Annotated in this window: 49 protein-coding genes and 1 pseudogene (2 of these 50 running past the window's edge); 27 read left to right on the top strand and 23 right to left on the bottom strand. The window is 61.3% G+C overall.

From position 1 onward, the window contains the following. A protein-coding gene (locus tag AS026_RS15880; protein WP_062370551.1) for a tetratricopeptide repeat protein crosses the window boundary here: on the bottom strand, positions 1–1,795 show its 5' portion. 35 nt of this gene lie to the left of the window's left edge; 1,795 of the gene's 1,830 nt are visible here — the first part of the coding sequence; the start codon lies at positions 1,793–1,795; the stop codon falls past the left edge of the window. A 127-nt stretch (positions 1,796–1,922) separates the two neighbouring features. Beyond that, a complete protein-coding gene (locus AS026_RS15875; protein ID WP_025661920.1) occupies positions 1,923–2,939 on the bottom strand; it encodes a polyprenyl synthetase family protein in 1,017 nt (338 codons plus the stop codon). A gap of 108 nt (positions 2,940–3,047) precedes the next feature. On the opposite strand from AS026_RS15875, the gene AS026_RS15870 reads away from it, so the two are divergent. Both AS026_RS15870 and AS026_RS15865 read left to right on the top strand, forming a co-directional pair. Beyond that, entirely contained in the window at positions 3,048–3,275 is a 228-nt protein-coding gene (locus tag AS026_RS15870) for a putative signal transducing protein (RefSeq protein ID WP_018859327.1), read from the top strand. Positions 3,276–3,282: 7 nt separating this feature from the next. After that, positions 3,283–4,059 carry a tRNA1(Val) (adenine(37)-N6)-methyltransferase gene (locus tag AS026_RS15865; RefSeq protein ID WP_025661919.1) on the top strand — a complete coding sequence of 259 codons (777 nt, stop codon included), beginning with the start codon at positions 3,283–3,285 and terminating at the stop codon, positions 4,057–4,059. Here the strand turns inward: AS026_RS15865 and AS026_RS15860 are convergent. After that, positions 4,056–5,396, bottom strand: a complete 1,341-nt coding sequence (locus AS026_RS15860; protein ID WP_018859329.1) for an Nramp family divalent metal transporter — start codon at positions 5,394–5,396, stop codon at positions 4,056–4,058. The genes AS026_RS15865 and AS026_RS15860 overlap by 4 nt on opposite strands. 170 nt (positions 5,397–5,566) lie before the next feature. On the opposite strand from AS026_RS15860, the gene AS026_RS15855 reads away from it, so the two are divergent. The 8 genes from AS026_RS15855 to AS026_RS15820 all read left to right on the top strand — a co-directional run bounded on the left by AS026_RS15855 (position 5,567) and on the right by AS026_RS15820 (position 13,889). Further along, entirely contained in the window at positions 5,567–6,427 is an 861-nt protein-coding gene (locus AS026_RS15855) for a S49 family peptidase (RefSeq protein WP_025661917.1), read from the top strand. Positions 6,428–6,446: 19 nt separating this feature from the next. Beyond that, positions 6,447–6,641 carry a membrane protein gene (locus tag AS026_RS15850; protein WP_018116661.1) on the top strand — a complete coding sequence of 65 codons (195 nt, stop codon included), beginning with the start codon at positions 6,447–6,449 and terminating at the stop codon, positions 6,639–6,641. Positions 6,642–6,719: 78 nt separating this feature from the next. Beyond that, the gene (locus tag AS026_RS15845) at positions 6,720–7,679 is read left to right on the top strand and encodes a glycine--tRNA ligase subunit alpha (protein WP_062370549.1); all 960 of its coding nucleotides are present in this window, start codon (positions 6,720–6,722) and stop codon (positions 7,677–7,679) included. A 335-nt stretch (positions 7,680–8,014) separates the two neighbouring features. Further along, positions 8,015–8,566, top strand: coding sequence for a LemA family protein (locus tag AS026_RS15840; RefSeq protein WP_062370548.1), 552 nt, complete (start codon positions 8,015–8,017; stop codon positions 8,564–8,566). 92 nt (positions 8,567–8,658) lie between these two features. After that, complete coding sequence (gene aroA / locus AS026_RS15835; protein ID WP_025661914.1) at positions 8,659–9,918, top strand: 3-phosphoshikimate 1-carboxyvinyltransferase; 1,260 nt, start codon at positions 8,659–8,661, stop codon at positions 9,916–9,918. A gap of 41 nt (positions 9,919–9,959) precedes the next feature. Continuing rightward, positions 9,960–11,900 carry a DUF2207 domain-containing protein gene (locus AS026_RS15830; protein ID WP_062370564.1) on the top strand — a complete coding sequence of 647 codons (1,941 nt, stop codon included), beginning with the start codon at positions 9,960–9,962 and terminating at the stop codon, positions 11,898–11,900. 149 nt (positions 11,901–12,049) lie between these two features. After that, on the top strand, positions 12,050–13,321 hold the full coding sequence (gene purD, locus AS026_RS15825; protein ID WP_062370545.1) for a phosphoribosylamine--glycine ligase: 1,272 nt from the start codon (positions 12,050–12,052) through the stop codon (positions 13,319–13,321). 103 nt (positions 13,322–13,424) lie between these two features. After that, positions 13,425–13,889: a plant virulence effector HPE1-like domain-containing protein gene (locus tag AS026_RS15820; RefSeq protein ID WP_025661911.1), complete on the top strand. Its 465-nt coding sequence runs from the start codon at positions 13,425–13,427 to the stop codon at positions 13,887–13,889. Positions 13,890–13,990: 101 nt separating this feature from the next. Here AS026_RS15820 and AS026_RS15815 read toward each other — a convergent pair whose 3' ends face one another. Both AS026_RS15815 and AS026_RS15810 read right to left on the bottom strand, forming a co-directional pair. After that, on the bottom strand, positions 13,991–14,215 hold the full coding sequence (locus AS026_RS15815) for a hypothetical protein (protein ID WP_062370543.1): 225 nt from the start codon (positions 14,213–14,215) through the stop codon (positions 13,991–13,993). 101 nt (positions 14,216–14,316) lie between these two features. Next, a complete protein-coding gene (locus AS026_RS15810) occupies positions 14,317–15,852 on the bottom strand; it encodes a winged helix-turn-helix domain-containing tetratricopeptide repeat protein (protein WP_062370541.1) in 1,536 nt (511 codons plus the stop codon). Positions 15,853–16,144: 292 nt separating this feature from the next. Here AS026_RS15810 and AS026_RS15805 point away from each other — a divergent pair, with 292 nt between their 5' ends. After that, positions 16,145–17,962, top strand: coding sequence for a methyl-accepting chemotaxis protein (locus AS026_RS15805; protein WP_062370539.1), 1,818 nt, complete (start codon positions 16,145–16,147; stop codon positions 17,960–17,962). 55 nt (positions 17,963–18,017) lie between these two features. On the opposite strand, the gene AS026_RS15800 is transcribed toward AS026_RS15805, so the two are convergent. Then, on the bottom strand, positions 18,018–18,530 hold the full coding sequence (locus AS026_RS15800) for a 2-thiouracil desulfurase family protein (RefSeq protein WP_062370538.1): 513 nt from the start codon (positions 18,528–18,530) through the stop codon (positions 18,018–18,020). A gap of 96 nt (positions 18,531–18,626) precedes the next feature. Between AS026_RS15800 and AS026_RS15795 the strand changes: the two genes are divergently transcribed. Then, complete coding sequence (locus tag AS026_RS15795; protein ID WP_018116650.1) at positions 18,627–19,067, top strand: YqaA family protein; 441 nt, start codon at positions 18,627–18,629, stop codon at positions 19,065–19,067. A gap of 105 nt (positions 19,068–19,172) precedes the next feature. On the opposite strand, the gene glyS is transcribed toward AS026_RS15795, so the two are convergent. Beyond that, positions 19,173–21,350: a glycine--tRNA ligase subunit beta gene (gene glyS / locus AS026_RS15790; protein ID WP_025661906.1), complete on the bottom strand. Its 2,178-nt coding sequence runs from the start codon at positions 21,348–21,350 to the stop codon at positions 19,173–19,175. Positions 21,351–21,554: 204 nt separating this feature from the next. Between glyS and AS026_RS15785 the strand changes: the two genes are divergently transcribed. From AS026_RS15785 to ubiA, 4 genes are all read left to right on the top strand, one after another. Beyond that, positions 21,555–23,864 (top strand): Tex family protein, encoded by a 2,310-nt coding sequence (locus AS026_RS15785; protein WP_062370536.1) that lies wholly within the window; start codon positions 21,555–21,557, stop codon positions 23,862–23,864. Positions 23,865–23,999: 135 nt separating this feature from the next. Continuing rightward, entirely contained in the window at positions 24,000–25,259 is a 1,260-nt protein-coding gene (locus AS026_RS15780; RefSeq protein WP_062370534.1) for a cyclopropane fatty acid synthase, read from the top strand. Positions 25,260–25,317: 58 nt separating this feature from the next. Beyond that, entirely contained in the window at positions 25,318–25,899 is a 582-nt protein-coding gene (locus tag AS026_RS15775; RefSeq protein WP_025661903.1) for a histidine phosphatase family protein, read from the top strand. Positions 25,900–25,963: 64 nt separating this feature from the next. Next, positions 25,964–26,923, top strand: a complete 960-nt coding sequence (gene ubiA, locus AS026_RS15770) for a 4-hydroxybenzoate octaprenyltransferase (RefSeq protein ID WP_062370532.1) — start codon at positions 25,964–25,966, stop codon at positions 26,921–26,923. A 61-nt stretch (positions 26,924–26,984) separates the two neighbouring features. Here the strand turns inward: ubiA and AS026_RS15765 are convergent, their stop codons facing one another. After that, positions 26,985–27,551 (bottom strand): DUF6101 family protein, encoded by a 567-nt coding sequence (locus tag AS026_RS15765; RefSeq protein WP_025661901.1) that lies wholly within the window; start codon positions 27,549–27,551, stop codon positions 26,985–26,987. 298 nt (positions 27,552–27,849) lie between these two features. Here AS026_RS15765 and AS026_RS15760 point away from each other — a divergent pair, with 298 nt between their 5' ends. Beyond that, a complete protein-coding gene (locus AS026_RS15760) occupies positions 27,850–30,585 on the top strand; it encodes a DUF1217 domain-containing protein (protein WP_025661900.1) in 2,736 nt (911 codons plus the stop codon). Between the two features lie 11 nt (positions 30,586–30,596). Here the strand turns inward: AS026_RS15760 and AS026_RS15755 are convergent, their stop codons facing one another. The 3 genes from AS026_RS15755 to AS026_RS15745 form a co-directional block, all read right to left on the bottom strand. Then, positions 30,597–32,024 (bottom strand): FAD-binding oxidoreductase, encoded by a 1,428-nt coding sequence (locus AS026_RS15755; RefSeq protein ID WP_025661899.1) that lies wholly within the window; start codon positions 32,022–32,024, stop codon positions 30,597–30,599. Positions 32,025–32,044: 20 nt separating this feature from the next. Beyond that, complete coding sequence (locus AS026_RS15750; protein ID WP_025661898.1) at positions 32,045–33,019, bottom strand: L-threonylcarbamoyladenylate synthase; 975 nt, start codon at positions 33,017–33,019, stop codon at positions 32,045–32,047. 80 nt (positions 33,020–33,099) lie between these two features. Then, positions 33,100–33,705, bottom strand: a complete 606-nt coding sequence (locus AS026_RS15745) for a DUF6656 family protein (protein WP_025661897.1) — start codon at positions 33,703–33,705, stop codon at positions 33,100–33,102. Between the two features lie 413 nt (positions 33,706–34,118). Between AS026_RS15745 and AS026_RS15740 the strand changes: the two genes are divergently transcribed. Next, complete coding sequence (locus AS026_RS15740; RefSeq protein ID WP_025661896.1) at positions 34,119–35,363, top strand: aromatic ring-hydroxylating oxygenase subunit alpha; 1,245 nt, start codon at positions 34,119–34,121, stop codon at positions 35,361–35,363. Positions 35,364–35,428: 65 nt separating this feature from the next. Here AS026_RS15740 and AS026_RS15735 read toward each other — a convergent pair whose 3' ends face one another. Beyond that, positions 35,429–36,391, bottom strand: coding sequence for a glycoside hydrolase family 25 protein (locus tag AS026_RS15735; RefSeq protein WP_025661895.1), 963 nt, complete (start codon positions 36,389–36,391; stop codon positions 35,429–35,431). Positions 36,392–36,581: 190 nt separating this feature from the next. On the opposite strand from AS026_RS15735, the gene AS026_RS15730 reads away from it, so the two are divergent. Continuing rightward, positions 36,582–37,118: a BA14K family protein gene (locus AS026_RS15730; RefSeq protein ID WP_062370530.1), complete on the top strand. Its 537-nt coding sequence runs from the start codon at positions 36,582–36,584 to the stop codon at positions 37,116–37,118. 52 nt (positions 37,119–37,170) lie between these two features. On the opposite strand, the gene AS026_RS15725 is transcribed toward AS026_RS15730, so the two are convergent. Then, on the bottom strand, positions 37,171–38,166 hold the full coding sequence (locus AS026_RS15725) for a transporter (RefSeq protein WP_025661893.1): 996 nt from the start codon (positions 38,164–38,166) through the stop codon (positions 37,171–37,173). 217 nt (positions 38,167–38,383) lie between these two features. On the opposite strand from AS026_RS15725, the gene AS026_RS15720 reads away from it, so the two are divergent. The 4 genes from AS026_RS15720 (at position 38,384) to AS026_RS15705 (ending at position 45,277) form a co-directional block, all read left to right on the top strand. After that, the gene (locus tag AS026_RS15720) at positions 38,384–40,162 is read left to right on the top strand and encodes an acyl-CoA dehydrogenase family protein (protein ID WP_025661892.1); all 1,779 of its coding nucleotides are present in this window, start codon (positions 38,384–38,386) and stop codon (positions 40,160–40,162) included. 9 nt (positions 40,163–40,171) lie between these two features. Next, positions 40,172–40,924 (top strand): crotonase/enoyl-CoA hydratase family protein, encoded by a 753-nt coding sequence (locus AS026_RS15715; RefSeq protein WP_062370528.1) that lies wholly within the window; start codon positions 40,172–40,174, stop codon positions 40,922–40,924. A gap of 194 nt (positions 40,925–41,118) precedes the next feature. Further along, complete coding sequence (gene mcpU, locus AS026_RS15710; RefSeq protein ID WP_062370526.1) at positions 41,119–43,203, top strand: methyl-accepting chemotaxis protein McpU; 2,085 nt, start codon at positions 41,119–41,121, stop codon at positions 43,201–43,203. Positions 43,204–43,453: 250 nt separating this feature from the next. Beyond that, positions 43,454–45,277, top strand: coding sequence for a HAMP domain-containing methyl-accepting chemotaxis protein (locus tag AS026_RS15705; RefSeq protein WP_062370524.1), 1,824 nt, complete (start codon positions 43,454–43,456; stop codon positions 45,275–45,277). 62 nt (positions 45,278–45,339) lie between these two features. Here the strand turns inward: AS026_RS15705 and AS026_RS15700 are convergent, their stop codons facing one another. The 6 genes from AS026_RS15700 to AS026_RS15675 all read right to left on the bottom strand — a co-directional run bounded on the left by AS026_RS15700 (position 45,340) and on the right by AS026_RS15675 (position 51,764). Then, entirely contained in the window at positions 45,340–46,590 is a 1,251-nt protein-coding gene (locus tag AS026_RS15700; protein WP_062370522.1) for a class I SAM-dependent RNA methyltransferase, read from the bottom strand. Beyond that, entirely contained in the window at positions 46,587–47,333 is a 747-nt protein-coding gene (locus tag AS026_RS15695; protein WP_062370520.1) for a TlyA family RNA methyltransferase, read from the bottom strand. Before AS026_RS15695 ends, AS026_RS15700 begins: the two co-directional genes overlap by 4 nt. 165 nt (positions 47,334–47,498) lie before the next feature. Then, positions 47,499–49,421 carry a 1-deoxy-D-xylulose-5-phosphate synthase gene (gene dxs / locus AS026_RS15690; protein WP_018858967.1) on the bottom strand — a complete coding sequence of 641 codons (1,923 nt, stop codon included), beginning with the start codon at positions 49,419–49,421 and terminating at the stop codon, positions 47,499–47,501. Between the two features lie 106 nt (positions 49,422–49,527). After that, complete coding sequence (locus AS026_RS15685; protein WP_018858968.1) at positions 49,528–50,451, bottom strand: pirin family protein; 924 nt, start codon at positions 50,449–50,451, stop codon at positions 49,528–49,530. Between the two features lie 123 nt (positions 50,452–50,574). Then, entirely contained in the window at positions 50,575–50,826 is a 252-nt protein-coding gene (locus tag AS026_RS15680) for an exodeoxyribonuclease VII small subunit (protein ID WP_018858969.1), read from the bottom strand. 2 nt (positions 50,827–50,828) lie between these two features. Continuing rightward, entirely contained in the window at positions 50,829–51,764 is a 936-nt protein-coding gene (locus AS026_RS15675) for a histone deacetylase family protein (protein ID WP_062370518.1), read from the bottom strand. A 160-nt stretch (positions 51,765–51,924) separates the two neighbouring features. Here AS026_RS15675 and AS026_RS15670 point away from each other — a divergent pair, with 160 nt between their 5' ends. Further along, positions 51,925–52,320 (top strand): acyl-CoA thioesterase, encoded by a 396-nt coding sequence (locus AS026_RS15670; protein ID WP_018858971.1) that lies wholly within the window; start codon positions 51,925–51,927, stop codon positions 52,318–52,320. On the opposite strand, the gene AS026_RS15665 is transcribed toward AS026_RS15670, so the two are convergent. The 3 genes from AS026_RS15665 to AS026_RS15655 are packed head-to-tail and all read right to left on the bottom strand — an operon-like array spanning position 52,317 to position 54,186. Next, entirely contained in the window at positions 52,317–52,880 is a 564-nt protein-coding gene (locus tag AS026_RS15665) for a biotin transporter BioY (protein ID WP_018858972.1), read from the bottom strand. The genes AS026_RS15670 and AS026_RS15665 overlap by 4 nt on opposite strands. Before the next feature lie 23 nt (positions 52,881–52,903). Further along, a complete protein-coding gene (locus AS026_RS15660) occupies positions 52,904–53,512 on the bottom strand; it encodes a CbiQ family ECF transporter T component (protein WP_025661083.1) in 609 nt (202 codons plus the stop codon). Further along, on the bottom strand, positions 53,509–54,186 hold the full coding sequence (locus tag AS026_RS15655) for an energy-coupling factor ABC transporter ATP-binding protein (protein WP_062370516.1): 678 nt from the start codon (positions 54,184–54,186) through the stop codon (positions 53,509–53,511). The genes AS026_RS15660 and AS026_RS15655 overlap by 4 nt, the downstream gene beginning before the upstream one ends. A gap of 148 nt (positions 54,187–54,334) precedes the next feature. Here AS026_RS15655 and AS026_RS15650 point away from each other — a divergent pair, with 148 nt between their 5' ends. From AS026_RS15650 to AS026_RS43390, 3 genes and pseudogenes are all read left to right on the top strand, one after another. Next, positions 54,335–55,525, top strand: coding sequence for a winged helix-turn-helix domain-containing protein (locus AS026_RS15650; protein ID WP_025661085.1), 1,191 nt, complete (start codon positions 54,335–54,337; stop codon positions 55,523–55,525). Positions 55,526–55,648: 123 nt separating this feature from the next. Then, positions 55,649–55,993, top strand: coding sequence for a KTSC domain-containing protein (locus AS026_RS44555; RefSeq protein WP_082728543.1), 345 nt, complete (start codon positions 55,649–55,651; stop codon positions 55,991–55,993). A gap of 13 nt (positions 55,994–56,006) precedes the next feature. Then, a pseudogene (locus AS026_RS43390) lies at positions 56,007–56,276 on the top strand (DNA glycosylase AlkZ-like family protein); the annotation flags it as partial. Here the strand turns inward: AS026_RS43390 and ribB are convergent. Next, on the bottom strand, positions 56,273–56,903 hold the 3' portion of the coding sequence (ribB, locus tag AS026_RS15640; protein WP_018858978.1) for a 3,4-dihydroxy-2-butanone-4-phosphate synthase. The gene runs 473 nt beyond the window's last position; 631 of the gene's 1,104 nt are visible here — the last part of the coding sequence; its start codon lies off the right edge, out of view — the gene reads right to left on this strand; it ends in the stop codon at positions 56,273–56,275. The pseudogene AS026_RS43390 and the gene ribB overlap by 4 nt on opposite strands.

Raw genomic sequence — 56,903 nt, 5'->3', positions numbered from 1 at the left:
GCGCCGGGTCAGGCTGTTTCTTGTCCGCAGCCTTGGAGTTGTCTGTATCCTGCGGCAGGCCGTTGGCGATCTTGTCCTTGATCTTCGGGATCTCGGATGCCTCAGGGTCGGAGCCGAGCGCGCGGTTCCACTGGTAGACGGCTTCGAGCTTGCGTCCGACGCGCCAATAGGCATCGCCCAGATGGTCGTTGATCGTCGCGTCGCCGGCCTTGATCTGCGCAGCCTTCTCCAACTCCTCCACCGCTTCGGCGAAGCGGTTCAGCCGGAAATAGGCCCAGCCGAGAGAGTCGATGATGTAGCCATCGTCGGGACGCAGGTCGACCGCCTTCTTGATCATCGCCAGCCCCTCGTCGAGGTTCCGGTTCATGTCGATCCACGAGTAGCCAAGGTAGTTTAGAACCTGCGGCTGATCCCGGTTGAGCTCCAGCGCCTTGCGGAAATTCGGCTCGGCCTGGTCCCATTTCTTCAGGCGCTCATAGGCAATGCCACGCTGGAAGAAGACAGTCCACGCGCCCTTGCCCGGCAGTGGGCCGATAACTTCGACAGCCTTGTCGTAGTTTTCGGCCATCGCGGCGTAATCCTTCACGTCCGACAGCACGCTGCCATAGGCGAGGTAGCTGCGAACGTCGTTCGGATCGGAGGCAATCAGGTTCTGAAGGTGCTTGCGTGCCTCTTCCACCTTACCGCCCTGTGCAAGCGCAAGGCCGAGCTGAAGCTCGGAGATGCGGCGCATCGGCGAGTTTTCGGGTACCTGCTGATAGAGCGCGATGGCGCGGTCCATCTGCTCCTGTTTCTCGGCAATGCCACCGAGCATGACGAGCGTATCGGCGCTATCGGGATCCAGCGTCTTGGCGGTCTGCAGGTAGAGCGAAACAATATCCTCGGCGCCGTCGCGGTTCAGCGCGCCACCGATGGAGAAGAGCACGCCGGCAGCACCCTGCTTGGCCGTCTGGATCTGCTGCTCCTGCTTCTCGCCCTTTTCGATGCTCTGGCGCAGCGCTTTGAGCGGCGCGTAGTTGGGCAGCAGGTTGTCGCCGACGGAAATTGCGTCGAGCGCCTTCTGCTTGTTGCCCTGTGAGGCTTCGAGCCGGGCAAGAGCGATGACGGCGCGCATGAAGGTATCAGGAGCGGTCGCGCCGCCGTCCTTGTCGAGCACGGCGTCGTTGAGGTTCTGGCGAGCGGCCCTGATGTCGCCGTTCACGATCGCGATCGCGCCGGCATTGTATGACTTGAAGATGCCGACCCAATCCGGTCCCTTCATCTTCTGGATCGTGGTGAGGGCTTCCTTGCCACGGCCGGCGCCGACGCGGGCCCAAGCGGCGAGCAGATCGTTCATCATCCGGTCGAGATCGTTCGGTCCGGTATATTTCAGAAGGGATTCAGCCGTCTTATATTCGCCACGGCGAATGGCATCCATGCTGCGCACGATGGTCGTGATGCGCTCGACGGTCGGATCACCCTTCAGGTCGTTGGCGTATTTCACGCCGTCCTGGATGTCGCCGTTCAAAAGCAGCGAGATCATCAGGCGCTGGCGGATTTCCGGATTTCCCGGCTCGATCTGCAGCGCCTTCTTGTAGAGTTCGATCGCCGTCTCGTAATCGTGATCGACATCGGCGGTCCGGGCAGCCAAAAACGCACCGGAGAAGCTCGTGACGCTATCCGGATCGAAGATCACTGTCGCGGCATCGTCCTTCTTGGCCGTCTCTTCGGCATTCACGCCGCCGAGCGCTGCCAGCGATATGACCGCTGCCATGGCTGCGCTCGAAAGAAGACGGATGGCAAGTTTTTGCCGCATTAGAAAACCTCTCTTGTGGCAGCCGGCCTCGTCCGACTGCAAATCAGTTGAAATGACTGACTCACAACAGGATGGCTTTTTTGAAGCGGTCCTGCAATAAAATCAGCCCGCGATCAGTGACCGTCGATTAATTGACGCGCTCGATGCAAAAGTCGATGACTTCCATCAGGGCCGATTTCCATGCCGTGTCGGGAAGGGGCGCAAGCGCATCGCGTGCGATCGTGCCGTAGTGAACTGCCCGGGCGATGGTATCGTTCAGCGTGCCGTACTTGGTAATCAGGCCAAGTGCCTTTTCGAGATGCTGGTCGCTGCTTTCGCCGCCTTCAATGGCCTGACGCCAGAAGGCGCGTTCTTCCTCGGTGCCGCGGCGATAGGCCAGGATCACAGGCAGCGTGATCTTGCCCTCGCGGAAGTCGTCGCCGACATTCTTGCCGAGATCGGCTGCCTTTCCGCCGTAATCCAGCGCGTCGTCGACCAGCTGGAAGGCCAGCCCGAGGTTCATGCCGTAGGACTTCAGCGCGTTACGGCCGGATTTGCCGGCATCGGCGACGATCGGGCCGACTTCGGCAGCCGCGGCAAACAACGCCGCCGTCTTCGCGCGGATGACGGCGAGGTAGTCGTCCTCAGTTGTTTCCATGTTCTTGGCGACGGAGAGCTGCAGCACTTCGCCTTCCGCGATCACGCAGGCAGCCGAGGAGAGCACGTCGAGCGCTTCGAGCGAGCCGACCTCGACCATCATGCGGAACGCCTGGCCGAGCAGGAAGTCTCCGACGAGCACGCTGGCCTGGTTGCCCCAGATCATGCGAGCCGTGGACTTGCCGCGGCGAAGGTCGCTCTCGTCGACCACATCGTCATGCAGCAGCGTCGCGGTGTGCATGAACTCGACCGATGTCGCAAGCTTGATGTGGTTTTCGCCCTTGTAGCCGAACAGCGCAGCCGAGGCCAAAGTCAGCATCGGGCGCAGACGCTTGCCGCCGGACGAGATGAGATGGTTGGCCACCTCAGGAATCATCTGGACGTCGGAACCGGCCTTGGAGAGAATAAGCTGGTTGACCCGTTGCATGTCCGCCTTGGTCAAATCGACCAGCGGCTTGACGGATGCCAGTTTGTTTTTGCTTTCTTCAAGCGGTATGACCACGCCCAACGACCCGGACTCCTGTTAAATTATTGGGTTCGACAATAGAAAGGGGCGATTGGCGCGGCAAGGGGTGAATTGTCGCGTCGCGCAAATTTGAAAGGGATTTTCCCGCAAATGCATGAACTTATTCGCGCCAATGATCCCGTACTGCTCTCCTTTGCGGAAAGTCTGCTGAAGGATGCGGGGATTCACTGCTTCATCGCCGATCAGGGCATGAGCATTCTGGAAGGGTCACTCGGCATGCTGCCGCGCCGGCTTCTCGTCGATGATGACGAGGCGGATCGGGCGCGCCGCATTCTCGTGGATGCCGGGCTCGGCGACGAACTGCGGATGCCGAAGTGAGCTTTTGATGACGGAAGATGTTGCCGAGACCATAGATGCCTTTCACCGGGGGCTGTTCCATGTGGTGCAGCCGAAGGGCAGGGGGCATCGCTCCGGCATGGATGCAATGCTGCTCGCAGCGCTCGTTGCCGACGATCGTCCGATCAAGGTTGCCGATCTCGGTGCCGGCGCGGGTGCTGCAGGCTTGGCCGTCGCGTCACGGCTGCCGGCCGCGGAAGTCGTGCTCTTCGAGCGCTCGGGCGAGATGGCTGACTATGCGCGCCGCAGCATCCTCCTGCCTGACAATGCGCATATGGCCGGCCGCGTTTCAGTCGTCGAGGCGGATGTGACGCTAAGGGCGAAGGCGCGAAACGAAGCCGGTCTTGTCGATGAGAGCTTCCATCATGTCATCATGAACCCGCCGTTCAACGATGCAGGCGATCGCCGGACGCCCGATGCCTTGAAGGCGGAGGCGCATGCGATGACGGACGGACTGTTCGCAAGCTGGGTGCGGACGGCCGGGGCGATCATGATCCCCGGCGGACAATTGTCCTTGATTGCGAAGCCGGAATCGATCGCCGAAATCATCGATGCCTGCGGACGCCGTTTCGGCGGCATCGAGGTGACCGCAATCCATCCGCGCGAAGGCGAGAACGCCGTGCGCATCCTCGTCACGGCGATAAAAGGATCGCGCGCGCGGCTTTCGCTGCGCGCGCCACTCATCATGCACGAGGAGGGGACGCATAAATTCTCCCCCTTCGTGGACGATCTCAACAATGGCCGGGCGGCCTATGCCAGGCGCTAGCCGGTCACGAAGTCAAACAGCAGCTTGACGTTCAGGCCGGCAATCAGGACCGCGATCACATAGGCGATGGCGCTCAGCCAGCGCGGGGCGACCAGCGCACCCATCTTCGCCTTGCTGGCGGTAAACATCACCAGCGGGAAGACGGCGAAGGAGAGCTGGAGGCTGAGCACGACCTGCGTCAGGATCAGCAGTTCCGCCGTCCCTTGGTCGCCATACCAGATCGTGACGAAGGCGGCCGGAATGATGGCGATCGCGCGGGTGATGAGGCGGCGAACCCATGGCTGAAGCCGGATCTTCAAGAAGCCTTCCATGACGATCTGGCCGGCAAGGGTTGCCGTTACCGTCGAATTCAGGCCGCAGCAGAGCAAGGCGATGCCGAAGAGCGTTGGCGCGATTGCCAGGCCGAGCAGCGGCGAGAGCAGCGCAGATGCTTCGCCCAGTTCCACGACATCCGTCTTGCCGTTGGCATGGAAGGCGGCTGCTGCAAGGATCAGGATCGATGCGTTGATCAGCAGCGCAAAGCACAACGCTATGGTCGAGTCGATCGTGGCGTAGGTCAGCGCCTCGCGCTTCTCCGGCACCGAATGGCCGTAAGCGCGGGTCTGGACGATGCCGGAATGCAGATAGAGATTGTGCGGCATCACCGTGGCGCCGAGAATGCCGAGCGCGAGGTAGAGCATCTCGGGGTTGGAGACGATCTCGGTCGTCGGGAAGAAGCCCCGGATCACGGCGCCCCATTCCGGATCGGCAAGGAAGATTTGCACCCCGAAGCACACCGCAATGATACCGAGCAGAGCGATCACGAAGGCTTCCACCCAGCGGAAGCCGATCTTCTGCAGATAGAGAATGAGGAATACGTCGAGCGACGTGATAAGCACACCGAGCTCGAGTGGGATTCCGAAAAGCAGATTGAGGCCGATCGCCGTGCCGATCACTTCGGCAATGTCGGTGGCGATGATGGCGACTTCGGCAAAGGCCCAAAGCGGCACGGAAACATATTTCGGGAAGGCGTCGCGGCAGGCCTGGGCGAGGTCGCGACCGGAACCGATGGCAAGGCGCGCACAGAGCGACTGCAAAACGATCGCCATCAGGTTGGACAGCAGAGCAACGGTCAGCAGCGCATAGCCGAACTTCGATCCACCGGCGAGCGAGGTTGCCCAGTTGCCGGGGTCCATATAGCCGACGGCAACCATGTAGCCGGGTCCGAGGAACGCAGCGATCCGTCGCCAACGTGTGCCATGCTTGTGCGTCTGGACGGAACGGTAGACATCGGAAAGCGATGCCTCTTCGCGCTCGTGTCGCCAGCCGGTCTTTGCGTTCGGATTTACGATGTCCATGCAGTGTCCGCCTACTATCAATGCGGCCAGTATGTCTGATTAGAATGATAATGCAAGTCATTCGCAACAAGAATTCTGAAGTGGCAGATGTTTTCTGCGCCGGCCATTGCGTTTGTCGCGCCGTTGCATACATGGAAGACGTTCGCTGATCTTGTCGCAAAGGATGGAAAATGGCCGGATTTTTGAAGAGGTTGCTGCCGAAGCGGTTCCGCAAGGAAGGCGTGGTCATCCCCGTCGTTCGACTTCACGGTCCGATCATGAGCGGCGGAAGCCAGTTCCGGCCGACCCTCAATCTCGCCGCAACTGCACAGGTCCTCGAAAAGGCTTTCAGCTTCAAGGATGCGCCGGCGGTCGCCATCTCGCTTAATTCACCCGGCGGCTCCCCGGTCCAGTCGCGGCTCGTCTTCGCGCGCATTCGCGATCTTGCGCGTGAAAAGCAGAAGAAGGTTCTCGTCTTCGTCGAGGATGTTGCGGCATCCGGCGGTTACATGATCGCTCTTGCTGGCGACGAAATCATTGCCGACCCCACCTCCATCGTCGGCTCGATCGGTGTCGTCTCCGGCGGCTTTGGCTTTCCCGAACTCTTAAAGAAGATCGGCGTAGAGCGCCGCGTCTACACGGCCGGGGAAAACAAGGTAATCCTTGATCCGTTCCAGCCCGAGAAGGAAAAGGACATCGAATACCTGAAGACCCTGCAGCTGGAGATTCATCAGGTCTTCATCTCCATGGTTCGTGAACGCCGCGCCGGAAAGCTGAAGAGCGACGAAGTGGTCTTCTCCGGACTTTTCTGGACCGGCACGCGTGGTCTCGAACTCGGCCTCATCGACGGGCTCGGCGACATGCGGCAGGAGCTGAAGCGTCGCTATGGGGCGAAAACCAAGCTCGAGCTAGTGATGCCCGCGCGCGGCCTTTTCGGAAGGCGCATTCCGGGTATATCGTCAGCCAACTTGGAAGGCGCCGGAGCTGGCCTTGCGACTGGACTTGTCGAGGCCGCCGAGGAGAAGGCATTGTGGAGCCGCTACGGGCTCTGAGGGATAAAAGGCTGGCATTATGCCGCAACTGATAATCATCATCGTGCTGGTGGTCGGAGCCTGGCTTCTCTACCGCCGCTTCGTTGCCGATGCACAGCGGCTCGCCGAGCGATCCCGGCGTGCCGAGAAGGAGCGCCAGACGGGCGCCATCGGCACGCTGGTCAAGGATCCGGTCACCGGCGAATATCATCTGAAGAAGGACGAGGACGAGTAGGGCCGCAAAAGCCTTGACCCGTCTGGCGCGGCGTGGCACCTGTCCGCACACTTTTTGTACGAATTCGGAAGCCGTTCCATGTCTGCAGCAATTCCCGACCACATGAACCCGAAGCGCTCGTTCCAGGCGCTGATCCTCACGCTCCATAATTATTGGGCGGACAAGGGTTGTGCGGTGCTGCAGCCTTACGACATGGAGGTCGGTGCCGGCACGTTCCACCCGGCAACGACGCTGCGCGCGCTCGGCCCCAAGCCGTGGAAGGCCGCCTATGTGCAGCCGTCGCGCCGCCCGTCGGACGGCCGCTACGGCGAGAACCCGAACCGTCTGCAGCACTATTATCAGTACCAGGTCATCCTGAAGCCGAATCCGTCGAACCTGCAGGAGCTCTATCTCGGCTCGCTGGCTGCGATCGGCCTCGATCCGCTGCTGCACGACATCCGTTTTGTCGAGGACGACTGGGAAAGCCCGACGCTCGGTGCCTGGGGTCTCGGCTGGGAATGCTGGTGCGATGGCATGGAAGTGTCGCAGTTTACTTATTTCCAGCAGGTCTGCGGTATCGAATGTTCGCCCGTCGCGGGCGAGTTGACCTATGGTCTCGAGCGTCTGGCGATGTATGTGCAGGGCGTCGACAACGTGTACGACCTGAACTTCAACGGCCGCGAAGGCGACGAGAAGATCAGCTACGGCGATGTCTTCCTACAGGCCGAACAGGAATATTCTCGCCACAATTTCGAATACGCCAATACGGAAATGCTGCATCGCCACTTCATCGATGCCGAAAAGGAATGCCAGGCGCTTCTCGCCGCCGGCGCTCCTGGCGACAGCGATAACCAGAAGCTGCACAAGTGCGTCTTCCCGGCTTACGATCAGTGCATCAAGGCGTCACACGTTTTCAATCTGCTGGATGCGCGCGGCGTCATCTCGGTTACCGAGCGTCAGAGCTACATCCTGCGTGTGCGGACGCTGGCGAAGGCCTGCGGTGAGGCCTTCCTGCAGACGGATGCGGGTGGGGTCAACTTGGCGAAAGCCGCCGCTTGAAGAGCGGCAGTCAGCGGCGCTCGTCGCTTCTGATCTCGACGCGGCGTTCCACCGGACGAGCCTTGCTTTGGAGGAAAAAGTACGTTGCGATGGCCAGTATGTTGAGCAGGAAAATAAACGCGCTCATGGTCTGAATGATCCTTGTCGCAGTTTGCGTATGCACGCTAGTTCAACGTGCAGAGTGAAAATAAGGCTTCGGCCGGTGCGACGGTATCGTGATTTTTCACTACCCCGTCCAGTGATTGCCCCGAAAGAGGGCCGGAAAGCGGGATGACAATCTGCGGTAACCCGCATAGTCTCCGGGCATACTTTCGGTCGTTGCGGGGGATTCGCGAATGTATGCAATTCTTGGCCTTATTGTTCTGGTCGCGCTCTATGCCGTCTTTGTCTACAACGGCCTTGTTCGCGCGCGGCAGATGGCCGAGGAAGCCTGGTCCGGTATCGATGTGCAGCTGAAGCGCCGCGCCGACCTGATCCCGAACCTGATCGAGACGGTCAAGGGCTATGCCGCCCACGAGAAGACGACACTCGAAGAGGTCGTTGCCCTCCGCAATAAGGCGCAATCGGTTCCGACGGGCGACGTCGCCGGTCGCGCTCAGGCAGAAGGCCTGCTCGGCCAGGCGCTTGGACGTCTGCTGGCACTCGCCGAAGCCTATCCCGACCTGAAGGCAAACGAGAATTTCCGCGAGTTGCAGACCTCGCTGGAGACGATGGAAAGCGAAATCCAGATGGCCCGCCGTTATTACAATGGCGCCGCCCGTGATCTGAATGTCAGGGTCGAAAGCTTCCCCTCCAACCTTGTCGCTGGCCAGTTCGGGTTCCAGAAGCGGGACTATTTCGAGATAACCAACGAAGCGGATCGCGCCGTTCCGACCGTAAAGTTCTGATATCCGCCATTTGCCTTTGCGTAAAAACTGCTATGAGCAGGGCATGATCGTGGCCTGATGTGGCCCTCGCGCAAAGACGGAAAAGACAGGCAATGAGTAAAGACAAGCTCACCATCATCCCGCCGGACAAGCCGCTGACAGGTCGCGCCGTCCCGCCCGGCTCGAAATCGATCACCAACCGCGCGCTGCTCCTGGCAGGTCTCGCCAAGGGCACGAGCCGCCTGACCGGCGCTTTGAAGAGCGACGACACGCGCTATATGGCCGACGCTCTCCGCGCCATGGGTGTCATCATCGAAGAGCCGGATGATACGAGCTTTGTCGTCACGGGCAGCGGCAAGCTGCTGCCGCCGCAGGTGCCGCTTTTCCTCGGCAACGCCGGAACGGCGACGCGCTTCCTCACGGCCGCTGCCGCCCTGGTGGATGGCACCGTCGTCGTCGACGGCGACCAGCACATGCGCAAGCGCCCGATCGGTCCGCTGGTCGATGCACTGCGTTCGCTCGGCATCGACGCGTCGACCGAAACCGGCTGCCCGCCGGTCACCGTCAAGGGCACTGGCCGTTTTGAGGCGAGCCGCATCCAGATCGATGGCGGCCTGTCGAGCCAATATGTCTCGGCGCTGCTCATGATGGCTGCTGGCGGCGACAGGGCGGTGACGATCGAACTGCTAGGCGAGGACATCGGCGCGCTCGGCTACATCGATCTGACCACAGCGGCGATGCGCGCCTTCGGCGCCAAGGTCGAGAAGACGAGCGCGGTGACCTGGCGCGTCGAGCCGACCGGCTACGCGGCAGCAGATTTCGTGGTCGAGCCCGACGCCTCTGCCGCGACCTACCTCTGGGCTGCGGAGGTGCTGACATCAGGCAAGATCGACCTCGGCGTTGCAAACGGCGCGTTCACGCAGCCGGACGCGAAGGCCTATGACCTGATCGCCCAGTTCCCGCATCTTCCCGCGGTTATCGACGGCTCGCAGATGCAGGATGCGGTTCCGACCCTTGCTGTGCTCGCCGCCTTCAATGAGACGCCGGTCCGCTTCGTCGGCATCGCCAATCTGCGCGTCAAGGAATGCGATCGCATCCGCGCCGTCTCGACCGGCCTGACGCAGATCCGCCCGGGTCTCGCTCACGAGGAAGGCGACGATCTGATTGTCCAGTCCGATCCCTCGCTCGCCGGACAGCGTCTGCCTGCCAAGATCGATACCTTCGCCGACCACCGCATCGCCATGAGCTTTGCGCTCGCCGGTCTGAAGATCGCGGGCATAACGATCCTTGATCCGGACTGCGTCGGCAAGACCTTCCCGGCCTATTGGCGGACACTGGCCGGGCTTGGCGTGACTTATGCCGATGAGAGCTGACATTATCTGACGCGGCCAGGACGCCGCAGGCGAGGGGTATGATGATCCGACGGCTTTCCGGCCTTTGCTTCGTTCTGTTTCTGATGCTTGCGGCGCGTGGCGCCATCGCTGCGGAGGTGATCAACGCCTTCGCGTCAAACATTGCGCTGGAGAAGAGCGGCGCGATGACGGTGACGGAGACGATATCAGTTACCGCCGAAGGCAGCCGCATTCGGCGTGGCATCTTCCGCGATTTTCCGCTGACTTATCAGGATGAAAAGGGCCGCCTCCGCCGAGTCGATTTCGACGTCATCGCGGTCAAGCGCGATGGCCGCGACGAGCCCTGGCACACCGAATCCATCAGCGGCGGCATCCGCATCTATGCCGGCTCGGAAGACGTTACCGTGAGCTATGGCCGGCACGAGTATGTCTTCACCTACCGCACCAATCGCCAGATCCGCTACTTCGACGATCACGACGAACTCTACTGGAACGTAACCGGCAATGGTTGGATCTTCCCGATCCTGATGGCGACGGCGACGGTGAACCTTCCAGATGGCGTCAGCTCGATCGATACTGCTTTCTTCACCGGCCCGCAGGGCGCGACGGACAGGAATGCAAAGATTTCAGGCGGCGGAAGTCGACTGTTGTTTTCGACGACCCGGGCGCTGAACGCAGGCGAAGGGCTGACGATCGCAGTCAAGATGCCGAAGGGCTCGATCAATCCGCCGAGCGCTGACGATGAGCGGCGCTGGTGGCTCAGCGACAACCGCGATTACTTCCTCGGCTTTGGCGGTCTCATTCTGGTCTTCCTCTATTACACGCGCTCCTGGCTGAAGGTCGGCCGTGACCCGGCGCGTGGCGTGCTGGTGCCGCGCTGGGATCCGCCTGATGGAATCTCGCCGGCGCTGGTGAACTACATCGACAATCGCGGCTTCTCCGGGCAGGGCTGGACGGCGCTGTCGGCAACGGCCCTCAATCTCGCGGTGCGCGGCTTTGTCGTGCTGGAGGACCTCAAGAACGCGATCGTCATCCGCCGCACCGACAAGCCGGTCGGCAAGGAGAAGCTGGAAGCAGGGGAAGCCAGCCTGCTTAACTCAGTCGGAGCCAAGGGCTCGCTGACGATCGATGAAGCGAACGGAACGAAGGTGAAATCAGTCGGCGACAGCTTCCGCACAGCTATCGAGCGCGAGCACCGCGGCAAGTACTACAACGCGAATGCCGGCTACACGACCGGCGGCATAGCGCTCAGCGCCGCTTCATTGGTGGCCCTCTTCGTCTTCGGAACGCTGGAACCCGATGCGATCGCCCTGATGATCATTCCGATTGGCGTCGTCGTCTTCATCTCGGTGTTCGTCGCTGGCTTCGCCAAGTCGTTCCGCCCCGGCAGATCGCTCGGCGCGAAGATCATGTCGGTGATCGCGATCGCCATTGCTGTCTTCATCGGCTTCAGCATCGTCTCGTCGCTGGTTTTGGCACTGTTCTCCTCGCTGGTCGAACTCCACGAGACGCCGATGTTGTTTGCGATCGGCGGCATCATTCTCCTGAACCTGCTCTACGTCTTCATCATGGGTGCGCCGACCCCGCTCGGGGCCAAGCTGATGGATGGCATCGACGGTCTGCGCCAGTACATGACGCTGGCCGAAAAGGACCGCATGAACATGGCGGGCGCCCCTGAGATGTCGCCCCAGCATTTCGAGAAACTGCTGCCCTATGCCGTGGCGCTCGGCGTCGAAAAGCCATGGTCGCGTGCCTTCGAGACATGGCTTGCGGTAGCCGCAGCGGGAGCGGCGGCTGCCTACGCTCCCTCATGGTATTCCGGCAATTTTGGCAGCGGCAATTTCTCCGATCGCATCGGTGGCTTCTCCTCGTCCATGGCCTCGACGATCGCCTCCACCATTCCGGCTCCGCCGTCCAGTTCGTCCTCCGGCTTTTCCGGCGGCGGCTCGTCGGGCGGCTTTTCCGGCGGCGGGGGTGGTGGTGGCGGTGGCGGCGGCTGGTAAGGCGTCCTCAAGCATTCCTGCTTGAGCCCCCCGGTCAAGCGCTCCGCTTGACGTGGCAAGCATTCCTGCTTGACCCCGGGCAAGCATTCCTGCTTGACCTTTCGACGCTCTCCCCTTAACCGCCAGACGGAAACGCGAAAGGGACGGGCATGAAGGTTCTGTTGATCGGATCGGGTGGGCGCGAGCACGCATTGGCCTGGAAGCTGGCGCAATCGCCTCTCATGACGGAATTCTACGCCGCGCCCGGAAATCCCGGCATTGCCGACCACGCGACCCTGGTTGCCGTCAATGTCGACGATCATGATGCCATCCTTGCCTTCTGCAAGGACAAGGCGATCGACTTCGTCGTGGTTGGCCCGGAAGCGCCGCTCGTCGCCGGCATTGCTGACAAGCTGCGCGCTGCAGGCTTTGCAGTCTTCGGCCCATCGGCAGCGGCAGCCCAGCTCGAGGGTTCGAAGGGCTTCACCAAGGATATCTGCGCCCGCTACGACATTCCGACCGGCGCCTATCAGCGCTTCAACAACCCGCCGAAGGCGAAGGCCTATATTCGCCAGCAGGGCGCCCCGATCGTCGTCAAGGCGGATGGCCTTGCTGCCGGCAAGGGTGTGACTGTTGCCATGACCGTTGATGAGGCGCTTGCTGCCGTCGACGGTTGCTTCGAGGGTGCCTTCGGTGCCGCTGGCGCCGAGGTCGTTATCGAAGCCTATCTCGATGGCGAGGAAGCGAGCTTCTTCTGCCTCTGCGACGGCATGCATGTCCTGCCGCTCGCAACCGCCCAGGATCACAAGCGGGTGGGCGAGGGCGATACCGGCCCGAATACTGGCGGCATGGGCGCCTATTCCCCGGCGCCCGTGATGACCAAAGAGATGGTCGAGCGCACGATGAAGGAAATCATCGAGCCGACCATGCGCGGCATGGCCGAGAGCGGCTATCCCTTCTCCGGCGTCTTCTTTGCCGGTCTGATGATCACCGCCAAGGGCCCCGAGCTTATCGAGTACAATGTCCGCTTCGGCGATCCCGAGTGCCAGGTGCTGATGATGCGTCTGAAGAACGATCTTCTGCCGCTTCTCCACGCCACCGCCACCGGGACGCTCGATCAGGTGTCCGCCGAATGGACGGATGATCCGGCTCTGACGGTCGTCATGGCATCGGAGGGCTATCCGGGCTCCTACGACAAGGACACGCCGATCCGCCATATCCCGGAAGCGGGCGAGGGCGCCAAGGTGTTTCATGCCGGAACAGCGCTCAAGGACGGAGCGCTGGTCGCAACGGGTGGCCGCGTGCTGAACGTCACCGCCACAGGGAAGACGGTTGGCGAGGCGCATACGCGTGCCTATGCGCTCCTCGACAAGGTCGATTGGGACAATGGCTTCTGCCGCCGCGACATCGGTTGGCGCGCGATCGACCGCGAAAAAGCGTGAGCAAACCCGAAATCGGGTCAGTTCTCTAAATTTTTACCCTTTCCCCTGACGGGATGGAAACAAAGCCACGCTAGTCTCTTCTCAACGTGAGACGGAGTGTTCCATGCGTCAGGTCATCTTGGGTGCGATAGCTGTGTTTACGGCAGGGTCTGCCTGTGCCTCCTCGATCGAGGTCGTGGGCAAGGACGCGCGCACCAATGGCGGGAGCATCAGCCAGGAAAGCTGCCAAACCTGCCCGCCGCTTGAAAAGGTCGAGCGCAAGAAGGACTACACCGTGCCGACGCTGGCACCTGGCGCGCTGCAATCCTCGGAAGTTCGCGACGTCAACGGTGAGAAGAAGCTCTATCGCACCGAAGGCTGGATGGGCGGCTCGCCCGTCGTTTTTGTAACCAAGGCGCCAGCCGAACCAATGACAGCCGCCACGCAGCCGGCCGACAACATCGACCGCGCCTCGACGACGGCTGCAGTCGTCGGTGGCGACGTCAAGCCGGTCGCGGCAGGCGTGGCAGGCGTGCCGAAGGAACAAAAGGCGCCGCTCGACGTTTTCAACTTTGAACTTCGACCCTGATTTCCATTTCCCTGCCCCAGCCTGACCAAAGTTTCGGTCGTCCGGGGTCCACCCCGCGGTGGATAAAATGCGTCCCTGAGAGAAGCAGGGACGCATTTTTTCTAGTGAGCTTTGCCGAACGGGGAGTTGCCAAAGCTCGGCGCAAGCAGGCGCGCAAGTGCGTGCAATCCAGTCGAAACATCCAGCCAACGCAAATGGTGTTTGGTGCCCTGGCTATCAGCAACGGCAGCGGCAGCTTCAACAGCCGTCAGCTCGGGAACCGGCTCCGGCGGAGGGGAGTAGATGCGTCCCTGATCGAGGGAAAGGATGGTCAGCGTCGTAATCATGACCGTCTCCCACTTGCGGTTTTGCTGTGGGAAGCAGTCTCTGCCGGTTGCGGCCTTCCGGTCCTGAAAGGCCCAAGGAAAAGTTCCGAAACGATCCGAAACTAGCGCTCAGGGACACCCGCCAACCTCAACCCGTCGAGGAGGGCAGCAATGCGATCCGGATATTTGCCGGGTTGGCCGGCACGGATGCGCTCGACGGTTATATCAGGCGTCAGTCGTCTCAACGCCGCTAGGTGGCGATGGGCTTCCTCCATGCGGCCGAGATGCGCACTTGCAGCAATGAGCACCCATAGCGTTGGCTCGAAATTCGGATTGCTGGCCAGCGCTCTCGAAGACCAGGCCACCGCCTGCTCGTATTCTCCGAGGATCACGTGGGCATGCGCGATGCCGCAATGCGAGAAATGCGCGCCGCGGTCACCTGGGGTCAAGCGGTTGGCCCTGTGGAAGTGGCTGAGTGCGTCGTTGACGTTGCCGCAATGAAGATGCCCGATGCCGGCCCTGACAACGACCATCGGGTTGTTGGGATTGGATTCGGCGGCCGCCTGCAGAACTGCAGGACCCCAATCGTAGTCTTTCACCGTCTGCATCAGGGCAACGCCGCAATGAGCCATAACCATGGCGTCGCCGGCGCAGTGCTCCAGCGCCCGCCGCGCCAGTGCGCCGCAGGTTTGCACGTCGTCCTCGGTGAGCGACGGCCAACCCATCGTGTAGCGATGCTCGAGCGCCCATGCCGCATGGGCAAGCAACTGCGCATTGTCAGGCTCGACGGCCAGCCCTTGCATGAGAAGCGCATAGGCGGCAGCGTTATCGCTTTCGATTTCGGTCGAGATCTTGGCCAGCGCCTGCAGGTAGATGTCGTAGGTGGCTACGCTTCCGGGCCTTTCACGTCGTGACCGCTCGATCTCGGCCGTCTGGATCAGCGGTTCGATCAGCGTTGCGACGCGCTCGGTGATGCGATCCTGAAAGTCGAATATCTCGTCCAGCGTCCCGTCGAAGGTCTGCGCCCACATATGCGTGCCGCCTTGACCCTCGACGAGTTCGGCGACAATGCGCAAGCGGTTGCCCTGCTGCCGGATGCTGCCTTCAAGCACGTAGCTGACACCGAGTTCCGCCGCGATCTTGCGCACATCCATCCCGCTGCCCTTGTAGGCAAAGGAGCAGTCCCGGCCGACGACGGCAAAGCTTCGGAACCGGCTGAGGGCTGCAATAATGTCGTCGACGATCCCATCGGCAAAGTAGTCCTGGTTTGGATCGCCGCTAAGATTGCTGAAGGGGAGGACAGCTAGGGTCGGCTTCAACTCCGGGGTTAAAACAGCGGCTTTCGTTTCAATGTTCGCGCGGATGAAGCGGTAACCGACACGCGGCACCGTCGCAATCCATTCCTGCCCATCGGGTGTAAGACCGAGCACTTTGCGAAGCGCCGCCACCTGGACAGTCAGGTTGCTTTCCTCGACTGCGGTTCCGGGCCACACGCGCTCCATCAGCGCATCCTTGGAAACAACATTGCCGCGGGCTTCAAGTAACACTTCAAGAAGAGCCGCGCCGCGTTGGCCAAGCGCGACTGCCCGCCCATTCCGCAGCAAGCCGCAGCCGGGATCGAGAACGAATTCACCGAAGGCATGCGAAGCCTCAGCCATGCAGCAAGTATAGCGCAACCGCCAGAGTCGGAAAACTGTACGGCGTGCCTTGCGACACCACTTCAACTTAAGGGCGCGCAGATGAATCAAACTTGCCGCACACTGCAAGAATGCACTGATTATATTTGATAATCCTTTGAGCGCCCGCACTTGGCAATTGTTAATTCATTCACTCTAACTCTAACAACCAAAGCCGGAAGACGCATGATTGTCGTCGCCACGCGTGGTCAACGCAGAGGTCGGGAGTTCACCGATCCGGGATTGCCGAACCCACCGATTTTGCGAGACATTCATGAAGAAACTTAACATCGCCCATCAACTCTTTGCCCTCGTGGGCGTCCTCATGGCGGCTTTCGCCATTGCCACCTATTTCCAGATCAGGACGACGTCGCAGGCGATCTACGACGACCGCTTCGATCTTTTACAGGCGCAGGTCCAATCCGGTATCTCCGTCCTCGATTCCTACTACCAGCGCGAAAAGTCCGGCGAGATGACGCATGAGGTCGCGCAGGCCGAAGCCTTCAAGGTGCTCTCCAAGGTCAAGTTCGAGCCGGCAGGCTATCTCTTCGGCTACGACTACGACGTCATCCAGCGCTTCCACCCAAAGCCTGACAACATCGGCAAGAACATGAGCGCGCAGGTGGACCAGAACGGCACCTATTTCAGCAAGGACATGGTCGCCAAGGGCCGGGCCGGCGGCGGTCGCACCATCTACTACTGGAGCAAGCCGGGCCAGCCCGACGACAAGCTGTTCGAGAAAGGCTCTTACTCGGCAGCCTTCGAGCCGTGGCAGTTGGTCGTGTCCAGCGGCGTCTACCTCGATGACCTGCAGGCACAGATCAATGATGCGATCTGGAAGGCTCTGATTGCCTGCGCCATCATCGCGGTTGCCGGTGTCGCTGCCGCCTTCTATTTCATCCGCGGCATCTCCAAACCGCTACAGGATGTTCATCAGGCGCTGGAAGCGGTTGCCGACGAGAACATAGCAGTCTCCATCCCGCATGCCGACATGAACAACGAAGTCGGCATGATGGCCAAGGCGACAAAGTCGCTGCAGCAGAAGGTCAAGGAGCGTCACGCCATGTCCGAGCGTGAGGCCGCGCAGCAGATGGCCCTCGACGGCGAGCGTGAGAACAGCCAGCGCCTGCAGCGCGAGGAAACGGTCGCCCAGAACCATGTTGTCTCGACTATCGGCCAGGCGCTGGAGCTGATCGCCCGAGGTGACCTGACGGTCCGTTGCGCCGATCTAGGCCAGAAGTATGCAGCTCTTCGCGACAACTTCAACGATGCGCTTGCGCATCTCGAAGCTGCCATGGCCAAGGTCAGCGCCAAGGGCGGCGACATTGCCGTCAGCAAGGAAGAGATCCGTCGCGCCTCAAACGATCTGTCGCAGCGCACAGAGCGTCAGGCCGCGAGCCTCGAAGAAACCTCCGCAGCTCTCGATGAACTGACTGTCGCCGTCCGCCAGACCGCCGAAGGCGCCCATGAAGCCAGCAAGCGTGTCGAGGCCGTCAGCGGCGAGGCGAGCCGTAGCGATGCCGTCGTCTCCGAAGCGATCGAAGCGATGAGCGGTATCGAGAAGTCGTCTGCCGAGATCGGCAAGATCATCGGCGTCATCGACGACATTGCCTTCCAGACGAACCTGCTGGCTCTGAACGCCGGCGTCGAAGCGGCCCGTGCCGGCGAATCCGGCAAGGGCTTCGCGGTCGTCGCTCAGGAAGTGCGCGAACTGGCACAGCGCTCGGCTGCGGCTGCCAAGGAGATCAAGGATCAGATCGCCCGTTCGTCCGGCCAGGTCGATCAGGGCGTCCGTCTGGTCGGCGAAGCCGGCGAGGCGCTGAAGCGTATCTCTGACCAGATCAAGGCCGCCAACGAGATCGTTGCGAAGATCGCCCACAGCGCCTCCGAGCAGGACACCACGCTGCGGTCGATCTCGTCCTCGATGAACCAGCTCGACGCTGCGACGCAGCAGAACGCCGCGATGGCCGAGGAAACCACTGCGTCGGCCGAGTCGCTGGCAAGCGACACCGACGAGCTTCTGAACCTCATCCGCGGTTTCCGCGTTGGTGACAGCCAGGATTACAGTGCGCAGGTTCGCCGGGCCGCCTGAGGTTCGGCCGCCAAGCAAGAAAACGGTCGTCGGGCGATCCGACGGCCGTTTTGCATTAAGGGGAGTCGGCCGTCGCGGCCTCGTCGGCAGTAAGCCTTGCGACAAGTTCCTCAATTTCGCGATCGGAGTAGACGGCAATGCCAGCCTGCTTCAGAAGCGCGGCCGTCACGCCATTTGCTGCGAGCTTCTGCCCGGAAAACGTGCCGTCATAGACAAAGCCCGAGCCGCAGGAGGGGCTGCCATCGATCAGCAGCGCATAACGGCAGCCTGTTTCGATCGCGAGCGCCAGTGCATTCTCGGCAGCCCGCTTGAACTCGCCCGTCACATCGCCGCCGCTGACCTCGACGACGCGCGCACGGCCGGAGAGGACATCCTCGCCCGTGGCTGCGCCTTCAATTTCGGCGGGTGGACGCGGCACCGGCATTCCGGCGGACATCTCGGGACAGATTGTCACCAGCCGGCCTTCCTCGATCCAGCGCGTGATCGCGGGATGGGCGAGCGGCTTCGACTGGCCGTCATAACGGACGGCATGGCCCATGAGACAGGCGCTGACGAGGATCTTGTTCATGACTTTGGCATAACGCCAAAGACGTGATAGTTCCAGTCCGCCGTAAGACTTGACGAAGGGATGCAGGGTGCAGCGAAGCATTGGCGCGGACAAGCCATGACCAATCTAGCGGTTTATGCCGCGCTGTTCCTGGCGGCTTTTGCGGCTGCCACGATATTCCCGATGCAGTCGGAAGCCGGCCTCGTCGCGCTCATCCTGGCGAAGCAGCATCCGGTCATTGCGCTGATCGCGGTGGCGACAATAGGCAACGTCCTCGGCTCGGCCGTCAACTGGCTGCTCGGCGTCGGCATTGAACGATTTCGCGACAAGCACTGGTTTCCCGTCCGCCAGCCTGCGCTCGACAAGGCGCAAAGCTGGTATCGGCGCTATGGCAAGTGGTCGCTGCTTCTGAGCTGGATGCCTGTTATCGGCGATCCCATCACCATCGTCGCCGGTGTGCTACGCGAACCGCTTCCGATGTTCCTGCTGCTTGTGACCATTGCCAAGGCCGCGCGTTATGCGGTTCTCTCGGCGGCTACAATCGGAGTTGCTGGCTGACGGAAATCAGAGATTTCCATCCTTGAATCAAAATCTGAGCAAGGATGGAAATACGCAGCAAATGTCGGATGTTAAGGCGTCATCCGCACGCCGCATCTGATGCGCTTAACCCGAGATCTTCGAGAAGTCGGCGACCGTGCCGGTTGCCTCGCGGATCAGGCGAAGCAGGGCAAGGCGATTGGCACGGATTGCAGCGTCTTCGTCATTGACCAACACGTCGTCGAAGAAGCGGTCCACCGGAGCACGCAGCCTGGAGAGCGCTTCCATCGCCGAGCGGAAGTCTTCCTTGTCGACGGCCGCAGAGGCTTCTGCGGAAGCGGTGGTGATGGCGGCAAAGAGCTGCTTCTCGGCGTCGAGTCGGAAGAGATTTTCGGAGACGCCGTCGGCGATCACCGTGCCCTTCTTTTCCTCGGCAGCCAGGATCTGCGTGGCACGCTTGGTGCCGACCAGGAGGTTCTTGCCATCCTCGGACGTGATGAAGGCCGTTAGTGCCTCGACACGGCGGGCGATCATCAAGAGGTCGTCGGCCTCCGGCGTCAGCACGGAATCGATGAGATCGTAGCGCGCGCCCTGATCGCGCAGATAGACCTTCAGGCGGTCATGGAAGAAGGAGAGGAGGTCGAACTGGCGTGACAGGTCGTTGTCGTCAACAGTCTTGCCGATATCCGTATCGATGCGGCCCATGTGGCTGGTGATGCGCGGCAGCAGCGTCAGGCGCACACGCCGCTCGAGAAGGATGCGGATGACGCCAAGGGCAGCCCGGCGCAGCGCAAACGGATCCTTCGAACCGGTCGGCTTTTCGTCGACAGCCCAGAAGCCGATCAGCGTGTCGAGTTTGTCGGCAAGCGCCACTGTGATCGCGACCTTGTCCTGTGGCAGCTGGTCGGACGGGCCTTGCGGCTTGTAGTGCTCCTCGATCGCGGTCGCGACAACGGCATCCTCGCCCTGAAGGGCGGCATACTTGCGCCCCATGACGCCCTGCAGTTCCGGAAACTCGCCGACAGCCTCGGTGCGCAGATCGGCCTTGGCAAGCACCACGGCCCTATCGACCAGCTTGTAATCAGCACCGACCGGGAAAGCGACCTTTGCGGCCATGGCGCGGATGCGCTCCACGCGCTCGCCCTGTGTACCCAGCTTGGCGTGGAACGTCACATCAAGCGCATCGAGCTTCGCCATGCGCTGGTCGAGCGGCTTCTTGAGGTCGAGGTCGAATTTCTTTGCCGAAGCCTCCAGCGTCTCCAGATCAGGCAGATCGCCCTGGTCGCGCTTCCAGAAGTGCAGGGCGTCGGACAGGCGCGCGCGCACGACCTTGCCGTTGCCGTGGATGATTTCCTTGCCGCCGTCGCTGGCTTCGATGTTCGAGACGAGGATGAACTTGTTCGACAGCGTGTCGCCGCCAACAGGGCGCGTCACGAAACACTTCTGGTTCGTCTTGATCGTCAGGCGGATGATCTCCGCCGGAATCGAGAGGTAGTCTTCCTCGAAGCTGCCCAACAGGACCTGCGGCAATTCGACGAGGCCCGAGACCTCTTCGAGCAGGCCTTCGTCCTCGACCAGTTCCAGTCCGTTTGCAAACGCGACATCGCGGGCATCATGCAGGATGATGTCCTTGCGGCGTTCGCCATCGAGGATCACCTTGGCCTTTTCGAGGTTCGCGATGTAATCGCCGAAACGCTTGACGGTGATGGCGCCGGGCGCATGGAAACGATGGCCGTAGGTCACGTTGGAGGCGACGATGCCGTCGATCGAGAACGGAATGACGACGGTCTCTTCATGCTCCGTGCCGAACGTGCAGACGATCGATTGCAACGGCCGGACCCAGCGCAGCGAGCCTGGCTGAGCGGAAGCCGCGCCCCAGCGCATTGGCTTAGGCCAGGGGAAATCGCGAATGATGCCGGGCATGACATCGCTGATGATCTCTTCAGCGGCGCGACCGGGCTTGGAGATGATAGCGATGTAGAAGTCGCCCTTCTTCAGGTCGCTCTGGATCTGCGCCTCGGAAACCGAGGACAGGCCGGCGCCACGCAGGAAGCCTTCGATCGCCTTCTCGTTGGCGTCGGTGCGGGGACCCTTCTTCTCTTCGCGCACATCGGCGGAGCGCGCCGTCAGGCCGCGGATATCGAGCGTCAGCCGGCGTGGCGTCCAGTATTCGCGCGCACCCTCGTAGGAAAGTCCTGCTTCGACAAGCGCATCGGTCACGAGCTTCTTCAGGTCGCCGGCAGCCTTGCGCTGCAGGCGGGCCGGGATCTCTTCGGAGCGGAGTTCTAGGAGCAGATCTGGCATGTCACTTTCCTTGCCTTCTCTGGGGAAGGCGCCACAAAGGCGGGGCTAAAAACGGTCGCCTCTGCTAGCAAAGAATGCCGCACATGCACAACCGCAAAAACGGCCGCTGGCCGTGCTATGTTGCTGTGGATAGGGACGGCGGGCATTGCCTTGTCGTTTTTCGCCGCTATGGTCCCGCAAATTTTGTGAACCGCAGGAATTCTCATGGCCGCTGACCTTCGCTCGCTCGCCGCTGTCATCTCCTCCGAAATCAACGCCCGGCCGGACCAGGCCAAGGCGGCGATCGAGTTGCTCGACGAAGGGGCGACCGTGCCCTTCATCGCCCGCTACCGCAAGGAAGTGACGGGTGGGTTGGACGATACGCAGCTGCGCAATCTGGCGGAGCGGCTGGTCTATCTGCGTGAACTGGAAGCCCGCCGCGATACCATCGTCGAATCCATAACCGGTCAGGGCAAGATGACCGACGACCTGCTTGGCAAGATCGCCGATGCTGCCACCAAGGCCGAGCTTGAAGATCTCTATCTCCCGTACAAGCCGAAGCGTCGCACCCGCGCCGAGATCGCCCGCGAGCGTGGCCTCGGACCGCTGGCGGAGGCGATCCTGGCTGATCGCTCAAAGGAGCCTGCGACGCTGGCGGAGGGCTACATCACCGCCGATGTGCCGGATGTGAAGACGGCACTCGAGGGCGCGCGCGACATCGTCGCCGAAGGCATCGCCGAAAATGCCGATCTGCTTGGCAAGTTGCGCGCCCATATGCGCAGCGCTGCCCTGCTGAAGGCCAAGGTGGTCGATGGCAAACAGGCCGCTGGCGAGAAGTTCTCCGACTACTTCGACCATTCCGAGCGCTGGGCGACCGCCCCCGGTCACCGCGCGCTAGCCATGCTGCGCGGCTGGAACGAAGAAGTGCTGACGCTGACCATCGAGGCCGATGCCGAGACCGTCTCTCCCAACAAGCCGGTCGAGCGCATGATCGCCGCCGCCTACGAGATCGGCGCGAGCCGTCCCGGCGACCGCTGGCTGATGGACGTCGCAAGCTGGACCTGGCGCGTCAAGCTCTCCATGTCGCTGTCGCTCGACCTGATGCGCGAACTTCGCGAACGTGCCGAGGAAGAGGCGATCCACGTCTTCGCCCGCAATCTCAAGGATCTGCTGCTGGCAGCGCCGGCCGGTTCGCGCCCGACCATGGGCCTTGATCCGGGCATCCGCACCGGCGTCAAGATCGCCGTAACCGATGCAACAGGCAAGGTCGTGGCGACCTCGACCGTCTATCCCTTCCAGCCGCGGAACGACGTGCGCGGCGCGCAGCTGGAGCTTGCTTCCCTGATCCGTAAGCACAATGTCGAGCTGATCTCGATCGGCAACGGCACCGGCAGCCGCGAGACCGAAAAGCTGGTCGCCGACATGCTGGCCGAACTGCCGGCGCCGAAGCCGACCAAGGTGATCGTCTCGGAAGCCGGCGCTTCCGTCTATTCCGCATCCGAGACCGCTGCCCTTGAGTTTCCCAACCTCGACGTATCGCTCCGTGGCGCCGTTTCCATCGCCCGCCGCCTGCAGGATCCGCTGGCCGAACTCGTCAAGATCGAGCCGAAGTCGATCGGCGTCGGGCAGTATCAGCATGATGTCGACCAGCAGAAGCTGTCGCGCTCGCTCGATGCGGTCGTCGAAGACGCGGTGAATGCCGTCGGCGTCGATCTTAACACCGCTTCCGCGCCGCTGCTCTCCCGTGTCTCCGGTCTGGGCGCCTCGATTGCCGACGCGATCGTCAAGCATCGAGACAGCGAAGGTCGCTTCGAGACCCGCCGTGACCTGTTGAAGGTCGCCCGCCTCGGCCAGCGTACCTTCGAGCAATGCGCCGGCTTCCTACGCATTCGCGATGGCAAGGAGCCCCTCGATGCCTCCTCAGTCCACCCGGAAGCCTACGGCGTCGCCAAGAAGATCGTCGCCGCCTGTGGCCGCGACCTGCGTTCGCTGATGGGAGATACCGCCGTGCTGAAGGCCGTCGATCCGCGTCAGTTCATCGATGAGAAATTCGGCCTGCCGACGGTGAAGGACATCCTGGCCGAGTTGGAAAAGCCCGGCCGCGACCCGCGCCCGAGCTTCAAGACAGCAACCTTCGCCGAAGGCGTTCATGAGATCTCCGACCTCACGCCGGGCATGTTGCTGGAAGGCACCGTGACCAATGTCGCGGCCTTCGGGGCTTTCGTCGACATTGGCGTCCATCAGGACGGTTTGGTGCACGTTTCGCAACTCGCCGATCGCTTCGTCAAAGATCCTCACGAAGTTGTGAAAGCTGGCGACGTTGTGAACGTTCGCGTCGTCGAGGTCGATGCCAAGCGTAAGCGCATCGGCCTGTCGATGAGAAAGGACGATGGCTCGCCGGCCTCCGCTCCGCGTGGCGAGCCACGTGGAAACCCGCCGGTTCGCGGCCAGAATGACCGGCGGTCGGCTTCGTCAAAGCAGGAAAGCCAAGGTGCGTTTGGAGCCGCACTGGCTGAGGCCATGAAGCGAAAATAAGCGCTTAGCAACCAAATTTGCAAAAATGTCACACTTCGGCGACCATGTTGCCGAGGTGCGAATTACGGCGCTTGTAAGGCGGATGAGAGATACTAAGTTGATCGGATCATCCTGTCACATTGCGAGGCCTTACTTATGGCGTCGGCTTTCTTATCGATTGTCCAAAAAATCATCCGTAAGGGTAATCTGAGACTCACTCTCGCCAATGGCGAGACGCATGCGGTCGGTGATGGCACAGGCGAACTCGTTGTCGCCCGCGTTGCCGATGAAGAGGCGGAACAGCTGATCCGCCGCGATCCCACCCTGAAGCTAGGCGAAATGTACATGGAAGGCCGGTTCATTCTCGAACAGGGCAACATCTACGATTTCCTGGCGATGGTGAAGCAGAACACCACCAACGAGATCTTCGATATCCCGATGGCGGCTCTCCTGATCGGACGCATCGCCCTGCAGCAGCTTAAGAGCCGCATGCCGATCAACCGCAACAGGCGTAACGTTGCCCACCATTACGACCTGTCCGAAAAGCTCTTCGAACTCTTCCTCGACGAGGATTGGCAATACTCCTGTGCCTACTACAACCCACCCGGCATCAGCCTGGAGGAGGCGCAGGTCGCCAAGAAGCGGCACATTGCCGCGAAGCTTCTGCTCGAACCGAACCAGCGTGTCCTGGAGATCGGCTCCGGCTGGGGCGGCATGGGCATGTACCTGGTGGAATCCACGCCGGGACTGGAGCTCACCGGCATCACGCTCAGCAAGGAGCAGCTGAAGATCTCGCGGGAGCGAGCTCAGAAGCGTGGTCTTGGCGATCGCGCGCGCTTCGAACTGCAGGACTACCGCACGATGACGGGCAGGAAATTTGACCGCATCGTATCGGTCGGCATGTTCGAGCATGTCGGCATCGGCAATTTCGGCAAGTTCTTCAAGAAAGTGCATGAATTCCTAGACGATGACGGCGTCATGGTGTTGCACTCGATCGCACGTCCGAAGCCAAGCTTTGCGACCAATGCCTTCATCGAGAAGTACATTTTCCCGCAGGGCTATATCCCATCGATTGGCGAGACCATACCTTTCATCGAAAAGGCGGGACTGCTCGTCCGCGATGTCGAAGTTCTGCCGCTGCACTATGCCTACACACTGCGTCACTGGCGTGAACGCTTCGTGGCGCGCAGGGCCGAGGCGGTTGCGCTTTATGACGAGCAGTTCTTCCGCATGTGGGAATTCTACCTTGCGGGGTCGGAAATGGGCTTCCGCTGGGACGAACTTTTCATCATGCAGATCCAGATTTCCAAGAACCAGTATTCCACCCCCGATAACCGCGACTACATTGCCGAGAACGAGGCGAAGCTGAAAGAGTTCGAGGCGACGCGCACGCCGCTCGAAAAAGTCATTCTCTGATCCAGATCAAAAGGCGCGGCAAAGGCCGCGCCGTCTTTAAATTCGGAGCTTGATGACAATGGCAAGCACCCTTCCGGAAATCCATCTCGTGCGTCACGGCGAAACCGAGTGGAGTTTGTCTGGGCGGCACACCGGTCGCAGTGACATTCCGCTCACGGCAAAAGGCGAGGCCGCAGCACGTGACGTCGGTTCGCGCCTTGCGGGTAGAGGTTTTGCGGCCGTGTGGTCGAGCCCGTCGCAGCGCGCGCGGGACACCTGCGAACTCTCGGGCTTTGGCGCCGGCGCGATCGTCAAGGATGACTTGGCGGAATGGGACTACGGCGCCTACGAGGGTATCACCACCAAGGAAATCCAAGCGAGCCGACCCGGTTGGCAGCTGTTTCGCGACGGCTGCCCCAAGGGCGAGGCGGCGGGCGATGTCGGCGGGCGAGCAGATCGGATCATATCGGAGTTGAGGCTGGCCAATGCCCCGATCCTGATCTTTTCCAGCTCGCACTTCCTGCGCGTCCTTGGCGCGCGCTGGCTCGGATTGCCGCCGACCGATGGCGCGCGCTTCATCCTCGACACGGCAAGCATCAGCGTTCTCGGCTACGAGCACGACCTGACGGAGCCGGTGATCAGGCGGTGGAACCAGCGCTGAAAGGTCGCCCCGGCGGCCGTGAATTGATCTTGACCCGCGCCTCGACGGCTCGCTAGATGGCGTCATGCAACAGATCGGCGGAATAAACGGGCGCGTTGCGGATGCGCCTTCGAACAACTGGGTTTACCGGGTCCTGCCTCCCTGGCTCTGGCCCTACGCGCAGCTTGCGCGCTGGGATCGGCCGATCGGCTGGCAATTGCTGATGTGGCCCTGCTTCTGGTCGGCTGCCATGGCCGCGAATGCGGCGGCTCATATTGGCCAGTTTTCCGGCGGCCAGCTGATTTTCCATCTCGTGCTCTATTTCATCGGCTCTGTCGCGATGCGCGGGGCTGGGTGCACATACAACGATCTCGTCGACCACACGATCGACATGGAAGTGGCGCGCACCCGCTCGCGGCCGCTGCCATCGGGTCGGGTGACACGCACGCAGGCCAAGGCGTTCATCGTCCTGCAGGCGCTGGTCGGGCTGCTGGTCGTGCTGCAGCTGAACTGGTTTGCCGTCATTCTCGGCGTCCTCTCGCTCGCTATCGTGGCGCTTTATCCTTTCGCCAAGCGCTTCACGGATTGGCCGCAGTTCTTCCTTGGCCTTGCCTTTTCCTGGGGTGCTTTGATGGGCTGGGCGGCGATCTTCGGCGGCCTTTCACTGGCGCCAATCCTCCTCTACGTCGCCTCGGTGGTCTGGACGATCGGTTACGACACGATCTATGCCCACCAGGACAAAGAGGACGACGAGCTGATCGGTGTCCGCTCGACCGCGCGGCTGTTTGGCGACAAGACGAAACAGTGGCTGGTCGGCCTCTATGGCCTGACGCTCGTGCTTGCCTTCTGCGCCTTCCTGTCTGCAGGCGTCGGCCTGTTCGGCTATCTCGGCCTGCTCATCGCGGCCGGCATGTTCGCCTGGCAGATCGTGACGCTCAATATCGACGATGCCGACCAGTGCCTTGCGCTGTTCAAGTCGAACAATCGCGTCGGCCTGATCATCTTTCTTGGCCTCTTCCTGTCGCTTCTCTTCGTCCTGCCCTGAGGCGGAAATGAAAATGCCCGGCACAATGGCCGGGCATTGATGGTCTGAAATGACGCACCGCTTAGTTGCGGGCGATGATTTCCTTGCCTTCGATCTTCATGGCGACGCCGAGCTTGCCCGTCGTGCGGCGCACGAGGAAGCGCGGACGCCGGTTTGCGAAGTAGGAATGCCGGCGGCGCGGCTTCAATGCGCTGGTGCGCAGGTCGCCAAGATGCTCTTCCAGCGGGCGGGCAACGCCGTCGGCCTCGACCATCAGCATCGGAATGCGGAAGGCCTCGGACCAGCTTCGCCAGTCGGCTGCGATATCTGCGAGGTCGTGGGCGACCAGCAGCGGTATGCAGAGCTCGGGGTCCTCGTGGTGAAGCTCCAGCGTGACAGTGACTTCGCCGTTGCCATGGTCGATGGCCCGGGCGGCTACGCCCTTGAAGGCGCGCTTGGGCAGGGCAATCGAAAGCGGCAGACCGCTGGAGGAGAGAACCTTGCGCAGGATGGCGCCACGTTCGTCGATCGTTATGTTCACGTCACTTGAGGAGTCATGGATGGCGTAGCTGACCTGCTGGGGAAAGCGAGACGGATCGAGACGCAGCGTCGTTCCAGCCCATACGGGCTTCATAACGGTGTTGTTCATGTTCATTCTACCCTTGTCTTACCTGAGAGCCGGTTTCCGGTCTTCTCCTCGGGGCTTTGCGCCCTCTATGGCCCGACAATAGGCGCCGCCTGTTCGAGACAGCTTAAAAATCGCGGTTAAGAAAACTTTGCCTCCCTGGATGGTTATCAAAACCGAAGCCGGCAAGGTTTCCGGAGGGTGAACGCCTGCTGTGCCATATTGCAACGCTGGATGGGTAAGTCTCGGGTAAGCTTTTTATCGCAAAATGGCGCAGAACCAATCGGTCATGCTTGAAGACTTTGCCGGAAAAGGACGCACTATGATCTCGGCTTCGATGGCCTACAATTTGTTGTCCGGGAACATGAAGCAGAGCCTGGATCGCGTCGCCTCCCAGGCGACGGTCAAACGCGACGCCGAGTATTACAAGGACAACATCAACAACGTCAAAGACGTCGACGATTTCCTCGGCGACTATCGGCTCTACAGCTATGCGATGAAGGCCTATGGCCTCGAAGACATGACTTACGCCAAGGCCTTCATGAAAAAGGTGCTGGAAAGCGATCTGACGGACGCCAATAGCTTCGCCAACAAGCTTTCCGATTCGCGCTACAAGGAATTCGCTGCTGCGTTCAATTTCAACACGCCCGCAGCGGATGCCCAGAGCGACGCGCAGGAAGACGACCTGATCGGTCTCTACACGCAATCCTTCGCCGACGAAGGCAGGAATGCCGCGGCCGAAACGAAATACTACAGCAACGCGATAGACGCGGTTCAGAACGTTTCCGATCTCGTCGGCGACAGCCGCGTGCGCACCTATGTTCTCAAGGCCTACGGCATCGATCCCACTTATGTTTCCAAGGATTTCCTGGCGCAGGTTTTGACGAGCGACGTCAACGATCCCAATAGCTTTGTCAATCTCAACGGCAACGACAAGTATAAGGCGCTTGCCGCACAATTCAGCTTCAATGCAGATGGCACCGTTAACGGCACAGCGCAGACGGCCACCCAGAAAGACGCCGTCATGGAGCAGTACAATCTGACTGTCCCATCGATCACGACCTCGGCGGCTGCCGACTACAACAAAGCCTACTATCTGTCCAAGATCGGAACCATCACCAATGTCGACGACATCATCGCCGACAAGCGGCTGACGTCCTATATCAAAACGGCCTTCAGCATGGGCGACGATTTCAGCAACGCGGCACTCCGGTTGGTTCTTACCGATGCGAGCTACGCAAGCTTGCTGGATTTCAGCAACGTCAATCAGAGCTTCAATTTCAACGCGGACGGTACCATCAATTCCGCTGCGGCGTCCTATGCGGCACAGACGTCGGATCAGATGAAAGCGATGTCCGACCAGGCCGCAAACACCACGGGCTATTATCAATCAAAGATCGTCAGCATCACCAATGTCGATGACCTGATCGCTGATACCAAGCTGACCCAGTACATCAGGGATGCCTATTCGCTTCCCCAGAGCGTCAGCGATGCCGACCTTCGCAGCGTCTTGACGGATGCGAGCTACGCCAGCTTGCTGGGTTACGACGACGTCCACTCGGCCTTCAACTTCCAGGCCGACGGCAGCGTTGCCACTGGCGCCGGGGCGCAAACAATCGCGCAGGCACGGGCCACGAGTTCGCAGGTCCGCGCCAATCTCGATTACTTCCAGGCTGTGATCCCGACGATCTCCAATGTCGATGACCTGATCGCTGACGGGCAAATGATGAACACTCTGCGGTCGGCCTATGGCGTCCCCACGAGCGTCAGCGACGCAGACATCAAAAGCATCCTGACTGATGCCAGCTTCGCCGCTAGCCAGGGGCTCAGCGCGCTCAATGCCGCGTTCAGCTTCGCGGCCGATGGTTCGGCCGCCGCTGCATCCGGCCCGCAATCGAGCGCTCAGTTGATGGATACGACGACGTTCTACGGCGTGCGATATGCGGACGCGCAGAACGAGGCGATCGACGAGGCCGTGGCAAACTACAAGACGCGAATGGCCGACGATAAGATCAAGAAGGTTGACGACCTGCTGCGCTCGAACGCCGCCGCAGACTTTGACAAGAAGAACGACGACCTACCTGAACTTTACGATATGGCGCTTCGCGCCTACGGACTGACGGAACAGGACGTGTCTCGTTCCATGTTCCGCAAGCTGCTGAAGAGTGACCCCTACGATCCCGACGGCTACGTCGCCTCGTTAAAAGACGAGCGGATCACCAATCTGGTCCGCGCCTTCAATTTTGGAGCTGACGGCAAGATATCCGCGGAGATACAGCCGCTGCCGTCCGCCGTGATGGCGAAATATGCGACGAACTATAAGTCGCGCATGCTGATGGGCATGAGCGACGGCCCGCTCAGGGACAAGGCTTCCGAGGATGCGACGAAAGCCGTCGATGCATTCGCCAAAGGCATGGCGGAGGTGAAGTCTCTCGACGACTTCCTGTCGAACGACAAGCTGACCAGCCTGGTCTTGACGGCAAACGGCCTCGACCCGAAGAAATACGACGAGGAGACGCTGCGCAAGATCTTTGCCTCCGATCCGTCCGATCCCAAGAGCTACCTCAACACGAAGGCGGAGTCGAAGTTCAAGGAGATTGTCTCGGACTTCAACTTCGATACCGACGGTAACCTGACGCGGGCCAAGATCGGGACAGTCCAGAATGTTGGCGCCGAAGACCGGACGGAGCAAAAGTACGTTCAGCAGACGCTGGAATCGCAGGAAGGTGAAACGAACGACGGCGTACGCCTCGCGCTGTATTTCGCGCGCAGCGCACCCGACATCACATCGCTCTACACGATTCTAGGCGACAAGGCGTTGTTCCAGGTGATTACAACCACCTTCAGCCTGCCGACCAGTGTCTCGAACATGGATGTCGAAAAACAGGTTTCCATGCTTGGGAAGTTCGTCAATCTCGAGGATCTCCAGGATTCCAAGAAGGTCGACAAGCTCATGAAGCGCTTTACGGCAATGTATGATCTGCAGAACAACTCTGGCACATCCCCGGCGCTCACCATCCTGACCAATGGCGGCACGACCAGCACAAGCCTTCTTTAAATCGTCGCCCCTTAGTCGACGTTGACGACCTTGCCGGGGTTCATGATGCCGGCCGGGTCGAAGGCGTGCTTGATCCTGCGCATCAGCTCCATTTCAATCGGCGGGCGGATCGAGGCCAGTTCGTCGCGCTTCAGCTGACCGATCCCGTGCTCGGCGGAAATCGATCCTCCGTGCGCCAGCACGAAGCCATGGACGATGTGGTTCATTTCACGCCAACGCGCCAGGAAGGCCTGTTTGTCGGCGCCAACTGGCTGGGAAATATTGTAGTGAATATTGCCGTCGCCCATGTGGCCGAAGGCGCAGATGCGAGCGCCGGGCATGGCCGCCACGACCGCACCGCCGGCCTCGTGCATGAAAGCCGGGATTGCGGAAACCGGCACGGAAACGTCGTGCTTGATCGATCCGCCTTCGGGTTTTTGCGCGTCCGACATGCTCTCGCGCATATGCCAGAGCGCCTGCTGCTGCGCGACCGACGAGGCGATTGTTGCGTCTTGAACCAAACCTGCCTCGAAGCCCTGCTCAAGCAGCGCCGTCATCATGCGCTCGGCGGTTTCGGCAGAATCGGACGTGGAAATATCGACAAGGACATACCAGGGGTGCGCCGATTCCAGTGGATCGCGTACCCCCTCGATGTTGCGTGCGGTAATCTCGACGCCGAAGCGCGGCATCAGCTCGAAGCCGGTCAGCGAGGTGCCGCAAAGGCTGGATGCGAGGTTGAAAAAGGCAAGGGCATCCTCGACCGAGTTAAGGCCGGCAAAAGCGACCTGCTTTCCGAGAGGCTGCGGAAAGAGCTTGAGCACGGCGCCGGTGATGATGCCGAGCGTGCCTTCCGCGCCGATGAAGAGGTCGCGCAGGTCATAGCCGGTGTTGTCCTTCTTCAGGCGGCGCAGGCCGTTCCAGATTTCGCCGGTCGGCAGCACGACCTCGAGGCCGAGGCAGAGCTGGCGCATGTTCCCATAGGCAAGCACCGCCGTGCCACCGGCATTCGTCGACAGATTGCCGCCGATGCGGCACGAACCTTCGGAGCCAAGCGAGAGAGGAAACAGCCTACCGTATGCCTCTGCCGCCTTCTGCACGTCCGCGAGGATCGCTCCGCCATCGGCGACGAGGACATTGGCGACGGGATCGACATCACGAACCTTGTTCATGCGTTCGAGCGAGATGATGATGTCGGACTTGCCTTCGCGCGGCGTCTGGCCACCGACGAGACCCGTGTTGCCCGTTTGCGGCACGACCGCGGTTCCGGTCTCGGTTGCGAGCTTCAGGATCGACGACACTTCTTCGACCGAACCGGGCTTCAGGAGAAGAGGGGACGAGCCGTGGTAAAGGCCGCGGTTTTCAATCAGATGCGGCGCGAGATCGGCTTCGCTCCTAAGCGCATGCTTCTCACCGATGACGGCGGCGAAACGGTCGAGAAGTTCGGGGGAAACGCTGCTCATCGAAACATGATCCTTCTTGCTTACTCACGTGGCGCGGCTGCGCGGCGGAGCCGATCGTTGATTGCCTCGCCGAGTCCCTCGTCGGGAATGGCTGCAAAGGCGATCGTCTGCGCGCCGCTGGCGTCGGCTTTCTTCATATAGTCGAAGAGGTTCGCCGCGGCTTCCGCGAGATCGCCGTCCCGGCTGAGATTGAGGACGATCCTGGCGTCGTCGGCACCGGCAACGGCCGTCTTGCCGAAGGCAATCAGCGCCTCGTCGGAATCGACATGCGTTGCGTCCAGCCGGACGGTTGCGCCGGGCGCGTAGTGGGATGCCAGCATCCCCGGCGCCTCGATGGCCGCGGACGCCTTCCTGGCTCGCACCAGCTTTTGACCGGCCACGCGCTCGATCTCCGAGGCAGGCAGCCCGCCCGGCCGCAAGAGCCTGAGCTTGCCATCCTCGACCTTGACGATCGTGGACTCGACGCCAACGGTGCTTGCACCGGCATCGAGGATCAGTCTGATGCGCTCGCCGAGGTCGGCGTCGACATGGGCAGCGCTCGTCGCGCTGATCTTGCCTGACGTGTTGGCGCTGGGCGCGGCGAGCGGCCGCCCAAAGGCGCGGATCAGCTCTCCCGCGAAACCCTTCGGCACGCGGATGCCAACGGTATCAAGCCCTGCGGTCGCCAGCGAATGAATGGCACTCTCTGGCTTCAACGGCAGGACGAGCGTGAGGGGCCCCGGCCAGAATGCTTCGGCCAGTGCGCGTGAAACGGGGTCGAACTCCGCGTGCTTCTCAGCCATGGCAAGGTCGGCCATGTGGCAGATAAGCGGGTTGAAGCGGGGGCGGCCCTTGGTCTCGTAGATGTGGGCAATTGCGACCGGATTGGTCGCATCGGCAGCGAGCCCATAGACGGTCTCCGTCGGGATCGCGATCGGGAAGCCCTCGCCAAGCACTGCGCAACCGGCTTCGATAGCCTGCTGCCTGTCCTTCGTGATGTCGATCGATCGTGCCATGCGCTGTCCGGATTGCTGTCCGGCAGTCCTTATGCCTTCCCGGCGATCGGATCAATATCGAAGCGGGCCGATGATGCCGATCAGAGCTGGCGAATGATCTCGCGCAGCTGCTCGTTGCGCGCGCCGAGCAGCAATACGTTCTTGATGGCGATTTGCGGATCGTCGGTGCGGAAAAGCACCCCGTTGCCCCTCACCGAGCGGTCGATCGTCATCTTCTCCGGCGTATGTTCGCCGGGCTTGATCGCCACCGCGAAATACATGCGCGAATACTTCAGATCGATCTTGTGGAAGAAATTGTCGTTGTCGCCGATGTCGGCGTAGAAATTCGCGATGTAGAACGCCCAGCTGACTTCTTCGTAGCGGGCGAATTTCGTCCGCGACGCAGTCACGTGGCAATAGCCTAAATGCGGGCTGTCCTGCAGCGTGCGGTGGAAGAGCAGCTTCGGAAACTGGATCGAACGGTGAAATCCGTTGATATGTCGATGCGTCTTGGCGCCGGCTGTCTCCAGCTTGCGGCCCGTCTTCTCTGCGACTTCGTCATGTGTGAGGTAGCGCCGCTCCTCGGCGAGCCAGTGGGCCCGGGTGCGCGTGATCTTTCCGGTGCGCAGAAATTCAGAATGCGAGGTGACCGGTGCCGCGTTGCTGGAATTGCTGTTAGTGGCGTCGAAATAGCGAAGCTTCGCCATGAGAGATATCCACATGGATGATTGATGTGGAAAGGATAGGCAATCATGCTTAATGGCAGATTAAATTCGGCCGTCATGCGCGGGTTGGTGGACATTGGCCACCGCCGCCATGTCGCAAATACGATAGCTGTGGCAAGGTCGTGCCGAGAGCCCAAGTGTGAATTGGGTTGCGGCAATGTCGTAATTGGCCTTGCTGGCCGAGAATGAAGCATTTTTAGGCTGGAACCGCGTTCGATTCCGCACTCCTTTGCCGCCTGTCGTCATTTTCGAAGCCGATGTCGCTTTACAACCAAACGCCGCGCGCCAGCGGTGTTTAAATGTCTATCAAGAAAGTCTCCTGACGGAGAGGGAGCGAAGCTTCCGGCGGCTCTCGCCTTCGATCAAGCGCCGGCCCATTATACGAGGATATGCAGATGGATATTCGCAGCAACGTATTGCGGCAACTCAAGACCCGCCGGGAAGGCTTCAGTCTCGAGCGGCCCTTCTATATCGACGAGGATTATTTCAAGCTCGATATGGAGATGATCTATTATCGCGACTGGTTGTTCATGGGCCATGATTGCGAGCTGCCGAAGCCGGGCGCTTATTTCACGGTCCAGATCGGCGACTATCCCGTTGTCATCGTCCGTGGCCGTGACAACGTCATTCGCGCCTTCCACAACAGCTGTCGCCATCGCGGCTCGCGCGTCTGCACCAAGGAGCACGGCTCCTCGGTTCGCCTCGTCTGCCCCTATCATCAGTGGACCTACGACCTCGATGGCAAGCTCGCCTTTGCCCGCCACATGGGCGATGATTTCGACAAGAGCGGTTACGGCCTGAAGCCGGTCCATTGCGAGAGCTTCGGCGGCTACATCTTCATCTGTCTCGCGCAGAATACACCGGATTTCCAGCCGATCCGCGACATGGTCGCGCCCTATATGCTGCCGCATCGTCTGAGCGAGGCGAAGGTCGCCTTCCAGAGCACGATCATCGAGAAGGGCAACTGGAAGCTCGTCTGGGAAAACAACCGCGAATGCTATCACTGCGCGGCCAACCACCCCGAACTCTGCCGCACCTACCCGGAAGCGCCGAGCGTCACCGGCACGGACGGCGGTGCCGACGATCCCGAGATTGCGGGTCACTGGGCACGCTGCGAGGCGGCTGGCTTGCCGAGCAAGTTCCAGATTTCCCCCGACGGTCAGTTCCGCACGGCCCGCATGCCGTTGATCGAGGACGCAGAGAGTTACACCATGTCCGGCAGGCGCGCCGTCGAGAGGCCTCTTTCGGACGACGTGACGCTTGATCGCATCGGCACGATGCTGCTGTTCCACTACCCGACGACCTGGAACCACATTCTCGGCGACCATGCGATTTCCTTCCGCGTACTGCCGCTCAGTGCCAATGAAACGGCCGTCACGACGAAGTGGCTCGTGCACAAGGATGCCGTCGAGGGTGTCGACTACGATCTGGCCGAGCTCACGCATGTGTGGACCGAAACCAACGATCAGGACCGTCGCATCGTCGAAGAGAATGCCTTCGGTATTCACTCGCCGGCCTACGAGCCTGGACCTTATTCGATGGCGCATGAAGGCGGCGTCATGCAGTTCCTCGAATGGTACTCGAACTTCATGGTCAACCGCCTGCAGGGCGATCAGGCGAAGCTCTCCGTCGTCGCCTAATCCAAAAGACTCCCTCCCAAGTGACCTCGTCTCTTGGAGACGGGGTCTTTTTGTGCGCACGTTTCTCAGAAGTCTCGACGCGTGCGCACGACGTCGCTCTGCGGTATCGAGGATGTGACGATAGGATCCGGCGGAAGCTGTGCGAAGGTTGCCGGGCCTTGGGCAGGCATTCCGCGCGGCTCCATCTCGATCTTGGCAAGAATGAGCGGCGGGTCCGGTTCGCGCGCCGGCAAGAGGTTGCCCCGCGCCCACACCTTTGCGAGTTCGGCGCGGCTCATGGGCGCGACGTTGACATCGATATCCGTCAATGTGCCTGGAACGCGGTAAGGGCAGCGGCGCTTGCTGCAGTTCTGTCCCGACGAGAACTGCCACATCAGGTAGTTGTCCCAGTTTCCCATCGGGAACACGCCCTTCACGTCGGGCCTGTATCGCGCATACCAGATCGGTAGCCGCGCCAGCACCGGATAGTCGTTGCGATATGCGGCAATATATCGGGCGGTGTTGTGATTGGTATAGAGAACCGGGTATCGTCCGGTCCTTGCCCTGATATGGCCTGCGAATATCTGTGCGTCCTCCAGCGACATGAATTTCTGCGAATCGATGCCCTCGAGATCGAGGATCATCATCTCGTCGTCCTTGGGATCGGCGTATTCGAGGAAATGGTTGGCCTGGTCGACCGGGTTGCCGGGACGGGCGAGGTGATAGGAGCCCCAGAGGAGGCCGGCCGCCCGGGCAACCAATCGCCGCGTCTGAAAGAGCTCACGGCTCACCGCATATTTGCGCCACATGGTCTTGCAATGCGCGACGGTGTCCCCGGCATGATCGCCGGTACAGGAGAAGCTCTCCGGAAGTCCGTCGGAAGCTTTCGAAATGAAGGCGGCGATGCGCTTGTCCGAAAGCAGGGAATCCCAGTCGATCGTATTGAGTTCGTACGCGTCGATGACGAGCGCGTTGTTGGGGTTGTTCCAGGGCAGGGTGTCAGCCGCCACAGCCATAGTCGGAGGTCCCGCGACAAGCGCCGGAACCATCAAGCGAAGCAGAAGATTTCTCCAGGATTGCTTCATGGAATGAGCGTGGTGAAAGGCGGTTAATGTCCAGTTAATCCGCGATCGCTTCAAAACGGAAAGTCGCACCGACAGCATGAAAACTGGTCATTGGAACGTTTTCAGTGCCTTGGCGTTATCGTGCGCGCGTATTCCAACTGGAAATGGAGCTTCCATGACTGGGTTTTTTAAGAAGATAGCGATTGCCGCCGTTTCTTTTGTCACGCTGGCAAGTGGCTATGCGCCCTCGCAGGCGATGCAGATGCCGGCTCTGCCGCAGGTCGAAAAATCTGGTGACGTCCAGAACGTCCAGTATTGCCGTGGCCCCTATTGTCACCCCGGTTTTCGCCCCGGATACCGGCCGGGCTACTATCCAGGCTATCGCCCTGGCTATTATCCGGGGTACCGCCCGGCTTATCGCCCAGCCTATCGCCCCGGCTGGTACGGTGGCTATCGCGGCTATCCCTACTATCGCAGTGGCTACCGCTACTATGACGGCTACTGGTTCCCGCTGGCCGCCTTCGGCGCTGGTGCGATAATTGGTGGTGCTATTGCATCGCAGCCGACCTATGTGGCTCCTCCGCCGGCTGCTTCGCTCGGCTCGGGTCACGTGGCCTGGTGCCAGGCGCGTTACCGTTCCTATCGGGTCTACGACAACACCTTCCAGCCGTACAATGGCCCGCGCCAGCAGTGCGTTTCGCCGTACTACTGAGTGAAGCAAGCTTTCGCTCTCGGGGCCGGCAGCAATGCCGGGTCTTTTTGCGTTAGAGGATGCGGACGCGCTTCAGCAGCCACCATGCGAGCACGATGGAGGCGATTATGATGGCCACGGCATATTCGGTGCCGCCGCTACCTTCGGCAAAAGGTAGATTGGCCGTGTTCATGCCGAAGAAGCCCGTCACTAGGGTTGGCGGCAGCAGGAAGGCCGTCATGATCGACAGAATGTAGAGGTGCCGGTTCGTCTCCGAGGACGCCTTCGAGTCGATTTCTTCATGCAGCAGCCGAGCGCGGTCCTGCAGCGCGTAAATGTCGTGATCGACGGTTTCGAGGCGGCTCGTCAGCCGTCCCGCGACATCATCGAAGCCGAAGGGCATTTCATCGTCATGCGAGGCGGCAGCGCGACGCATCAGGGCCAGCACGGTTCTCAGGTGCCGGTGCAGCCGGACGACCGTACGTCGGACCGGCGCCAGCCGCCGGCGCTCGTCGCGTGGCGAGTTGTCGTAGACGAAATCCTCGATAACGTTGAGCTCCTCGGTCATTTCCATGACGATGGAGATCAGTGTCCGCTGGAACTCGATCACCAGGATCTCGAACAGGTCGACAGGCCGTTCGAATTTTGCCGGGTTCTTCTCCACTAGCGCGCGGGCGCGCTCGATGCTGCGTAGCGGCTGCAGCCGCGTGGTAATGATAAAGCGGTCAGAGATCGCAAAATGCAGCCAACCAAGATCGGCGGTTTCACGATCGAATTCGCGCTGGCAATCAACAAGCGTGCCGTAGAGCAGCTGTTCGTCGACCGTTATCGCGGCATGCGTGTCACGGGTGGTCAAGGCTGCCTTGGCATCGTCGTTCAAGCCAACGATACTGTCGAGCAGGCCGGGCACCCTGGCATCTGCGAGATTGAGATGCAACCAATAGAAGCCGCCGCCGTCGGTCAACTCGGCCTGCGGCGCGCTGTTTGGGAGACGGATTGCCTTGCCGCCGTCCGGCGGAAAGCGGTAGGCCCACACGAGTCCGGGGATGTTGGCGGGCAAAGTATCCATTGATGCGCCGGTCCTCTTGCGATGGCGGTGAGTGTCCTTAGAGATTCTCTATGACGGTTGTTTGTGCAAGTGCGTAATAATTCAAGACATGTGTAACTCCGTGGCAGCTTGTCGCTGGAAGTTTGAAATTGACGTTTACGTAAAAATCAATTAGCTCTGCCCTTGGAGAGGCTGGAGGGCTGTTCAATCGGCGGCCAGCGATGCGAGGAGATCACTGATGTACAAGGCGCCGGTCGAAGAGATTGCGTTTACGCTGAAGCATGTTGCCGGCCTGGGCGATGCAATCGAAGCTGGTTTGCTCGGTGACCTTGGTGATGATCTCGTCGACGCCATCCTTCATGAAGCGGGACGATTCGCCACGGATGAAGTTGCGCCGCTCGCCGAGGTTGGCGACCGTCAGGGTTCGCGCCTCGTCGACGGCAGGGTAGTAACGCCCGATGGTTGGCGCGATCTCTACAAGAACTGGATCGCCGGCGGCTGGAACGGCCTGACCGCACCAGAAGACTTCGGTGGGCAGGCGCTGCCGCATATGCTGAACGTCGCCGCCCTGGAAATGTGGAATTCCGGATCGATGGCGTTCGCGCTCTGCCCGACGCTGACCATGGGTGCGATCGAAGCGATCAACAGCCATGCGTCCGGCGAACTCAAGAATACCTACCTCGCAAAGCTCGTCTCGGGTGAGTGGACCGGCACGATGAACCTGACGGAGCCGCATGCCGGCTCCGACCTCGGCGTGCTCAAGACCCGCGCCGAACGCCGGGACGACGGCACCTACCGCATCTTCGGCCAGAAGATCTTCATCACCTGGGGCGAACACGACGCCGCCGACAACATCATTCACCTGGTCCTCGCTCGCCTCCCGGACGCACCGGCCGGAACGCGTGGCATCTCGCTGTTCCTCGTGCCGAAATTCCTCGTCAATGCGGACGGATCGCTTGGCGCCCGCAACGATCTCTTCGCGCACTCGCTGGAGCACAAGCTCGGTATCCACGGCTCGCCGACCTGCACCATGATCTATGGCGACGGCAAGTTCGGCGAGGAGAAGGGGGCAATCGGCTGGCTGGTCGGCGAGGAGAACAAGGGCCTCGCCTGCATGTTCACGATGATGAACAATGCCCGCCTTGCCGTCGGCATGCAGGGCGTCGCGATCGCCGAGGCGGCGACGCAAAAGGCAGTCGCCTATGCGAGAGAGCGGGTTCAGGGCAAGGCGCCGAACTGGGCGGGTGGCGGCATGAGCCCGATCATCGACCATCCGGATGTTACCCGCACGCTCCTGACGATGAAGGCGTTGACGCAAGGCGCCCGCGCAATTTCCTATACCTGTGCCCATGCCATCGACATGTCGCATCGCGCGGCGGATCGAAAGCAGCATTGGCAGGAGCGCGCAGCACTGCTGACGCCGATCGCCAAGTCCTTTTCCACCGATGTCGGCGTCGACGTCGCCTCATCAGGCATTCAGGTGCATGGTGGCATGGGCTTCATCGAGGAGACGGGAGCCGCGCGCTATCTGCGTGATGCGCGCATTGCGCCGATCTATGAGGGCACGAACGGTATCCAGGCGATCGATCTCGTCACCCGCAAATTGACGCTTTCGGACGGCGACCAGGTGCACGGTTTCATCGCCGAGCTGAAACAGATCGCCGACCAGGTCCGCCATTCCAACCTCGGCGGCTTCGGCGCGACGGCAAATCGCCTCGATTCCGCAATAACCGACCTCGGCGAGGCGACGGACTGGCTGCTGGCGCAGGTTCGCGATGCTAAGGTGGCAGAGGCGCTGGCCGGCGCGACACCGTATCAGCGGCTCTTCGGCCTTGTCCTGACCGGCTGCTATCTCGCCAAGGGCGGGCTCGCGCAGGCACCGGCGGGAGGTGCCGAAGGGCGCATCGCACTCTGCCGTTTTGCCGCGGAAAATCTTCTTTCGGAAGTGACGGCGCTGAAGGACAGCGTCATCAACGGCGCCGCAAGCCTTGCGGCTGCCAAAATAGTTCTCGCCTGAGGAACCATCATGACAGAGCAGGTCATCGTCGAGCAGGATGCGGCACACCCCGGCATCCAGATCATCCGTTTCAACAGGCCGGAAAAGAAGAATGCCATCACCCGCGCCATGTATCGGAAAATGGCGGAGGCGTTGATTGCCGCCAATGGCGATGCGGCGATCAAGGCGACGGCTTTTCTCGGCACCGAAGGTTGCTTTTCCGCGGGCAATGACCTCGGAGATTTCATCGCAGCGGCGATGGGCGGTGCCATGCCTCGCGAGATCGTCGAATTCCTCTACGCCATGGTTCGCTCCGAAAAGCCGATCGTGTCAGGTGTCGACGGGCTGGCGATCGGGATCGGAACCACAATGCACATGCATTGCGACCTGACAATCGCCTCAGCGCGCAGCCAGTTCCGCACGCCGTTCGTCGACCTCGCCCTCGTTCCGGAAGCGGCGTCCAGCCTGCTTGCGCCGCGGATCATCGGACACCAGCGCGCCTTTGCGATGTTGGCTCTCGGTGAGGGCTTCTCCGGCGAGGAAGCACGGGAGGCGGGACTTGTCTGGAAAGTCTGTGCGCCCGATGAGGTCGAAAGGACAACGCTCGCAACCGCTGCCAAGCTTGCCGCCAAGCCGCCAGAAGCGCTGAAGATCGCGCGCAACCTGATCCGGGGCGATCGGGAAGAAGTCATTGCGCGCATCGATGACGAGGCGCGTCACTTCTTCGACCGCCTACACAGCGCCGAAGCGAAAGCCGCCTTCGAAGCCTTCATGCGCCGCTGACGTGGGAATAGTCGAGTTTCGTCAAATTTTAAGCCAGTTTTAAATACCCCTCTAATATTAGGGGTATGACGGCGCGCTGATGGCGCAGTCGTCCGGGCGCATGAGGCGCTTTGTCCCGTTTTGACCATAGCCTGCGCATCGAGTAGCCCGCGCTTCGTCAAGTACGGCGCGGACCACTCACGAAAGGAAAATCCTTGAAAAAGAAGACGAATTTGATGACGCGCATCCTCGTTGCCGCGTCTGCCGTTGTTCTTGTGGCCTTTGCCGCCTTTTCCTACTACATCAATTCCGTCGAACGGAGCACCGCGACTGCCGCGATCGAAGCCAACATCAGCTCGTCCGGTGAGCAGGCTGCAAGCAGCCTGGCCAACTGGATGAATGGTCGTGTGACGCTGACCGCCATGGTCGCGAACGCCATCGGCCGCGCCGCCGATCAGAAGGGCGTCGAAGCCGTGCTCCAGAACGATGTTCTGACCAGCCAGTTCGTCAGCACCTATTTTGGCGACGAGCAGGGTGTCTTCACCATGTGGCCGAAGCTGCCGATGCCGGACGGCTATGATCCGCGCAAGCGCCCCTGGTATCAGGATGCCGTCAAGGCCAACGCCAGCGTCATGACCGAGCCCTATGTCGATGCGTCGAGCGGCGATCTCATCATCAGCTCGGCCGTTCCCGTCAGCCACGGCGGCAAGCTGGCCGGCGTGACCGGCAGCGACTTCTCGCTGAAGACCATGGTCGACATGATCAAGGAGATCGATCTCGGCGGCAAAGGCACGGCCTTCCTCGTCAACAAGAGCGGGCAGATCCTGATCCACCCGGATGCAAAGCTGGTGACAAAGACGCTTGCCGACGCTTTCCCGGCTGAGACACCGGCGATCAAGGCCGGGCTCGTTCCGACTGAGTTTGCCGGCAAGGATGTCCTCGTCAGCTTCATGCCGGTTGCAGGTTTGCCGTCGGTCGAATGGTACCTCGGCTTCGTCGTGGACAGCGACGCCGCCTTCGCTTCGCCGAACGAATTCCGCATTGCCGCAACCATTGCCACGATTCTCGCCGTCGGCCTGATGATCTGCGCCATGGCCTGGCTGCTGCATGGCCTGGTGATCCGTCCCGTCACCGATATGACCGCCGCGATGCAAAAGCTTGCCGCCGGCGATCTGTCGGTCTCCATTCCTGGCGAACAGCGCCGCGACCAGATCGGCTCGATGGCCGAGGCTGTGGCTGTCTTCAAGAAGAACGCGGTTGATCGAGAGCGCCTTGAGGGTGAAGCCGAAACCGGCCGTGCCCTTACCGAGCGTGAGCGTCATGAGCGTGAGCAGCAGAAAAACCGCGAGGCAACCGAAATCCGTCATGCCGTCGATGCGCTTGCCAGTGCCCTCGGCGCGCTGTCGGATGGCAACCTTGCGCATCGCATCGACGCGCCGTTTGCCCCGCATCTCGACCGCCTACGTAATGACTTCAACAACGCCGTCACCAAGCTCCACGGTGCTTTGCATGCCGTGGGCAACAACGCCCACGCCATTGATGCCGGTGCGAGCGAAATCCGCACGGCCGCAGACGGCCTTGCCCGCCGCACCGAGCAGCAGGCAGCCTCGGTCGAGGAAACGGCTGCAGCGCTCGAGGAGATCACCACGACGGTCAAGGACACGGCACGTCGCGCTGAGGAGGCCGGCAATCTCGTCTCGCGCACCCGCAACGGCGCCGAAGAGTCCGGCAACATCGTGCGCAAGGCGGTTTCGGCAATGACCGAGATCGAGCAGTCCTCGCAGAAGATCGCCAACATCATCAGTGTCATCGACGACATTGCCTTCCAGACCAACCTGTTGGCGCTGAATGCCGGTGTCGAGGCGGCACGCGCCGGCGAAGCCGGCAAGGGCTTTGCTGTCGTCGCCCAGGAAGTGCGCGAGCTGGCACAGCGTTCTGCCCATGCCGCGAAGGAAATCGAAAGCCTGATCACCGCCTCGAACTCACAGGTTCGCTCGGGCGTCACGCTCGTCGGCGACACCGGCAAGGCGTTGGAAGCAATCGTCGGTCAGGTTCAGGAAATCAGCCGTCACGTCGACGCAATCGTCACGGCAACCCGTGAACAGTCGACGGGGCTTGCCGAGATTAACACTGCTGTAAACACGATGGACCAGGGCACGCAGCAGAATGCCGCCATGGTCGAGGAGCAGACGGCAGCGAGCCATGGGCTGGCGCAGGAGGCGGCAAAGCTGATGCAGTTGCTGAGCCAGTTCAACCTGCAATCAGTATCCCACGCTGCGGTCAGCCGTCGCGCGGCCTGATGTAATCCTGCGAAGACCGGACGCTCGCGCTCGTCGCGGGCGTTCTCGTTGGAGGGCGCGACCAGCGGTGATTAAAAAATATTACTTTTAATCAAATCTTACGGATCTTGGGCTTTAGTGGCGTGCAATGCATGATGCAGGATGGACGTTGTCCGTACCGTTCTCCCCACACCATTAAAACGAGTGTTCCCCCAGGCGATCAACAGGAGATTGACTGAAGCACATCGTTCAGCCGCACTGAGGCCGCTCTATGTCCAAATTGAAGATCAAGACGCTTCTTCCGCTTCTTTTTCTGTCCCTTGTCGTCATTGCCCTGGTGCAGGGTGCGATCGCGGCCTTCTCGTTGATCAATCTGGAGGCCAACACCCGGCAGATCGGGGCGCAGAACATTCCGAACACCGAACGGCTCCACGCGATCGTCACGACGCTGAACGACGTTCGTCGCAGCTACGCCGACTACCTCCTTGCAACAGGTAAGACGGACTTCCGCAACGCGGAGACGACACTCAAGGCCCGCCGCCAGCGCCTTGCCACTGCCATTGGCGCCTTCGACAAGCAGCCGAAGAGCGATTACATGAGCCAGAATTTCGGCCGGCTGCAGAAGGCGCTCACCAACGACGCTGCGCTTGCCGACAAGATCATTGCGCTGGCGCTCGACAACAAGCGCAGCCAGGCCAACAGCCTCTATCGCGGCGAACTTTCCATGTCCGCCAACAACATTCAGACGCTCGTCGACGGAATGTTGGCAAAGGATCGGCAGTCGACCGATGCCGCTCTCGCTGCCGCGACCGGTAACTATAACGCAGGCATCTTGTCCATCGTCGGTGGCCTCGTCGTCGCGCTTGCCGTCGCCGTTGCTGCGGCCTTCCTTGCCTGGACGCGCATTTCTCAGCCGATCTCGACGATCGCCACCCGCATGGCCCGTCTGGCGGACGGGGATCTCGACGCGGCCGTCCCTTACGCCGGGCGCAAGGATGAGATCGGCGACATGGCGGCTGCCGTAGCGATCTTCCGCGACAACTCTTTCGCACGCCTCGACCTCGAACGGAGCGCCGAGCACACCCGCGAGCAGGCTCAGCAGGAGCGTTCCCGTAACGAAGCCTCGAAGGCACGTGAAGCCAGCGAGATCCAACATGCCGTCGATGCGCTTGCCGAAGCGCTGGGCGCTCTCTCGGAAGGCGATCTCACGCGGACGATCGAGACGCCTTTTGCCGACCACCTCGACCGGCTGCGCAGTGATTTCAATTCCTCCGTGGCCAAGTTGCGGGCTGTTCTTCAGGAGGTCGGTGACAACGCTCATGCGATCGACGCGGGCGCCGGAGAAATCCGCACCGCCGCGGACGGGCTTGCCCGCCGCACTGAACAGCAGGCTGCCTCCATCGAAGAAACGGCAGCCGCGCTCGAAGAAATTACGACGACCGTCAAGGACACAGCGCGCCGTGCCGAGGAAGCCGGCACGCTGGTCACTCGAACCCGCAACGGCGCCGAAGAGTCCGGCAACATCGTCCGCAAGGCGGTCTCGGCAATGACCGAGATCGAGCAGTCGTCGCAGAAGATTGCCAATATCATCAGTGTCATCGACGACATTGCCTTCCAGACCAACCTGCTGGCGCTGAATGCCGGTGTCGAGGCGGCACGCGCCGGCGAAGCCGGCAAGGGCTTTGCTGTCGTCGCCCAGGAAGTGCGCGAGCTGGCACAGCGTTCTGCCCATGCCGCGAAGGAAATCGAAAGCCTGATCACCGCCTCGAACTCACAGGTTCGCTCGGGCGTCACGCTCGTCGGCGACACCGGCAAGGCGTTGGAAGCAATCGTCGGTCAGGTTCAGGAAATCAGCCGTCACGTCGACGCAATCGTCACGGCAACCCGTGAGCAGTCGACGGGGCTTGCCGAGATTAACACTGCTGTCAACACGATGGACCAGGGCACGCAGCAGAACGCCGCCATGGTCGAGGAGCAGACGGCAGCGAGCCATGGGCTGGCGCAGGAAGCAGCAAAGCTGATGCAACTCCTTGCCCAGTTCAACCTGCAGGCAGCATCCCACGGCGCATCATCCTACAGCCGTCGCGCCGCCTGATTGATTGATACACACAAACTGGAACGCCCGCGCTCGTCGCGGGCGTTTTGTTTTTCGCGCCGCTACTTCTCCAGCGTCGCCACGACCTCGACGTGCGATGTCCACAGGAACTGGTCGATCGGGGTCACACCGGTGATGCGATAGCCACCCTCGACGAGCAGGGCGAGATCCCGGGCGAGCGTCACCGGATTGCAGCTGACGGCGACGATTTTCTTGACCGTCGAGCGCGCCAGTTCCTTGCACTGAAACTCGGCGCCGGCGCGCGGCGGATCGAAGACCACGGCGTCGTAGACCTTCAGCTCGGATGTCATCAGCGGCCGGCGGAAGAGGTCTCGCCTTTCGACGCTGACCGGCTTCAGACCCTGCGTGTTGCGAGCAGCGTGATCGAGCGCCGCCAGCGGCTTGTCCTCGCTCTCGACCGCATGAACCCGGCCGACGCGGGCAAGGCGAAGCGAGAAGGTGCCGGCGCCTGCGAAAAGATCGGCGATGCGTTTCGCCTTGCCGACATGCGCCAGAACCAATTCCGCCATTGCGTCTTCCGCCTGCTTGGTCGCCTGCGTGAAGCTGCCGGGCGGCGGAACGACATTGACGCCGCCGAAATCGACGATCGGCTTCGATGGTTCGACGAGGATTTCGTCGTTGAGCGAGACGCGGGCGATGCCGCGAAGGGAAAGCACCGTCTCGATCGCCTTGCGGCGCTGCTGATCCGAGAGTTTCTTGATGCCGTCGACCGCGAGATCAAGACCCGACAGGGTCTCCAACACGGTGATGCGGAACGCTTCGGCGCTATTGGCAAGTGCTGCACCAATCGCCTTGATCGCCGGCAGCCTGGCGATGATGCCCGCCGACGAGATGGGACATTCCTCGATGGCGACGATGTGGTGGCTTTCGGCCTGATTGAAGCCGATAAGCATGTCCTTCTCGGTCCGCCGTGCGGCGAAGACGACACGCCGCCGTTCGCCGGGATGAGCGACGACGAGGTCGGCAACCTCAGCCGTCAGTCCCTTCGATTTCAGCGCGTCGACGACAAGCTGACGCTTGAAGCTGCGATAGGCAGGATCGTTCATGTGCTGGAGGCTGCAGCCGCCGCAGGTGCCGTTCACTCCGTCCGGTCCGAAATGCCGGCAAGGAGGAGCCTGGCGATCGGCCGATGGATCGGAGATCGACATCACCGTGCCGTGGTTCTTGACGCGCGCGATGGCGACGGTTTCGCCGGGCAGGGTGAAGGGCACATAGACCGGCCCGCCATCCGCGTGCACGATGCCATCGCCCTGGGCGCCCAGCTTTTCGATCGTAACAGTTTGCGTGCTCACGGTTTTGTCCCTGCGAGTAGAAATTCCTGATTACCGTCGCCGCCGGCAATGGGTGAGGGGATGAGGCCAAGGCTCTTCCAGCCCATATCCTCGACGAACCAGCGCTCGAGTTCGGCCGCGACATCGGGCGCCGATGACGGGTCCTTGAGAAGCCCCCCCTTGCCGATCGCCTCGCGCCCGGCCTCGAACTGCGGCTTGACGAGGAGAGCCGCGCAAGCCCCAGCTTCCGCGATCTCAAGAGCAGGGGCAAGTGCCAGCTTCAGCGAGATGAAGGAGACGTCCGACACGATAAAGGTGAGCGGATGGCCGATATTCTCCGCCGTCAGGTTGCGGGCGTTGAGGCCTTCGATGTTCGTCACGCGGGGATCACTCGAGATGCGCGGATGCATCTGGCCATGGCCGACGTCGATCGCGGTGATATGGGTTGCCCCTTGGGCCAGCAGCACTTCGGTGAAGCCACCGGTTGATGCGCCGACATCGAGACAGTGATGTCCTGACGGGTCGAGCTTGAAGTGATCGAGCGCTGCGGCGAGCTTCAGCGCCGCACGGGACACATAGTCCTGCGCCGGATCGTCGATTTCGATTGGGGCATCCTCGCCAAACAGCGCACCTGCTTTCGTCACGATCTTGCCTCCGACCTTCACGGTGCCGCGTTGCACCGCATCCCGCGCTCGGGAACGGCTGGCGAAAAGACCAAGGCTGACGAGCAACTGGTCGAGGCGTTGTGTGTTTTGATCGGACATCGGCTGTCCATGACCGGCAAAGCCGTTAGTTGCAAGCCTTTTGTTGGAGAGGCGTCGCTGGCAGCCGGATGGCAGCGGTTCATCGACACTTCCGTCGGCCTTTCGCCAAACAAAAAAGACGGCCCCGTCTCCAGGGCCGTCTTCATCTAACGCGATGAGATTGAACTATCCGGCAGCGCCGACGCCAAATGCGGCGGGCCGGCCAAGCGCCTTGAACACGGTTGAAACGATGCCCGCGCGATCGAGGCCGGCATGGGCGTTCATCACTTCCGGCTTTGCCTGTTCCACCCAGATATCGGGCATGACAAGCGAGCGGATCTTCAGGCCATTGTCGAGCAGGCCGTCCATGGCCAGGAACTGCATGACTTGGCTGCCGAAGCCGCCGACCGCTCCCTCTTCGACGGTGATCAGGATTTCGTGGTGGCGTGCCAACTGGCGGATCAGATCATGATCCAGCGGCTTGGCGAATCGCGCATCGGCAACCGTCGTCGAAAGCCCGGCTGCGTCAAGGTCCTCGGCAGCAAGCAGACAGTCAGCGAGGCGGGTGCCGAACGAGAGCAGCGCCACTTTCGCGCCTTCCTTGACGACGCGGCCCTTGCCGATCTGCAGGATTTCACCACGGACGGGCATTTCTATGCCGACGCCTTCGCCGCGCGGATATCGGAAGGAGATCGGACCGGCATCATAGGCTGCCGCCGTTCGCACCATATGCTTCAGCTCAGCCTCATCGGCGGCCGCCATCACCACGAAGCCGGGGAGGGTGGCGAGGAACGTCGTATCGAACGAGCCTGCATGCGTCGGGCCGTCGGCGCCGACGAAACCGGCGCGATCGATCGGGAAGCGAACCGGAAGGCCCTGGATCGCGACGTCGTGCACCACCTGGTCATAGGCGCGCTGCAGGAACGTCGAGTAAAGCGCGGCAAACGGCTTGAAGCCCTCGGCGGCTAGACCGGCGGCAAATGTCACCGCATGCTGCTCGGCAATCCCGACATCGAAACATCGCGACGGGAAGACGCTTGCGAGCTTGTCGAGGCCAGTCCCGTTCGGCATGGCGGCGGTAATGCCGACGATCTTGTCGTCGTGCTCCGCTTCCTGCACCAGCGCTTCGGCGAATACGCTCGTGTAGCTCGGCGCATTCGGCTTCACCTTCGCCTGCGCGCCGGTGATGACGTCGAACTTGTTGACGCCGTGATACTTGTCGGCTGCCGCCTCGGCGGGCGCGTAGCCCTTGCCCTTCTGCGTCACCACATGGATCAGCACGGGGCCGTTGGCATTGTCGCGCACATTGCGCAACACCGGCAGCAGGTGCTCGAACGAGTGACCGTCGATCGGCCCGATATGATAGAAACCCATCTCCTCGAACATTGTCCCCCCGGTCACATAGCCCCGGGCATGCTCCACGGCGCGAGTGATGGCGCGGTCGACATTCTTGCCGAGGTAGGCCGTCAGCTTCTTGCCGAAATCGCGGAAGCCCATGTAGGTGCGGCCGGAAGCAAGGCGCGCGAGATAGGCGCTCATCGCGCCGGTCGGCGGCGCAATCGACATGTCGTTGTCGTTGAGGATGACGATCAGGCGGGCGTCGAGCGCGCCAGCATTGTTCAATGCTTCGTAGGCCATGCCGGCCGACAACGCGCCGTCGCCGATCACGGCAATCACCCGGCGGTCGGTCTTGTCGAGGTCGGAGGCAACCGCCATGCCGAGGCCGGCGGAGATGGACGTGGAGGAGTGAGCAGCACCGAAGGGATCGTATTCGCTTTCCGCGCGGCGCGTGAAACCGGAGAGGCCGCCTTCTTGGCGCAACGTCCGGATACGGTCACGGCGACCGGTGAGGATCTTGTGCGGATAGCACTGGTGCCCGACGTCGAAGATCAGCCGATCTTCAGGCGTGTTGAAGACGCTGTGGATCGCAATCGTCAGTTCCACCACGCCGAGTCCTGCACCGAGATGACCGCCGGTGCGCGACACCGCATCGATCATTTCATCGCGAACCTCGCGCGCAAGCTGCGGCAGGTCGCGATCGTCAAGCTTTCGGAGGTCGGCTGGATAGGGGACCTTATCCAGCAGCGGCGTCTTCGGCGATTGTGTCACGGGCGGGCGCTCTTTCTTGTCTTTCTTGGGCAGGATGCCTTTAAGCCATAAATTGCGGTGAAAAAAGTCGATTTCAAGAATGGCCGAAACTCCTTTCTAAAGGAGATCAGCCTTCCGGCAAAGGTATGAATTCTTCTTCGTCCCCCGGTACGATGTCGAACTTGCCGGTCCGCCACTCTTCCTTGGCCTTTTCGATGCGCTCTTTCGACGAGGAAACGAAGTTCCACCAGATGTACCGCTTCGAGTTCAGCGCCGCGCCGCCGAACAGCATCAGGTGACAGCCCTCTCTGCCAGCTTCGAGAGTGATCGCATCGCCGGGGCGGAAGACGAGCAGCTGATCGGCTGCAAACCTATCGCCCGATATCACGACTTCGCCTGACAGTACGTATGCCGCCCGCTCCTCGTGTCCCGCTGCGAAGGGAAACTTCACACCCGGTTCAAGGCTGATATCGGCATAGAGCGTGTCGGAAAACACCTTCACCGGTGAAGACATCCCCTCGAACGATCCGATGACGACACGCCCGCGCACGCCGCGTTCGTCGATCACAGGCATGTCGCTCTTTTCGGTATGCGCAAAGGAGGGATCGATCTCCTCCCTGTCATCCGGCAGTGCGAGCCAGGTCTGCAGGCCCGACATCAGCAGCGGATGGCCGCGCAAATTATCGGGCGTGCGCTCCGAATGGACGATGCCGCGCCCTGCCGTCATCAGGTTGATGTCCCCGGGGCGAATGACCTTCTCGGTGCCGAGGCTGTCCCGATGCCGGATCTCGCCGTCAAAGAGATAGGTCACCGTCGAAAGCCCGATATGCGGATGCGGCCGCACATCCAGCGCCTCGTTCGGCTTCAGGATCGCCGGCCCCATGCGGTCGAAGAAGATGAACGGCCCGACCAGCCGCCGCTGCCGCGTCGGCAGCGCTCGCCGCACCTCGAAGCCGCCAATATCGCTGGTGCGGGGGATTATGAGGTTCTCGATCGCATCGCAGGCGAAAGCATCGCCGGGCAGGGGATCTTTACCGGGGAAAAAGGACATCAAAGCGTCTCCGATGAGCGTTGTGCCTAGGCTAGACCGATTACCGATGGCGGACTAGGAAAACTTGATCGCCAGGAGGCGACGCTCTGTTCATCACGACGACGATTTCGGCAAAACTCTTGCTTATGCCCCGTCCAGCGGCTCGACGCCCTGCGGCCTGCCAGATCGGTCAAGGCGGATCTTTTCGATGCGGTTTTCGGCGGCCGAAAGCAGCGTTTCGCAGTGCTTCTTCAGCGCTTCGCCGCGCTCGTAGATCTCGATGGATTCGTCCAGCGCCACGTCGCCGCGTTCCAGCCGGGCCACGATGCTTTCGAGCTCTGCAACCGCCTTCTCGAAGGAAAGACCGGAAACGTCCGGCTTGGCGCTGTCAGTCATACTCAACCCTTCATCATTCTAAGAATATGCAGGCCAGCCGACTCGGCGAGGCCTTCGAGATCATAGCCGCCTTCCAGCAGGCTGACGACCCGGTTTGCGGCACTTTTGTCGGCGACCTCAAGCAACCGCCCGGTTGCCCAGTCGAAATCCTCGCCGACGAGATTGATCTGCGCCAAGGGATCGCGGTGATGCGCATCGAAGCCGGCGGAGATGATGATCAGGTCTGGGCGAAAATCAACGAGCGCAGGCAACACCCGTGATTTGAACGCTTCGCGGAAGTGATCGCTGCCGACATTCGGAGACAGCGGCGCGTTGACGATGGTACCGTGCTTGCCGCTTTCCTCCTTCGCGCCGGTGCCGGGGTAAAGCGGCATCTGGTGCGTCGAGCAGAAGAGCACGGAGGGATCGTCCCAGAAGATGTCCTGCGTGCCGTTGCCGTGATGCACGTCCCAGTCGACGATCGCCACACGCTCCGCACCGTGCGCTTTCTGGGCATGGCGGGCGGCGATCGCGGCATTGTTGAAGAAGCAGAAGCCCATTGCCGTTGATTTTTCGGCATGATGGCCCGGCGGGCGGGCCGCAACGAAGACGTTATCGGCCTTGCCGGCAAACACATCATCGACCGCGGCCATCGCGCCGCCGATCCCCGTCAGTGCCGCTTCGAAGCTCTTTCGGCTGGCGTAAGTATCGGCCTCGAGCTGATTGATCTCGCCATCCTCTTCGGGCACCTGGCGCAGCACTGACAGCAGGTGCTCTTCGGGATGGGCGAGCAGAACGGCTTCTTCGGCGGCCTGCGGTGCGCGCTTGCGGTCAAGACCTGCGAAGTTCGGATGTTCCAGCGCCACGTTGATCGCCCGCAGACGGTCGGACCGTTCGGGATGGCCGGCGGGCGTGACGTGTTCCAGGAAGATCGGGTGCTCGTAAAGGCGGGTGCTCATGGTGTCACTCTATCTTTCCGTCCCGTCATGATCCACAGCAGATGGGGCTCGGCGCGGCAATTTCAACAAGCGCGCGCCTTGGTCATGGGGCCAGTCCTGCGTTTACTTCGTCCGGCCCCGCGGCTAGTCTTTAGGGAGGGGAGAATTGGCAGAAAGATCAATGAACGAGGTCACGCGTACCGTTGAGATGAATGTGCCGTTCCGCGACGTCGACATGAACGGCCAGGTTTTCTTGGGCTCCTACATTTCCTATGCCGAGTCGGTGCTGGCGACCTTCTGGTCGTCGAGGCCGCAACTGGCGAATGAGCCGCTTTATATCGCCAGTAAGGTGACCTGTATCCTCCATCGGCCGCTGCATTACGATGAGCGGGTCGTGTTCACGGCGTCGGTCGACAAGATCGGCATGCGTTCGGTCGGCTTCATCATTTCGGCCGATATCGGCGACGAGCGCTCCGCCGAGGTCGAAATTATCTGGCAGGCGCGCTCGCGCGACGATCGTTCGCCAGTTCCGCTTCCCGAAGACACGCGTGACTGGCTTTATGGTTTCGTCGATTAGCTGCGCACCGGCAGGAGGGGATAGCCGACCATGACCGCGCGGCCGACAAGTGCCGCAACGAAGGCCTTGACGACGTCGCCGGGGATAAATGCCATTGAGCCGAGGAACGCCTTGGAGAGGCCAAGCTGGGCGGCGAACGCCAGATAGACGATGCCGCAGGCGTAGAGAACCACGATGCCGCCGATCATCGCGGCGAAGAAGAAGCCGACCGTCTGCACCAACGCCGACTGTTCGGATTTGACCAGCCGTTCGCTGAGATAACCGGTGACGAAGGCTGCCAGCACCCAGCCGATCAGAAAGCCGGTGGTCGGTGCGGCAAAGGCAGCAAGTCCGCCACGACCGCCGGAAAGCACAGGAAGGCCGATCGCGACAAGCACGAGAACGATCAGGACCGCGATCGTGCCGCGGCGCGCGCCGAGCACGACACCCGCCATCATGACGCCGAGCGACTGCGCCGTAATCGGCACCGGTATGAAGCCGAGCGTGATCGGCGGCAGAATGCCGAGCGCGACGATGATGGCCGCAAAGAGGGCGGAGAGAACGAGGTCGCGAGTGCTCATGCAGGGCTCCTGTTAGCGAGTTCTCAATTGACATGCCGCCGAACGCCGCGCGCGTCAATTGCCGCAGCAATGTTATCCGCATCCCTCAGCGTCAGAATGATCAATGGCACGAGCACGGTTGTCGGCCGCACCTTGATACCGCGCGCCGCGTGCGCCTCGCGGATGGCACGATAACGATCGAGAATCTCGGGAACAAAGCGGACGACGAGCCCGACAGCCAGCCCGACATCGTCGGCCCGAAGAAGTCCGAGCCGCTCCAGTGGCCTGGCCAGCAGGGTAATTTCGTCGATGAATTGCGCAATAGCAGTTGTTGCAGTCACTGCAGCGGCAAACAGCATCAATGCCGTGAGACGGAGCAGGGCGACGACGGCGATATGCCAGGGATTGAAGGCCAGGCTGAACAACGCCACGATGAGGATCGTCAGGAAGACCGGCTTCAGTCGCGCAAGCGCGGATCGCGCCGGAAGGCCGATGCTGAAGTAGATCCCGGCCGTCGCGAGCACTCCAAGGGCAAGCAACAGGAAGTTCGCCGTAAGGAAGAGCATGACGCCGAGGGCCGCAAGAACAAGCAGCTTGGCGCGGGCCGAAACCCGATGCATGGCGCTGTTGCCTTCGACGAAAAGCGACTTCATCGGCTTGCGATCTCCCTGTAGCGGCGGATCGCCTCTCCGGCCGGCGCGTCGGCGACGAGAATGCCCTCATGGAAAACCAGTACGCGCTCGTAATCCGCGACCAGTTCCAGATCGTGGCTGATGACGATCGCGCTCTCCGGAAGGCTTTCCACCAGCCTTTGCACGAGGCTGCGGTTCTTGAGGTCCAGCTGATTGGTCGGCTCGTCCAGGATGAGAATATCGGGCCCGGTTGCGAGCACGGAGCAAAGGGCGGCAAGTTGCAGCTCTCCGCCCGAGAGCTCGTGCGCCCGGCGGTCGGCAAGACGGGCCGCGCTGAAACGCTGCAGGACCGCCTCCACCTTCGCCGTAATTTCCGCCGGCTTGTAGCCGCGGAACTTCAGACCGAAGGCGATGTCGTCGCGCACGACCGGCAGGATGATCTGGTTTTGCGGCGACTGGAAGATGAAGCCGACATCGGTGAGAACGGCCTTGGCGTCGGCCGTGTCGCGACCGTTGACGATCACCCGCCCGATGCTCGGCTTGGTCAGGCCGTTGATGAGGCGCGCAAAGGTCGTCTTGCCCGAGCCGTTGAGGCCGATGATGCCGATGCGCTTTTCTATGAGCTGCAGCGTCACGGGCGCCAGCGCGACGCGCGCACCATAGCTGACCCCTGCGCCTTCGAAACGGATATCCACCTGGTCCCTCGTGAATTGAGAGGCCGTTCTATAACGAATTTCGCGCTTTGAAAGCTCAAAATCTCGCAATGAATGCCGGCCGCTCCTACCTGATGATCGTCCTAACTTAACGGGTGGCTAGGAACATTTTCCGTTCTATGATGTGCACATGACGAATCTCATTTCGAATTCCGATGCCCGCCGCATATTCCTCGCCAAGCAAGGCCTGAGCGCGCCGCCGAACAAGGCGCTGACGAAGGGCGGCCTGCTGGAGCTCATCCACGAACTCGGCTTCGTGCAGGTGGACAGCATCCAGACGGTGGAGCGAGCCCATCACCAGATCCTGTTTTCCCGCAACCAGACTTACAAACGCGAGCATCTGACGGCGCTATTGGAGAAGGACGGCTCGCTCTTCGAGCACTGGACGCACGACGCCTCGATCCTGCCGAGCGCCTTCTTCCGATACTGGAAACACAAGTTCCGCCACGAGGAAGAGGTAATCGGCGAGCGCTGGCGAAAATGGCAGGGGGAGGGGTTCGAACACGCCTTCGACGAGACATTTGAGCGCGTCACTCGTGACGGCGCCATCATGGCGCGCGAGATCAAGGCGGACGGGCATGTTTCCGGCGGCTGGTGGAATTGGCATCCCAACAAGACGGCGCTGGAATATTTCTGGCGCACCGGCAAGTTCGCCATCGCCGGACGCTCGAACTTCCAGAAAATCTATGATCTCGTCGAACGCGTCATTCCGCCTGAGTTTCACGAGCCGGAAGTCACCTACGAGGAGTTTGTCGACTGGGCCTGCCGCAGCGCGCTGACCCGACTGGGCTTTGCCACGCATGGCGAAATCGCCGCCTTCTGGGATCTGTTGTCGCCCGATGAAGCGAAAGCCTGGGTCAACGCGCATCGCGACGAGTTGATCGAAGTCCTGATCGAGCCGGCGCTTGGCGGAAAGCCGCGCCCCTCCTGGGCCGTCCCCGACCTGCTTACGAGCATGCAGGACTATCCCGGCGCACCGCCGCGCGTGCGCGTGCTCAGCCCCTTCGATCCGATGATCCGCGACCGCAATCGCACCGAACGGCTCTTCGGTTTCTTCTATCGCATCGAGGTTTTCGTGCCCGAGCCGAAGCGGGAATACGGATACTATGTCTTCCCGCTGCTTGAAGGCGACAAGCTGATCGGCCGCATCGACATGAAGGCCGATCGCAAAGGCGGAAGCCTCGACGTCAAGCGTCTGTGGCTGGAACCGGGCGTACGCCCGTCGGCCGGGCGGATCGAAAAGCTTCTCGCCGAACTTGACCGACTGGCCAAATTCACTGGCGTTGAACAGGTCGTCCTAATGGATGGTTGGCAAGGCTGAGCGGCGCTCGTCGATAGTCGATATTTTAGGAAATTGCGTCGCAATTACAAAGAATTAATGTTGATGCGCGCTTTACCATGCTTGTCTTGAACTCTTTAAGAGCCGCCTGCGTAGGATGGCTGCATGAAAACACGAGCCATCAAATTCGCCGCATTGGCGGCACTGAACAGCCTTCGCCGTGAAGTGAGGGCCTTGCTGCGCAAGCGGCGCGATGCGCGCGCCGCCGCGATCGTCACACGGGCCGGACGGCAGGCGAAGATGGAGCCGTTGGCAGTGAAGTCAACGCTGATCGATGCGGTCTATTTCAGCCAAGAGGATGGCCGGCTTCGCGTCTGTCTGAGCAACGGCGAAGAGCGGCAGTTCGAGGGCGTGGCGGAAGCCGAGGTCATCGCGATGGTCACCGCCCAATCGCCGGGAAAATACTATATCGAGAACGTCAGCGGTCGCTTCAAGCGCATCGCCGCCTGAGCGCGAAGCAGGCGGCCGCCTCTATCGCATCGAGGTTTTCGTGCCGAGCCGAAGCGGGCATGCGGCTACTATGTCTTCCCGCGCTTAAAGGCGACAAGCAGATCGGCCGCATCGACATGAAAGCAGATGGCAAAGGCGGGAGCCTCGACGTCAAGCGCCTATGGCTGGAGCCGGGCGTGCGCCCCCGACCGGTCGCCTGGACCGGCTCGACGCCGAGTCGCAACGCATCGCGCGGTTCTCCGGCGTCGAGAAGGTCGCCTATCTCGACGAATGGCGGGCTTAGTAGATCTCTGTCTTCGAAATCTTGATGCCGAAGCCTTCGAGACCGACATAGTGCCGCTCGCGGCTCGTCAGGAGCCGGATCGACGATACGCCGAGATCCTTGAGGATCTGTGCGCCGAGACCGATTTCCAGCCACTCGCTGTCGCGCACCTGTGCCTCGACGTGTGCCTCGCGTCCCTGGCTGCGTGCCTTGCGACCACTGTCCGAATGACCGACGCCGACGGAGCCTTCCCGCAGGTAGACGATGATCCCGCGACCTTCCTCGGCAATCTTCTTCATGTAGTGGTCGACGGGACGGCGCTTGCCGAAAAGGTCCTCGGCGACATTCTCAGGGTGCAGGCGCACCGGAATGTCGATGCCGTCGCGGATGTCGCCGAAAACGACGGCGAGGTGCTGCATCGTATCCCAAGGCAGCGAATAGGTATGCGCCTTGGCCTTGCCGAAGGGTGTTTCGATGTCGAAGCTCTGGCCGAGTTCGATCAGCGTTTCCTTTCGCTGGCGGTAAGCGATCAGGTCGGCAACGGACACCAGCTTCAGGCTATGCGTTTCAGCGAATTCGACGACCTGCTGCCCGCGCGTGACGGTCCCGTCATCGTTGACGAGTTCGCAGATCACGCCGATCGGCGGA

Origin of the sequence: Rhizobium altiplani (genome assembly GCF_001542405.1) — a bacterium.
GTDB lineage: Bacteria > Pseudomonadota > Alphaproteobacteria > Rhizobiales > Rhizobiaceae > Rhizobium > Rhizobium altiplani.
Note: the sequence above shows the minus strand (reverse complement) of the source record. Positions and strands in the feature narration are given on the sequence as shown.

What these genes read in the sequence shown, in the direction of transcription:
- AS026_RS15820 (WP_025661911.1), top strand. Translation starts at nt 13,425, where the DNA reads ATGCGTCAGGTCATCTTGGGTGCGATAGCTGTGTTTACGGCAGGGTCT.
- AS026_RS15845 (WP_062370549.1), top strand. Translation starts at nt 6,720, where the DNA reads ATGTCTGCAGCAATTCCCGACCACATGAACCCGAAGCGCTCGTTCCAG.
- AS026_RS15705 (WP_062370524.1), top strand. Translation starts at nt 43,454, where the DNA reads ATGTCCAAATTGAAGATCAAGACGCTTCTTCCGCTTCTTTTTCTGTCC.
- AS026_RS44555 (WP_082728543.1), top strand. Translation starts at nt 55,649, where the DNA reads ATGAAAACACGAGCCATCAAATTCGCCGCATTGGCGGCACTGAACAGC.
- AS026_RS15695 (WP_062370520.1), bottom strand. Translation starts at nt 47,333, where the DNA reads ATGTCCGATCAAAACACACAACGCCTCGACCAGTTGCTCGTCAGCCTT.
- AS026_RS15805 (WP_062370539.1), top strand. Translation starts at nt 16,145, where the DNA reads ATGAAGAAACTTAACATCGCCCATCAACTCTTTGCCCTCGTGGGCGTC.
- AS026_RS15750 (WP_025661898.1), bottom strand. Translation starts at nt 33,019, where the DNA reads ATGGCACGATCGATCGACATCACGAAGGACAGGCAGCAGGCTATCGAA.
- AS026_RS15775 (WP_025661903.1), top strand. Translation starts at nt 25,318, where the DNA reads ATGGCAAGCACCCTTCCGGAAATCCATCTCGTGCGTCACGGCGAAACC.
- AS026_RS15755 (WP_025661899.1), bottom strand. Translation starts at nt 32,024, where the DNA reads ATGAGCAGCGTTTCCCCCGAACTTCTCGACCGTTTCGCCGCCGTCATC.
- AS026_RS15810 (WP_062370541.1), bottom strand. Translation starts at nt 15,852, where the DNA reads ATGGCTGAGGCTTCGCATGCCTTCGGTGAATTCGTTCTCGATCCCGGC.
- AS026_RS15780 (WP_062370534.1), top strand. Translation starts at nt 24,000, where the DNA reads ATGGCGTCGGCTTTCTTATCGATTGTCCAAAAAATCATCCGTAAGGGT.
- AS026_RS15715 (WP_062370528.1), top strand. Translation starts at nt 40,172, where the DNA reads ATGACAGAGCAGGTCATCGTCGAGCAGGATGCGGCACACCCCGGCATC.
- AS026_RS15785 (WP_062370536.1), top strand. Translation starts at nt 21,555, where the DNA reads ATGGCCGCTGACCTTCGCTCGCTCGCCGCTGTCATCTCCTCCGAAATC.
- AS026_RS15815 (WP_062370543.1), bottom strand. Translation starts at nt 14,215, where the DNA reads ATGATTACGACGCTGACCATCCTTTCCCTCGATCAGGGACGCATCTAC.
- AS026_RS15670 (WP_018858971.1), top strand. Translation starts at nt 51,925, where the DNA reads ATGAACGAGGTCACGCGTACCGTTGAGATGAATGTGCCGTTCCGCGAC.
- AS026_RS15730 (WP_062370530.1), top strand. Translation starts at nt 36,582, where the DNA reads ATGACTGGGTTTTTTAAGAAGATAGCGATTGCCGCCGTTTCTTTTGTC.
- AS026_RS15865 (WP_025661919.1), top strand. Translation starts at nt 3,283, where the DNA reads ATGACGGAAGATGTTGCCGAGACCATAGATGCCTTTCACCGGGGGCTG.
- AS026_RS15860 (WP_018859329.1), bottom strand. Translation starts at nt 5,396, where the DNA reads ATGGACATCGTAAATCCGAACGCAAAGACCGGCTGGCGACACGAGCGC.
- AS026_RS15840 (WP_062370548.1), top strand. Translation starts at nt 8,015, where the DNA reads ATGTATGCAATTCTTGGCCTTATTGTTCTGGTCGCGCTCTATGCCGTC.
- AS026_RS15720 (WP_025661892.1), top strand. Translation starts at nt 38,384, where the DNA reads ATGTACAAGGCGCCGGTCGAAGAGATTGCGTTTACGCTGAAGCATGTT.
- AS026_RS15745 (WP_025661897.1), bottom strand. Translation starts at nt 33,705, where the DNA reads ATGGCGAAGCTTCGCTATTTCGACGCCACTAACAGCAATTCCAGCAAC.
- AS026_RS15765 (WP_025661901.1), bottom strand. Translation starts at nt 27,551, where the DNA reads ATGAACAACACCGTTATGAAGCCCGTATGGGCTGGAACGACGCTGCGT.
- aroA (WP_025661914.1), top strand. Translation starts at nt 8,659, where the DNA reads ATGAGTAAAGACAAGCTCACCATCATCCCGCCGGACAAGCCGCTGACA.
- AS026_RS15850 (WP_018116661.1), top strand. Translation starts at nt 6,447, where the DNA reads ATGCCGCAACTGATAATCATCATCGTGCTGGTGGTCGGAGCCTGGCTT.
- AS026_RS15830 (WP_062370564.1), top strand. Translation starts at nt 9,960, where the DNA reads ATGATCCGACGGCTTTCCGGCCTTTGCTTCGTTCTGTTTCTGATGCTT.
- glyS (WP_025661906.1), bottom strand. Translation starts at nt 21,350, where the DNA reads ATGCCAGATCTGCTCCTAGAACTCCGCTCCGAAGAGATCCCGGCCCGC.
- AS026_RS15650 (WP_025661085.1), top strand. Translation starts at nt 54,335, where the DNA reads ATGACGAATCTCATTTCGAATTCCGATGCCCGCCGCATATTCCTCGCC.
- AS026_RS15870 (WP_018859327.1), top strand. Translation starts at nt 3,048, where the DNA reads ATGCATGAACTTATTCGCGCCAATGATCCCGTACTGCTCTCCTTTGCG.
- AS026_RS15725 (WP_025661893.1), bottom strand. Translation starts at nt 38,166, where the DNA reads ATGGATACTTTGCCCGCCAACATCCCCGGACTCGTGTGGGCCTACCGC.
- AS026_RS15855 (WP_025661917.1), top strand. Translation starts at nt 5,567, where the DNA reads ATGGCCGGATTTTTGAAGAGGTTGCTGCCGAAGCGGTTCCGCAAGGAA.
- AS026_RS15800 (WP_062370538.1), bottom strand. Translation starts at nt 18,530, where the DNA reads ATGAACAAGATCCTCGTCAGCGCCTGTCTCATGGGCCATGCCGTCCGT.
- ubiA (WP_062370532.1), top strand. Translation starts at nt 25,964, where the DNA reads ATGCAACAGATCGGCGGAATAAACGGGCGCGTTGCGGATGCGCCTTCG.
- AS026_RS15685 (WP_018858968.1), bottom strand. Translation starts at nt 50,451, where the DNA reads ATGTCCTTTTTCCCCGGTAAAGATCCCCTGCCCGGCGATGCTTTCGCC.
- AS026_RS15660 (WP_025661083.1), bottom strand. Translation starts at nt 53,512, where the DNA reads ATGAAGTCGCTTTTCGTCGAAGGCAACAGCGCCATGCATCGGGTTTCG.
- purD (WP_062370545.1), top strand. Translation starts at nt 12,050, where the DNA reads ATGAAGGTTCTGTTGATCGGATCGGGTGGGCGCGAGCACGCATTGGCC.
- AS026_RS15675 (WP_062370518.1), bottom strand. Translation starts at nt 51,764, where the DNA reads ATGAGCACCCGCCTTTACGAGCACCCGATCTTCCTGGAACACGTCACG.
- AS026_RS15735 (WP_025661895.1), bottom strand. Translation starts at nt 36,391, where the DNA reads ATGGTTCCGGCGCTTGTCGCGGGACCTCCGACTATGGCTGTGGCGGCT.
- AS026_RS15760 (WP_025661900.1), top strand. Translation starts at nt 27,850, where the DNA reads ATGATCTCGGCTTCGATGGCCTACAATTTGTTGTCCGGGAACATGAAG.
- AS026_RS15665 (WP_018858972.1), bottom strand. Translation starts at nt 52,880, where the DNA reads ATGAGCACTCGCGACCTCGTTCTCTCCGCCCTCTTTGCGGCCATCATC.
- AS026_RS15795 (WP_018116650.1), top strand. Translation starts at nt 18,627, where the DNA reads ATGACCAATCTAGCGGTTTATGCCGCGCTGTTCCTGGCGGCTTTTGCG.
- AS026_RS15680 (WP_018858969.1), bottom strand. Translation starts at nt 50,826, where the DNA reads ATGACTGACAGCGCCAAGCCGGACGTTTCCGGTCTTTCCTTCGAGAAG.
- AS026_RS15740 (WP_025661896.1), top strand. Translation starts at nt 34,119, where the DNA reads ATGGATATTCGCAGCAACGTATTGCGGCAACTCAAGACCCGCCGGGAA.